55 protein-coding genes (1 of these 55 only partly in view) are annotated in these 56,257 nt (G+C 63.3%); 24 read left to right on the top strand and 31 right to left on the bottom strand.

All coding sequences use genetic code 11. The annotated features are described in order from the left end of the window. Positions 1-625 carry the 3' portion of an EamA family transporter gene (locus QF092_RS01095; protein ID WP_281466780.1) on the top strand. Its footprint begins 218 nt before the window's first position, so the window shows 625 of its 843 coding nt (coding positions 219-843); its start codon lies beyond the left edge, outside the window; its stop codon occupies positions 623-625. A 3-nt stretch (positions 626-628) separates the two neighbouring features. Here QF092_RS01095 and QF092_RS01090 read toward each other — a convergent pair whose 3' ends face one another. From QF092_RS01090 to QF092_RS01050, 9 genes are all read right to left on the bottom strand, one after another. Further along, positions 629-1,648 (bottom strand): GlxA family transcriptional regulator, encoded by a 1,020-nt coding sequence (locus tag QF092_RS01090; RefSeq protein ID WP_281466778.1) that lies wholly within the window; start codon positions 1,646-1,648, stop codon positions 629-631. 4 nt (positions 1,649-1,652) lie between these two features. After that, positions 1,653-2,696 carry a heme-dependent oxidative N-demethylase family protein gene (locus QF092_RS01085; protein ID WP_281466776.1) on the bottom strand — a complete coding sequence of 348 codons (1,044 nt, stop codon included), beginning with the start codon at positions 2,694-2,696 and terminating at the stop codon, positions 1,653-1,655. Between the two features lie 11 nt (positions 2,697-2,707). Further along, positions 2,708-3,673, bottom strand: a complete 966-nt coding sequence (locus QF092_RS01080) for a PDR/VanB family oxidoreductase (protein WP_281466774.1) — start codon at positions 3,671-3,673, stop codon at positions 2,708-2,710. Further along, entirely contained in the window at positions 3,670-4,290 is a 621-nt protein-coding gene (locus QF092_RS01075; protein ID WP_281466772.1) for a dimethylamine monooxygenase subunit DmmA family protein, read from the bottom strand. The genes QF092_RS01080 and QF092_RS01075 overlap by 4 nt, the downstream gene beginning before the upstream one ends. A gap of 72 nt (positions 4,291-4,362) precedes the next feature. Further along, positions 4,363-5,499, bottom strand: coding sequence for an aminomethyl transferase family protein (locus QF092_RS01070; protein ID WP_281466770.1), 1,137 nt, complete (start codon positions 5,497-5,499; stop codon positions 4,363-4,365). Between the two features lie 252 nt (positions 5,500-5,751). Next, positions 5,752-7,515, bottom strand: a complete 1,764-nt coding sequence (locus QF092_RS01065) for a trimethylamine N-oxide permease (RefSeq protein ID WP_281466768.1) — start codon at positions 7,513-7,515, stop codon at positions 5,752-5,754. A gap of 352 nt (positions 7,516-7,867) precedes the next feature. After that, the gene (locus QF092_RS01060) at positions 7,868-8,032 is read right to left on the bottom strand and encodes a hypothetical protein (protein ID WP_281466766.1); all 165 of its coding nucleotides are present in this window, start codon (positions 8,030-8,032) and stop codon (positions 7,868-7,870) included. Positions 8,033-8,054: 22 nt separating this feature from the next. Then, on the bottom strand, positions 8,055-9,440 hold the full coding sequence (locus QF092_RS01055; RefSeq protein ID WP_281466764.1) for an ammonium transporter: 1,386 nt from the start codon (positions 9,438-9,440) through the stop codon (positions 8,055-8,057). 268 nt (positions 9,441-9,708) lie between these two features. Beyond that, positions 9,709-11,052, bottom strand: a complete 1,344-nt coding sequence (locus QF092_RS01050; protein ID WP_281466762.1) for an NAD(P)-binding domain-containing protein — start codon at positions 11,050-11,052, stop codon at positions 9,709-9,711. A 413-nt stretch (positions 11,053-11,465) separates the two neighbouring features. On the opposite strand from QF092_RS01050, the gene QF092_RS01045 reads away from it, so the two are divergent. Then, entirely contained in the window at positions 11,466-12,572 is a 1,107-nt protein-coding gene (locus QF092_RS01045; RefSeq protein ID WP_281466760.1) for a response regulator, read from the top strand. Here QF092_RS01045 and QF092_RS01040 read toward each other — a convergent pair. Continuing rightward, positions 12,508-13,095 carry an acyl-homoserine-lactone synthase gene (locus QF092_RS01040; protein WP_281466758.1) on the bottom strand — a complete coding sequence of 196 codons (588 nt, stop codon included), beginning with the start codon at positions 13,093-13,095 and terminating at the stop codon, positions 12,508-12,510. The genes QF092_RS01045 and QF092_RS01040 overlap by 65 nt on opposite strands. A gap of 532 nt (positions 13,096-13,627) precedes the next feature. Between QF092_RS01040 and QF092_RS01035 the strand changes: the two genes are divergently transcribed. From QF092_RS01035 to QF092_RS01025, 3 genes are all read left to right on the top strand, one after another. Continuing rightward, positions 13,628-14,038, top strand: coding sequence for a hypothetical protein (locus tag QF092_RS01035; protein WP_281466756.1), 411 nt, complete (start codon positions 13,628-13,630; stop codon positions 14,036-14,038). Positions 14,039-14,157: 119 nt separating this feature from the next. Further along, positions 14,158-15,483, top strand: coding sequence for a sensor histidine kinase (locus tag QF092_RS01030; protein ID WP_281466754.1), 1,326 nt, complete (start codon positions 14,158-14,160; stop codon positions 15,481-15,483). Between the two features lie 4 nt (positions 15,484-15,487). Next, the gene (locus QF092_RS01025) at positions 15,488-15,850 is read left to right on the top strand and encodes an Hpt domain-containing protein (RefSeq protein ID WP_281466752.1); all 363 of its coding nucleotides are present in this window, start codon (positions 15,488-15,490) and stop codon (positions 15,848-15,850) included. Between the two features lie 15 nt (positions 15,851-15,865). Here the strand turns inward: QF092_RS01025 and QF092_RS01020 are convergent, their stop codons facing one another. From QF092_RS01020 to QF092_RS01010, 3 genes are all read right to left on the bottom strand, one after another. Further along, positions 15,866-16,255, bottom strand: coding sequence for a response regulator (locus tag QF092_RS01020; protein WP_281466750.1), 390 nt, complete (start codon positions 16,253-16,255; stop codon positions 15,866-15,868). 232 nt (positions 16,256-16,487) lie between these two features. After that, positions 16,488-17,972: an aldehyde dehydrogenase gene (locus QF092_RS01015; protein ID WP_281466748.1), complete on the bottom strand. Its 1,485-nt coding sequence runs from the start codon at positions 17,970-17,972 to the stop codon at positions 16,488-16,490. A gap of 88 nt (positions 17,973-18,060) precedes the next feature. Next, entirely contained in the window at positions 18,061-18,855 is a 795-nt protein-coding gene (locus QF092_RS01010) for a helix-turn-helix transcriptional regulator (RefSeq protein ID WP_281466746.1), read from the bottom strand. A gap of 75 nt (positions 18,856-18,930) precedes the next feature. Between QF092_RS01010 and QF092_RS01005 the strand changes: the two genes are divergently transcribed. The 7 genes from QF092_RS01005 to QF092_RS00975 all read left to right on the top strand — a co-directional run bounded on the left by QF092_RS01005 (position 18,931) and on the right by QF092_RS00975 (position 27,621). Continuing rightward, positions 18,931-19,986: an ABC transporter ATP-binding protein gene (locus tag QF092_RS01005; protein ID WP_281466745.1), complete on the top strand. Its 1,056-nt coding sequence runs from the start codon at positions 18,931-18,933 to the stop codon at positions 19,984-19,986. Further along, complete coding sequence (locus QF092_RS01000) at positions 19,986-20,906, top strand: ABC transporter permease (RefSeq protein WP_281466743.1); 921 nt, start codon at positions 19,986-19,988, stop codon at positions 20,904-20,906. Before QF092_RS01005 ends, QF092_RS01000 begins: the two co-directional genes overlap by 1 nt. Then, positions 20,903-21,706, top strand: a complete 804-nt coding sequence (locus QF092_RS00995; RefSeq protein WP_281466741.1) for an ABC transporter permease — start codon at positions 20,903-20,905, stop codon at positions 21,704-21,706. The genes QF092_RS01000 and QF092_RS00995 overlap by 4 nt, the downstream gene beginning before the upstream one ends. Before the next feature lie 18 nt (positions 21,707-21,724). Then, positions 21,725-22,753: an extracellular solute-binding protein gene (locus QF092_RS00990; RefSeq protein ID WP_281466739.1), complete on the top strand. Its 1,029-nt coding sequence runs from the start codon at positions 21,725-21,727 to the stop codon at positions 22,751-22,753. Positions 22,754-22,814: 61 nt separating this feature from the next. Next, on the top strand, positions 22,815-23,579 hold the full coding sequence (locus tag QF092_RS00985) for a nitrilase-related carbon-nitrogen hydrolase (protein ID WP_281466737.1): 765 nt from the start codon (positions 22,815-22,817) through the stop codon (positions 23,577-23,579). Between the two features lie 10 nt (positions 23,580-23,589). Further along, positions 23,590-25,680 carry an oxidoreductase gene (locus tag QF092_RS00980; RefSeq protein WP_281466735.1) on the top strand — a complete coding sequence of 697 codons (2,091 nt, stop codon included), beginning with the start codon at positions 23,590-23,592 and terminating at the stop codon, positions 25,678-25,680. A 330-nt stretch (positions 25,681-26,010) separates the two neighbouring features. Further along, positions 26,011-27,621 carry a phosphoethanolamine transferase gene (locus tag QF092_RS00975; protein WP_281466733.1) on the top strand — a complete coding sequence of 537 codons (1,611 nt, stop codon included), beginning with the start codon at positions 26,011-26,013 and terminating at the stop codon, positions 27,619-27,621. Here the strand turns inward: QF092_RS00975 and QF092_RS00970 are convergent. Beyond that, positions 27,618-29,582: an oxidoreductase gene (locus tag QF092_RS00970; protein ID WP_281466731.1), complete on the bottom strand. Its 1,965-nt coding sequence runs from the start codon at positions 29,580-29,582 to the stop codon at positions 27,618-27,620. The two genes, QF092_RS00975 and QF092_RS00970, sit on opposite strands and share 4 nt — an antisense overlap. 127 nt (positions 29,583-29,709) lie before the next feature. Here QF092_RS00970 and QF092_RS00965 point away from each other — a divergent pair, with 127 nt between their 5' ends. Then, complete coding sequence (locus tag QF092_RS00965; RefSeq protein WP_281466729.1) at positions 29,710-29,901, top strand: hypothetical protein; 192 nt, start codon at positions 29,710-29,712, stop codon at positions 29,899-29,901. Here QF092_RS00965 and parA read toward each other — a convergent pair. After that, on the bottom strand, positions 29,892-30,518 hold the full coding sequence (gene parA, locus QF092_RS00960) for a ParA family partition ATPase (RefSeq protein ID WP_281466727.1): 627 nt from the start codon (positions 30,516-30,518) through the stop codon (positions 29,892-29,894). The genes QF092_RS00965 and parA overlap by 10 nt on opposite strands. Before the next feature lie 255 nt (positions 30,519-30,773). Here parA and QF092_RS00955 point away from each other — a divergent pair, with 255 nt between their 5' ends. Then, the gene (locus QF092_RS00955) at positions 30,774-30,926 is read left to right on the top strand and encodes a hypothetical protein (protein ID WP_281466725.1); all 153 of its coding nucleotides are present in this window, start codon (positions 30,774-30,776) and stop codon (positions 30,924-30,926) included. A gap of 57 nt (positions 30,927-30,983) precedes the next feature. On the opposite strand, the gene QF092_RS00950 is transcribed toward QF092_RS00955, so the two are convergent. After that, positions 30,984-31,544: a hypothetical protein gene (locus QF092_RS00950; protein WP_281466723.1), complete on the bottom strand. Its 561-nt coding sequence runs from the start codon at positions 31,542-31,544 to the stop codon at positions 30,984-30,986. A 450-nt stretch (positions 31,545-31,994) separates the two neighbouring features. Further along, a complete protein-coding gene (gene lepA / locus QF092_RS00945; protein ID WP_281466721.1) occupies positions 31,995-33,794 on the bottom strand; it encodes a translation elongation factor 4 in 1,800 nt (599 codons plus the stop codon). A gap of 223 nt (positions 33,795-34,017) precedes the next feature. Between lepA and QF092_RS00940 the strand changes: the two genes are divergently transcribed. After that, positions 34,018-34,332, top strand: coding sequence for a hypothetical protein (locus QF092_RS00940; RefSeq protein WP_281466720.1), 315 nt, complete (start codon positions 34,018-34,020; stop codon positions 34,330-34,332). A gap of 7 nt (positions 34,333-34,339) precedes the next feature. Here the strand turns inward: QF092_RS00940 and QF092_RS00935 are convergent, their stop codons facing one another. The 5 genes from QF092_RS00935 to meaB all read right to left on the bottom strand — a co-directional run bounded on the left by QF092_RS00935 (position 34,340) and on the right by meaB (position 37,479). Next, entirely contained in the window at positions 34,340-34,786 is a 447-nt protein-coding gene (locus QF092_RS00935; protein WP_281466719.1) for a low molecular weight protein-tyrosine-phosphatase, read from the bottom strand. Between the two features lie 109 nt (positions 34,787-34,895). Next, positions 34,896-35,426 carry a copper chaperone PCu(A)C gene (locus QF092_RS00930; RefSeq protein ID WP_281466717.1) on the bottom strand — a complete coding sequence of 177 codons (531 nt, stop codon included), beginning with the start codon at positions 35,424-35,426 and terminating at the stop codon, positions 34,896-34,898. Positions 35,427-35,489: 63 nt separating this feature from the next. Next, positions 35,490-35,855, bottom strand: a complete 366-nt coding sequence (locus QF092_RS00925; protein WP_281466715.1) for a hypothetical protein — start codon at positions 35,853-35,855, stop codon at positions 35,490-35,492. Positions 35,856-35,945: 90 nt separating this feature from the next. Beyond that, positions 35,946-36,233, bottom strand: coding sequence for a 50S ribosomal protein L28 (gene rpmB / locus QF092_RS00920; protein WP_101921946.1), 288 nt, complete (start codon positions 36,231-36,233; stop codon positions 35,946-35,948). Between the two features lie 250 nt (positions 36,234-36,483). Continuing rightward, positions 36,484-37,479, bottom strand: coding sequence for a methylmalonyl Co-A mutase-associated GTPase MeaB (gene meaB, locus QF092_RS00915; RefSeq protein ID WP_420026486.1), 996 nt, complete (start codon positions 37,477-37,479; stop codon positions 36,484-36,486). Positions 37,480-37,663: 184 nt separating this feature from the next. On the opposite strand from meaB, the gene QF092_RS00910 reads away from it, so the two are divergent. Then, on the top strand, positions 37,664-38,404 hold the full coding sequence (locus QF092_RS00910) for a DUF3108 domain-containing protein (protein ID WP_281466711.1): 741 nt from the start codon (positions 37,664-37,666) through the stop codon (positions 38,402-38,404). 31 nt (positions 38,405-38,435) lie between these two features. Then, on the top strand, positions 38,436-40,904 hold the full coding sequence (gene hrpB / locus QF092_RS00905; protein ID WP_281466709.1) for an ATP-dependent helicase HrpB: 2,469 nt from the start codon (positions 38,436-38,438) through the stop codon (positions 40,902-40,904). 133 nt (positions 40,905-41,037) lie between these two features. On the opposite strand, the gene QF092_RS00900 is transcribed toward hrpB, so the two are convergent. Continuing rightward, positions 41,038-41,625, bottom strand: a complete 588-nt coding sequence (locus tag QF092_RS00900; RefSeq protein WP_281466707.1) for a GcrA family cell cycle regulator — start codon at positions 41,623-41,625, stop codon at positions 41,038-41,040. A gap of 263 nt (positions 41,626-41,888) precedes the next feature. Then, positions 41,889-43,604, bottom strand: coding sequence for a coiled-coil domain-containing protein (locus QF092_RS00895; RefSeq protein ID WP_281466706.1), 1,716 nt, complete (start codon positions 43,602-43,604; stop codon positions 41,889-41,891). Between the two features lie 450 nt (positions 43,605-44,054). Between QF092_RS00895 and QF092_RS00890 the strand changes: the two genes are divergently transcribed. The 4 genes from QF092_RS00890 (at position 44,055) to QF092_RS00875 (ending at position 47,320) form a co-directional block, all read left to right on the top strand. Beyond that, complete coding sequence (locus QF092_RS00890) at positions 44,055-45,239, top strand: aspartate aminotransferase family protein (RefSeq protein ID WP_281466704.1); 1,185 nt, start codon at positions 44,055-44,057, stop codon at positions 45,237-45,239. After that, on the top strand, positions 45,226-45,738 hold the full coding sequence (locus QF092_RS00885) for a GNAT family N-acetyltransferase (protein WP_281466702.1): 513 nt from the start codon (positions 45,226-45,228) through the stop codon (positions 45,736-45,738). The genes QF092_RS00890 and QF092_RS00885 overlap by 14 nt, the downstream gene beginning before the upstream one ends. A gap of 66 nt (positions 45,739-45,804) precedes the next feature. Next, positions 45,805-46,731, top strand: coding sequence for an ornithine carbamoyltransferase (argF, locus tag QF092_RS00880; RefSeq protein ID WP_281466700.1), 927 nt, complete (start codon positions 45,805-45,807; stop codon positions 46,729-46,731). Positions 46,732-46,828: 97 nt separating this feature from the next. After that, positions 46,829-47,320 (top strand): DUF1993 domain-containing protein, encoded by a 492-nt coding sequence (locus QF092_RS00875; protein WP_281466698.1) that lies wholly within the window; start codon positions 46,829-46,831, stop codon positions 47,318-47,320. 12 nt (positions 47,321-47,332) lie between these two features. Here QF092_RS00875 and QF092_RS00870 read toward each other — a convergent pair whose 3' ends face one another. The 3 genes from QF092_RS00870 to QF092_RS00860 all read right to left on the bottom strand — a co-directional run bounded on the left by QF092_RS00870 (position 47,333) and on the right by QF092_RS00860 (position 51,694). Next, the gene (locus QF092_RS00870; RefSeq protein WP_281466696.1) at positions 47,333-48,514 is read right to left on the bottom strand and encodes an MFS transporter; all 1,182 of its coding nucleotides are present in this window, start codon (positions 48,512-48,514) and stop codon (positions 47,333-47,335) included. Positions 48,515-48,621: 107 nt separating this feature from the next. Continuing rightward, positions 48,622-50,583, bottom strand: a complete 1,962-nt coding sequence (locus tag QF092_RS00865; protein ID WP_281466694.1) for an AsmA family protein — start codon at positions 50,581-50,583, stop codon at positions 48,622-48,624. Positions 50,584-50,665: 82 nt separating this feature from the next. Next, a complete protein-coding gene (locus QF092_RS00860) occupies positions 50,666-51,694 on the bottom strand; it encodes a hydroxyacid dehydrogenase (RefSeq protein ID WP_281466693.1) in 1,029 nt (342 codons plus the stop codon). 387 nt (positions 51,695-52,081) lie between these two features. Here QF092_RS00860 and rimO point away from each other — a divergent pair, with 387 nt between their 5' ends. Genes rimO through QF092_RS00845 form a run of 3 tightly spaced genes read left to right on the top strand, consistent with a single transcriptional unit; the run spans position 52,082 to position 54,187 of the window. Then, positions 52,082-53,476 carry a 30S ribosomal protein S12 methylthiotransferase RimO gene (gene rimO / locus QF092_RS00855; RefSeq protein ID WP_281466691.1) on the top strand — a complete coding sequence of 465 codons (1,395 nt, stop codon included), beginning with the start codon at positions 52,082-52,084 and terminating at the stop codon, positions 53,474-53,476. A gap of 55 nt (positions 53,477-53,531) precedes the next feature. Then, entirely contained in the window at positions 53,532-53,774 is a 243-nt protein-coding gene (locus QF092_RS00850) for a CDGSH iron-sulfur domain-containing protein (protein WP_281466689.1), read from the top strand. A 47-nt stretch (positions 53,775-53,821) separates the two neighbouring features. Beyond that, positions 53,822-54,187: a thiol-disulfide oxidoreductase DCC family protein gene (locus QF092_RS00845; RefSeq protein ID WP_281466688.1), complete on the top strand. Its 366-nt coding sequence runs from the start codon at positions 53,822-53,824 to the stop codon at positions 54,185-54,187. A 44-nt stretch (positions 54,188-54,231) separates the two neighbouring features. Here QF092_RS00845 and QF092_RS00840 read toward each other — a convergent pair whose 3' ends face one another. The 4 genes from QF092_RS00840 to QF092_RS00825 all read right to left on the bottom strand — a co-directional run bounded on the left by QF092_RS00840 (position 54,232) and on the right by QF092_RS00825 (position 56,118). Next, positions 54,232-54,594 (bottom strand): diacylglycerol kinase, encoded by a 363-nt coding sequence (locus QF092_RS00840; protein ID WP_281466685.1) that lies wholly within the window; start codon positions 54,592-54,594, stop codon positions 54,232-54,234. 29 nt (positions 54,595-54,623) lie between these two features. Further along, entirely contained in the window at positions 54,624-54,986 is a 363-nt protein-coding gene (locus QF092_RS00835; RefSeq protein ID WP_281466683.1) for a YigZ family protein, read from the bottom strand. A 69-nt stretch (positions 54,987-55,055) separates the two neighbouring features. Next, the gene (locus QF092_RS00830; protein ID WP_281466682.1) at positions 55,056-55,310 is read right to left on the bottom strand and encodes a DUF6455 family protein; all 255 of its coding nucleotides are present in this window, start codon (positions 55,308-55,310) and stop codon (positions 55,056-55,058) included. 76 nt (positions 55,311-55,386) lie between these two features. Next, positions 55,387-56,118 carry a M48 family metallopeptidase gene (locus QF092_RS00825; RefSeq protein WP_281466680.1) on the bottom strand — a complete coding sequence of 244 codons (732 nt, stop codon included), beginning with the start codon at positions 56,116-56,118 and terminating at the stop codon, positions 55,387-55,389. Positions 56,119-56,257 lie beyond the last annotated feature (139 nt).

The raw sequence follows: 56,257 nt of genomic DNA, 5'->3' as shown, positions 1-56,257 counted from the left end.
GGTCAGCGCCAATATTGCGCTTTATCGCGCCTTCACCATCGGCCCTGTGTCGCTGGTGGCCCCGATCTGCGGATCCTACCCCGTTTTGTCCGTCCTATTCGCCATCGCGCGGGGAGAAGAGGCCGGGCCGCTGGTCTGGTTGGCCGTTCTGGCCGTTGTGGCGGGCGTGGCCATCGTCGCGCGGGGCGAAGGTGGCACGTCATCGGGCAGCCGCATCGCCGCAGTGGGATGGGCGGCGCTGGCCTCTGTCTCCTTCGCTGTGACGTTCGGGCTGGCGCAATGGTCGGCCGAAACCGGCGCGCATATGCCTGTGGCCGCGATCACCCGCATTACCGCGCTGTGCATCGCGCTGGTTTGGCTGATACAGCGGCGGCCCGGGACGGGTGGTCTTGGCCGGATCTGGCCCGCGCTTTTGTTGATGGGGTTCCTTGATGTCGGTGCGATAAGCGCCGTTACACTGGCGGGAGGGATGGAGAATGCGGAATATGCCTCGGTCGCCTCATCCATATTCGGGATCGTGACAATCCTTCTGGCGTGGCGCTTCCTGCATGAACCGATGCGAGCGGCGCAATGGGGCGGTGTGGCGCTTGTCTTTGCGGGGATTGCGACGCTGGGTCTGGTCTGAGGATCATTCCGAAGGTGGCAGGGCACCTGCAAGACCGCGCAGGCCCACCAACCGCCGCCGTTCATCCGCCGGGTTTACGCCGAAGGCTTCGGCATAGTGGCGGGTCATCGGCGTGGAACTGGCATAGCCCACCGAAAGCGCGATCTCGGTGATCGTCTGGGTGGAATAAAGCACCTTCTGGCGGGCTTTCTTCAGCCGCAGCAGGCGATAGTATTTCAGCGGTGACTGCCCCGTCGCTTGTTTGAAACTGCGTTCAAGATGGCGCTCGGATATCCCCAGCGCCTCGGCCACGTCGGAAATCTGGACCGGGTCTTCGATATGATCGGCAAAGACGCGGATCGCCTGCCGGATCATGTCGGGCAGCATGTCATCTGTTCCGCCCCGTTTTTGAACTGGGACCTTCTGGGTCGCATCATCGGCGCGCACGAAGGGATGCTGGAACCAGCAAGCCACCTCGGTCATCGTGTCGCGGCCCAGCTTTTCTTCGATCATCCGCAGCATCAGGTCGAACACCGCCCCTGCCCCGCTGGCCGTATGCCGCCGCCTGTCACGGATGATGACCGATTGGCTGACGGCGATATCCGCAAATTCCGCCTTGAAGGCAGCGTCATAGCACCAATGGACGGAACAGACATGACCGCCCATCACCCCGGACCGCACCAGGGGAAAGATGCCGCCGGAAAACCCGCCCAGCACCACGCCCGACCGATCCATCCAGCGCACCTGCGCGTTTGACCGTTTCGGGTGAACGAATTGCGATTGCGGCATGGAGAGGAAGAAGAGGTAGTCGAGTTCCCCGGCCTCGGTCAGCGTGGCGTCGGGGTCGAACTTCACCTCGGCGGATGACCGCACCGGGCCTGCCTCTTCGGCCAGAAGTTTCCACGAAAATTCGCGTCGCCCCACGATTTCATTCGCAGCGCGCAAAGGTTCGATGGCCGAGGTAAGGCAGGCCATCGGGAAACCGGGAAAGAGCAGAAAGCCCAGCACCGTGGGCTTGCCTGCCTCGGAGACGGGCTTTGCCACGCGATCAGTCCTCTGGCCACCAACCGGGCGAGGTGGGCGCGCCATCGTCATATTGCGCAAGCCATGCCGTCATCAGATCGCGGTTCCTGAGGAACCCCTTATAGGCGGCCAGATCGGGATGGATGTCGCGCACCACCCGATGCAAGCGGCGGGCCCATTTCGGGATGGTCACCAACTCATCATATTTGATCAGATAGCAGCGGATCGGGAAGGCGATGGCATTGGACCGGGGCAGCCGCCACAGGGTCTGCAATTCCACCCGCAGATGCATGCGCTGGCCAAGGTTGTCCATCGTGATCTCGGTCCGGGTCGGGCCCCATTTGGGATAGGTCTCCGGGCTCGTATCCAGCAGAGGGTCCACCGTATGGGTCCAATTGAACCGCCGCACCGGTGCGCCGTGCTGAAGTTTCAGCAGGAATTTCAGCGCGCGGTCGAAAACCCCCTTTTCATGCGCAAGCGGCACGGGGGCGTGCCATTCATGAAAGCCCATCCCGATGTCGAAATCCAAGGACCAGTCGGCCTGCGTCGTCACCATCCCGGCTTCGATCCAGAGGTTTTCGTCGCGCTGATCCTGCAAGGTGAAATCACCCTGCGCTTGGCGGGTGATGTATTCCATCGGGCCATAAGGCAGCGTCGAGGGATCAAGGAAGGTGAAGGTCTGTTCGATCTGCATCGGCTTGTTGATCCAAGTCCAACGCTTGCCGGTCTTGTGCAGTTCAAACCAATGCGGGTAATCCCGCGCCTTGCTTTCCATGATCAGTTCAAGCAGGTCCCAGCCCGCCAATTCCATATGCGGCAGGGATTGGCAGCGCAGCGGGTCTTCCTTCAGGACCAGTTCCCGGTCGCGCATTTCAGCAAGGTAGTGTTCATCCACGTCGAAGGCGTGTTCGAACACCGATCCGGGACGGCCCGGCACATGCGGTTCCATATTGACCGAATACATGTAGTCGTCCCGGTCAAAGGGGAATGGGAAGCGTTTGATCGCCCGCTCCGAGTTCTTGAAGGTGAAATCGTTGCGGAATGTCTCGTTGTTGAACTCGAATCCCATCGCGTCCTCCCTTAGCGGTCAAGGACGAGGGATTTGCCCTCGAACCGCGACACGCATGGCATGATCTTGGTGCCGCTAGCTTTTTCTTCATCCGAAAGCCAGTGGTCGTGGTGGTGGATATGTCCGTCGCAGCGGATGACATTCGTCTCGCACTGTCCGCAGGCCCCGCCACGGCAAAGATAGGGGGCATCCACACCCGCGGCCTCTATCGCCTCAAGGATCGACTGCGCGGCGCCGACCTGCACCATCTTGCCCGATGCCGCCAGTTCAACCGTGAAGGGCTGGCCCACGGGCGGGGCGAGGAATTCCTCGGAATGCACGGTATTGGCGGGCCAGCCCAGGCCCGCCGCCGTGGTTTTTACCCATTCGATCATCCCCTTCGGCCCGCAGACATAAAGATGCGTGCCAAGGGGTTGGGTAGACAGCAGGGTCTTCAGGTCAATCGCCTGCCCCTTGTCATCGACATAGATATGGACGCGTTCGTGATAGGCGTCGCGTAAGCGGTCCGCATAGGCCCCCAGCGCCTCGGAGCGCACGGAATAGTGGAGTTCGAACCGCTGCCCCATTGGCGCAAGCTGGGCCATCATCGACATGAAGGGCGTGATCCCGATGCCGCCTGCAAGGAACAGGTGCTTTCGCGCCCGCGCATCCGGCGGGAACAGGTTCACCGGATGGCCGATTTGCATCCGCATCCCCGGCACGACATGACGGTGCATGTAAAGCGATCCGCCCCGCCCAACCTCATCCCTTCGGACCGAGATTTCGTATCCCTTTGTATCTGAAGGATCGGACATCAGCGAATAGGGGTTCATCCGGCGCGTGCCATGGTCGTCCATCTCGACCACCACATGCGACCCGCCAGAGAAATGCGGCATGTCTTCGCCATCCGCACGTTCGAAACGGAACCGTTTGATGAGGGCGTTCACCTCCACCACCTCGGTCACGACAACATCCAGTCTGGGGGCCCCGACGCTCATTTGAAACGCTCCACCGCCGGGGGAACCTGTCCGGGATCCTCGGCGTCGATATTCACCCCCTGAAAGGCCGCAAGGCGGCGGGAGTAGTGGTCGCGGACGAACAGGTTCAGCCCGCAATGGGAACAGACGAAGGGATCGGTCGTCACGTTTTCGGTGATGCCCTTGCAATGCACGCATTGCACGCGGCGGGCCAGCGACCCGCGATGTTCGGTCTGCACCGCGTCATGGGGAAGCCCTGCCTCCATCACATCGCGCTGCGCCAGACCGATCAGCGTCTCGGTTCCCGCCAGATAGACCTGCAGGCCCATATGGGCATCGGCCAGCACCTTGCGCAGCCGCGGTTCCGCCGCCCAGAAGGACGGCGATCGGTGGCATTGCGCGGCCCCGAGTGCCTCAAGACTCGCGAATTCATCCGTGCCATTCGCACCAGGCACATAAATGATGTGCGTCTTTTCCAGCATCGCGGCGGCAGCTTCCCCGGCCTTGGCAAAAAGATCACGGATCGCGCCCGCCCCTTCACCATCGGCCACGCAAAGATGCGCCGTGCCCGCACGCGGTTGCAGCACACCATAGACAGGGCGGCTGCGGATCGATTTTTCGAAAACGGTCTGGCTCATGGTCCTGTCAGTTCCGGTTGGGTCCGGTTGTGGAAAAGGGCACGCCATCGGATCGGCGTGCCCTGTCCTGGTTCAGTCCTTGGCGGTACGCCGCTTCTTTTCCACGTCATAGAAGGGCATCGAATGCGTCACGGCGGCAATCTCGCCATGCGTGGCGCAGTTCACCACCAGTTTCGTTTCGTTATTGGCGCAATCCACCGGAATACGCGCGATGGCGATGTTGTGCTTGTTCAGCGGCGAATACATCGCCTGCGTCACAACCCCCACCTTCTTGCCATCCCGATAGATCGGCGCGCCATTGCCCGGCACGTTGGTGCCTTCCATCTTCAGGCCCCAAATCTTGAACCGTTCCTTGCCCTTCAGGCGGTAATGCTCTTCCGCGCCACGGAAGCCCACCTTGCCAGGGGATACGGTGAAGTCGAGACCCAGCTCCCACAGCGTATCGCCCGGCCCTTCATCCTCGAACGGATACATCTCGGAATTGTCGAAGGGGAAGAACAAGAGATAGCTCTCAGTGCGCAGGAGGTCGAGCGTGGTGAACCTGCAGGGGATGATCCCCATCGATTTGCCTTCGTCCAGAATGCGATCCCAGATCATCGGCGCATCCTGACCGCGCACGAACAGCTCATACCCCCGCTCACCGGTGTAACCGGTGCGCGAGATCATGGCGGGCTTGCCGAACAGACTGGTCTGCATCTGAGAGAAATAGGGAAGCTGCCGGATGCCGGGGACGTGCTTTTCCAGATAGTCCACCGCCAGCGGGCCCTGCAGCGACAGGTCATGGGTGTTGTCGTCGAAGCGGACCGAAACATCGCGTCCCGTCGCGGCCATGGTCAGCTGCTCATGCCCCTGTCCCGACCCGTGCACCACCATGAAGCTGTTGGGGGCAAGGCGATAGATGACGCAATCCTCGATGAACTTGCCCGCATCGTTCAGCATGCAGGCATAGACCGACCGGCCCGGCATCAGCTTTTCCATGTTCCGAGTGGTGGCGCGTTCAATCACATGGCTGGCGGCAGGCCCCGTGATATGGACCTTCTTCAGGCCTGACACATCCATCAGCCCGGCCTTGGTGCGGATCGCCATGTATTCGGCATCCGGGTCCCCGTCATAGGACCAAGCGGTTCCCATCCCGCTCCAATCTTCAAGGTTCGATCCCAGCGCGCGGTGCCGATCACCCAGCGTGGAAAAGCGCCACGAATTCGTCATTTCCGTCCCTCCCGATGGACTTGTTTGTTGGCCATACTCTCCAACCATCCCCCCACGAAATCAACCTTCATGTGCAAAAAGTTTTCCTGTCAGGGAAAGTTTTCCATATGAAACCGTCCTGAGGGGCCAAAAACCGCCACGCCCCGCCTGCCGAACGGGCAAGTTGGGAACCGGCCCATGGCCCGCCTGATTCCCCGCATGAAAAAGGGCGGCCCATTGGACCGCCCTTCCCTGCTTCTACAATCGCCCCGATCAGCCCGGCAGGACGAAGAACCAGTTCGCCCAAAGGACAACCGCCGCCCCGCCGATCAGCGCAAGATAGGGCAGGAAACCGGCTTTTCTTTCGCCCAGATCGCCATTCGACAGGCCCAGATCCTCCAACGCTTCGGGCGGGAACTTGCCGCCGTCTTGCAGATAATGGCGGAACCAGAATACCGGCAGGATCAGCGCGGCAAAGACCACACCCGACCAGAGCGCATTCTCATAGCCCCAGACCTTCGCCCCAGCCCCAAGGAACAGCGCGTTGACGAAAGCCAGAACCGTGTTCAGCCCGATCAGGAAGGTCGGGGCCTTCCAAGGCCGATGCACATGGCCCGAATCGATCCGGTGGATCCAGCCTGCATTCAGGTTCAGGAAGTTGAAGGTCAGATAGCCCACGTTCGAGATGGCCAGAACGTAGAAATACCCCCCCGCATCCGAGGCCAGCGCCAGAAGGAACAGGTTGAACCCCAGATCCGTCCACATCGCATTGGTCGGCGCACCATGTTCGTTCACATGGGACAGGTATTTCGGCAGCCAGCCGTCACGCGACCCCTGATAGAGCGTGCGCGAAGACCCTGCCATCGCCGTCATGATCGCCAGAAACAGCGCCATGATCATCAGGATGATGAAGATCTGCACGATCACATTGGACGAGCTGACCATCGACGACAGCGCCGCCCCCACGCCCGTGCCATCCACGATGCCGGGATCAAGCATCCCCGCCGCCCCGAAGACGCCTTGGAACGAGAAGGGGATCATGAAGAAGAAGACGATGCAGAGAAGGCCCGAAAAGAAGATGGCCTTGAACGTGTCCGTCGCCGGGTTCTTCATTTCCGCCGTGTAGCAGACCGCCGTTTCAAACCCGTAGGTCGACCATGCCGCGATATACATCGCGCCAAGGAACAGCGTCCAACCGCCGATATCCCATGCACCGACATCGCCGCCATAGGCGACCGACGGGGGGACGATCTCGCTTACATTCATCATGTCGATCGATCCGGTCAGGATCGGCACGATGCCCACAAGGAAAAGCGGGATCAGAACGATGACCGCCAGCACCTTCTGCGCGCTGGCCGTCGAGGCGATGCCGCGATGCTGGATGGCGAAGATGATGAACATCAGGATCGCGCCGATCACGAAGGTCGAATTGAAATGCAGGGTCCCAAGGCCGGGGATGGACAGGGCATAGGCTTCCCAGACACGGATCGTGGGGGTCAGCGCGCTGACCGCATCCGCCGTGGCCACTGCCGTGATGGCATCGGCGGCCGAAGTCCCGGCATTGGCAGCCATGTAGTCGATCACCGCCTGAGTCGCCTCGGTATAGCTGGCAAGGTTCGCCGCCACCCAGTCGACCACAACTTGGCTATCGGCATGCGGGATTGGGAACAGCGCGTTCAGGATGTAGCCTGCCGCAATCGCACAGCCGAGTGACAGCACCGGCGACCACGCAAACCAGTTGCACCAGACCGAGAGCGGCGCGATCGACTTGGAATAGCGCAGCCATGCGGTCGCGCCATAGATCGACGCCCCGCCCGACTTGTTGCCGAACATCCCCGCCATTTCGGCATAGGTGAAGGATTGCAGAAAACCCATGCACATGGACAAGATCCAGACGGCAAAGGCCGCCTGCCCCGCCACGCCGGCGATCCCGCCGATGGAGAACAGAACCAGCGGGGGCACCCCCGCAGCAACCCAGAAGGCACCCTTCCAGTCCAGCGCGCGTTGCAGCTCGCCGTTACTTGCAGTTGACGACATTTAGTTAACTCCCTCGTTCCCTGTTGGCGCCGGTTGCTTGGGGTTTACCCTGCCCGCGCTCCGGCTTTTGCTTGTCCGTCCCGGCTTCCGCGTCGGGGCGGCTTTGGGCTTGCAGGGCAGCCTATGGCCCTGCCTCCTGACGGGCCCCGTCGCGCAGGTTTGCTCTGCCAAGGCGATCGAGTCCGGTGCACGCAACAAAGCACGCTCTTATGCACAAGGCGAGATATTTTTATCTGTGCGAAAAAATTTTTCCTCTAGCTGCGCCGCAGCATGACATGCGCACCTTTGGCCATGCGAAAAGGCCCGGGCGAGATGCCCGGGCCTTTGTCTTTTTTCTCAAGGGCTTTGTGGTCTATTTCACCTTCCGATAGGCCGCCTTCTCATGCCGCGCCCCAAGGACCAGGGCCCCGATGCAAAGCACGATGGAAATCGCAAGCCAGATGCCCTCTGACCCGACACCTGCGTAATAGGTGCCTTCGACGGCGGACCAGTCAGTGATGTTCGTTCCGATCAGCATGGTTCTTTGTCCTTTCCGCGTTTCATTCGGCCGGAGTGGTGGGGGCAGGCCCCGTCAGGAATTCGGGATAGGCCTGCGCAGGCACCTTGACCTTATCAAGGCCCATCACCTCGGACTCTGCCGGGACGCGCAAGAGCCCCATTTGCTTGAGCAGAAGCGAGATGACATAGCCCGGAACAAAGCCCAGAACCGCCATCACGACAGCACCGACGATCTGCCCGTAAAGCGTGATGGCCGGCGCGCCTTCCGCCGTCAGGGCCGGATAGCCCGACGCGAAGATCCCCACCGCGACCACGCCCCAAAGGCCGACCACGCCGTGCAGGGCAACGGCCCCCACGGCATCGTCAATGCGCATCTTTTCGACAACACCCGCAGCGAGCGGCATGATCACCCCGCCGATCATAGCGATGACAAAGGCCATCGGCGGCCAGTAAAGATCAAGCCCCGCCGCCACCGAGATGATGCCGCCGAGCGCCCCTGACATCATCCAGAACGGATCGCGGGTCATCGCCCATGCCGCAATCGCGCCACCGGCAAAGCCCATCAGGATGTTGAAGGTGAGTGCCGAAAGCGTAACCGGCGTGCCGTAGATATTGGCAAAGATGCCGATTCCCCACGACCACGGTTCACCCGGGAAGATGACGCAGGCCATAAGAAAGCCCCAGAACCCCGCGATGATCAGCATCAGGCCCACAAGCGTTGCCGGCATCGAATGGCCTGGGATCGAATTGGCCGTACCATCGGGATTGAACTTCCCGATTCGCGCGCCAAGGTTGATCAGGACGCCCAACGTGAAGAAGCCTGCAATGGCGTGCACCACGCCGGATGCGCCGAAATCGTGGTAACCAAGGCTCGTGACCAACCAGCCATCCGCATGCCAACCCCAGGCCGCGCCAAGAATCCAGACAAAGCTGCCCAGCGCAATGGCCAGAATGGTAAAGCCCACGATCTGGATACGCTCGATCAGGCTGCCCGACATGATGGATGCCGTGGTTGCAGCGAACATCGCAAAGGCCCCAAAGAAGACGCCCGTCGCGCTATCGGCCAGACTGGGCCCCATCACCGACCCAACCGGACTTGCCGCCGCGATGGCATATTCAAGGCCAGAGATCCCCGCAGGACCCGCCGACATCGAAAACCCGGTGGGGAAGGCCCAATAGATGAACCAGCCCGCATAGTAGAAGGTCGGGATGATGAAGGCGAAGGCGAGGATGTTCTTGATCCCCGACGCCAGCGCGTTTTTCGCGCGCGAGGCCCCCATCTCATAAGACAGGAAGCCCGCGTGGATCAGCACCATCAGCGGAATGGTTAGGTAGTAGAAGGTTTCTGCCGTCGTCCGGTTCAATCCGGCCGTGGCATCCTTAAGGGCGGCAAGTTCGGCCGCCAAAGCTGCAACTTGTTCTTCCATCGATTTCCCCTGTTGTCGGTGCCGCCCTGATCGTCGCCAAGGCGGCTTGTTCGAAAAGTAGACCATGGATGGGGCGTGACGCCGCGCCAGAAATTCACCCAAGGCGAAAAAAATTTCCCCAACCGCGAATTGCGGGCCGAATTAAGTGTCGTAAACGGCACATGCGCGTCGAAATTGCACAATTTTTCGGCAGAATGGGGGCGACTGCAAAAAGACAAACGGCCCCGGTACAGGACCGGAGCCGTTGATTCATGCGCGTGAGGGATGGTCAGTTCTTCAGATAGCTTTCCATCGAATCCTCCAGCGCGTCCTTCCATGGCGTATGGTGGATCGGGGCCATCGTGCCGGTAATCACCGATTTATAGGCATTGTCGCGGAAGGACATGATGTCTTTCTTCTTATGGTCCTTCCACTCGAAGAAGGCCTCGCAGGCCCCATCCACGTCAAAGGACGGATAATCCGTCTCGGCAATCAGCTCCTTCACATAATCGCCTTGGTAATGGATGGCGTCATGGGCATCCTGCCCCGCATCCTCGCCTGCGACCCGGTTTTCGACATCCTTTAGAAGCACCGCCTTGTCCGACGGAATGGCGATGCGCCCCATGATCGCATCCCGCACCCACCAAGCCTGCGCATCGAACATGTTGAAGGTGAACCACTGGTCCTGCATGCCCAGATAGAACAGCTTGGGGTTATGCACCCACGCCACACCCTTGTAGAGGTCCGCAGTTGCAAGCCGGTTCGCCGTTTTCAGCCGCAGATCATCGGGCAGGAAGGGGAAATGGTGCTTGTAGCCCGTGCAAAGGATGATTGCGTCGATCTTCTTGCTGCTGCCATCGCCGAAATAGGCAGTATTCTCATCCACCCGCACCAGACCCGGCTTTTCCTCCCAATTCGCGGGCCAGTTAAAGCCCATGGGGTCGCGGCGATAGGTGCTGGTGATCGACTTTGCCCCGTATTTCCAGCATTGCGACCCGACATCCTCGGCCGAATAGGACGTGCCCATGATCAGCAGGTCCTTGCCCGTGAATTCCCGCGCATCGCGGAAATCATGGGCATGCAGGACACGCCCGTTGAACTTGTCGAAACCCGGATATTCCGGAACGTTCGGCACCGAGAAATGGCCCGAGGCGACAATCACATGATCGAATTCCTCGTCATACATCCGATCCGCCTTCAGATCATGCGCGGTGACGGTGAAGGTTCCCGTTGCTTCGTGATACTTCACCATGCGGATCGTGGTGGAAAAGCGGATCCAGTCGCGCACCCCCGCCTTCTTCACCCGGCCCTCGATATAGTCGAACAGAACGGCGCGCGGCGGATAGCTGGCGATCTGCTTTCCGAAATGTTCCTCAAAGGAATAGTCGGCGAACTCAAGGCCTTCCTTAGGCCCATTGGACCACAGATAGCGATACATCGAACAATGGACCGGCTCGCCGTTTTCATCCAGCCCGGTGCGCCACGTATAGTTCCAGAGCCCGCCCCAGTTCGATTGCTTTTCAAAACAGACGACTTCGGGGATATCGGCACCCTTCGCCTTGGCGGATTGGAAAGCCCTCAGCTGCGCAAGCCCCGATGGCCCTGCGCCGATCACCGCAACACGTTTCTTCACGTCACCCTCCATGTCAGTCGTCTTTTGTGGTTTGTTGCCAGAAGGCTAATCCTCGCGCGCAATCCACGTCAAATTATTTTCCCTTGATGAAATAATTTGACGCAGCTTCACGCCATCCCGAATAGCCTGCCCGCACGGGACGGCCCACCCGTCTTGCGTCCAGAGAAAGGCCGCGCGCGCCCACGTGCCCTGAACGCTTCATCGTCAGCTTAAACGAAACAATATGCCCCCTGCCCCGAAGATTCCCCATCCTTTCGGTCAAAACGCCGGATTTCTGCCCCGCTCTGGACATGATTTGCCCGAAGAGAAGGGGTTCAGTAATGCCAGTGCTGTTGCTGTGCCGTGCGGAAGTCCGACCGCGCGGATTGAGTGTAGGTGACAACCTGCGGACGCCCTAGGCACCTGGTTGCAGCATGAAGATACTCGCCGTCGATGATGACGACACGATTCTTGACCTTCTGGCCGAGGCGCTGGCGCTTGCGGGCCATGAACGCATGTCGAGGGCCCGTTCGGCACATGAAGCGCTTGGCGTGATCGCAGCGACCACGACCCCGTTCGATTGCCTTCTGCTGGACATCCAAATGCCCGGCATGGATGGCATCGCCCTCTGCCGCGAGGTGCGCGGCCTGCATGCCTATGCCACAACGCCCATCCTGATGCTGACCGCCATGTCGCAGCGCGACTATATCGAGCGCGCCTTCATGGCCGGGGCCACCGATTACATCACCAAACCCTTCGATCTTTTGGAACTCTCGGCCCGGATCGGCATGGCCCATCGTCTTGTTGAAGAACGCACCCGTCTGGCCGATACGCAAACCATGCTTGAACGGCTCAAGCGTGAGATCAAGACATTCCCGGCCGTATCTCTGCATGATCCGGTCGATCTGGGCACCTTGCCCCGCACGATCGCCTATCTGTCTTTCGAAAACTATATCCTCTCCCTGACACGGGCGCGGCTCTTTACGTCAAATGTCATCGCGCTGAAGGTACAGGATGTGGAACGCATGCACGCCCAGCATCGCCCGTCCGAATTCCTTGCGCGATTGCGCATGGTCGGCCAGGCCTTTGCCGAGGCGACCGAAGGCGAAGGCAGCGTCCTTTCCTATCGCGGCAATGGCATCTTTCTGGCCATCAGCCACAATCGCAGCCGCCTGACGCCCGAAGATATCGAGGCGCATATCAACGGATCGATCCTTGCCGGACAGGGGATCACCGTCGCCGTGGGCGAACGCATGTCGCTTGGATCGATCACGCGGTTTGGATCGCTGCAATCGGTGAACAAGGCGGCAGCAGCGGTTGAAAAGAAGCTTCAGAATGCAGGCCCCCCCGCCCCCGTGCCGCGCAGCCTGCCGGAACGGTCACTTGCGCGGTATCGTGGTGAACAGGATCGCACCGCCTATGAAGGCATGTTGCGCCAGATGCTGACCGATGATCTGGCGCGCCTGCGCGGAGAGCTTAATGCAGGCGTGGGTCAAGGTCCATCACAGCAACCTGCACCCGCACGCCGTCAAGCTCCATGACCGGCCCGGCGGGTTTGGCCCTCAGGCCAAGCCGCCCGATCCAGCGCGGCCAGACCGCAGGGCCGAAAGCGATGATCTTCTGCGCCCCAAGGGATCGCGCAGTGCGGATCATCTCGTACATCAGATCGCCTTGAACCTTTTTGCGCAGCCGCGCGGGCACGGCATTGGATACGAAGATGCGCGACGCTTCCCAGATTTTCGGGTCCACCGGGGCCTCGAAATCCATCAGGTCCGACGGGATGGACTCGAGCATGCCGCGCTGCGCATCACGGATCATGTAGGTATACATGCCCACCCGTGCCGTCGTCGGGGTCAGACGCACGCCGGCCAGAACTTCGCCATTCTCATGCACGGCGATCCAGCGGCTGGCGGGCGTATCGTATTGGTCGAACTCCATGCCCTCGGCTTCGGGCAAGCGCCAATTGTTCTTTACGATGAAAGAGTTACGCCTTGCGCGCAGAAGATTCACGAACAGGTCACCATGTTGGTGCATGTTCTGGAATGAGAGTGTTGTCGTCAGCATCAAGTTCCCGGTTCCACCTGCCTCTCGCGCAGGTCCGATGGCGGGAAGAGACTTCCCATCGTTCACCTTGGAACCCGACGCCGCGTTGAAGCGGGCGTCGCGTCTTTGGGGTGGTAGGCTGGCCATTGCGCGCTCACTTGGTAACAATTGTTAATTTACAAGGGCATGCGCTTGGACAAAACGCTAACCCATTTTTCCCACTTTCTGCGAATCCGGCGAAACTGTGGCAAATAGGCAATCACGAAAAATCCTTACCATACAAGATTTTGTAGGTAGCTCCTCATGCAGCCCCTTTTGCTGAATTTGAGGATTCCGGACATCCGCACAAGTTCTGACCACAGACCACTGTTTCCCATTTCGCAACACTCTGCCTACAGTGGAATTGAAATATTGCAAGTCAGCTTTTACGCGATTCGGCCCAGAACAGCACGAAAGCGCCAGAATTGACCTCAGGGTGACCACAAAATGGTCCAAGTGACGCGCGACACCGGGGCGGTAATGATCCCGTCGGCACTCTGATGGCGGCGGGTAGATGCAAGACCATGCCTTGGGGGCCATGATGCCGCGCTATTTCCAATCCTTCCGCTTCTTCGGCGAAGTCGCCGACCTGCTTTTGCTGGAACGCCCCGAGCGGCGGCTGCTGGTCGACATCTCGCTTGAACCCGCGCAAGACACGCCCGGACGCAACCCCTATCCGCAGCGCACGACCTTTACCCTATCCGACCCTGCGCTGATGGAACGTTTTCTGGGCGAAATATCCTTGGGCGATGCAATCGAGGCCCATGGAACATTTTCGCAGACGAACTACGTGCCTCATCGGACAACCTGCATCGACACCACTTTCCTGATGCTGGATTATCGCCGGGTCCCGCTACCCGAACAGTTGATTCCCGCCACGATTGACGTGGCCATGGATGCGCTGCGCAGGGTACGGCTGCATTAGGGATAGAAGGCCGCACGGGAATGACATCCACACCGCTCAGCACAAGCAGCCAGGCAGACCGCAATCAGCGGCCATCTGCCATTGCGCGCCTGCGCCGCCACGTCCGCGGGATGCTGCGAATGGAAACTAGTGCCGCGCGTCTGGAAAAACAGGTGCGCGATTATGTGAACGGCGGCCTTGTGCTGTTCTGGAAACGCCAGACGATCTATGCGGCGGCGGGCCTTCTTTGCGGCTTTTACTACGATATCGAGATCGCAGTTTTCTGCTATCTCTTCATCCAGTTCTGCGAATTTTCCGACACTTGGGTGTCTTTGCGCATCGTGCGCTGGAAAGGCGGCAGCCTGCGCGAGGCGCGGCGCTACCGGAACCTTCTCTTCCTGACGGCCACGCTCAGCAGCATATCGATCGCCCTCTGGGCTGGGATCGTCGCGCATCTGGAGGGGATATCATCCCACTTCATGCCGTTGTTCTTCCTTTTTGCGGCGGGCCTCTTCGCGGCGGTGAACAACCACCAGATCCCGCAGATCCTTCTTCTGCGCTTGGTCGTCTATACGGGCGTCTTCCTTTACATTCCCGTGTCCGACCTGTTGGCCGTGATGCCGCCCCTGAAGAATTTCCTGTGGCTTCAACTCTTTACCGTCGTTTTCGTGCTGTTCTTTGTGATCGAATGTTCGATCATCTTCCTTAGGCTCTACAGGCGCGGCCTTGACCAGTTGGATGAGTTGCGGCGCGAACGTGACCGGGTGCAGGCCGCCTATGAGGTGAAGTCGCAATTCGTGTCCGTCGTCAGCCATGAATTGCGCACGCCCCTGACCTCGATCAACGGGGCGCTTGGTCTGTTGCGCACCGGGGCCTACGACAACGATCCGGCCAAGGCGCGCAACATTCTTGAAATCGCACATAAAAACAGCATCCGCCTCTCTGCGCTGATCAATGATCTGCTCGATCTGCAAAAACTCGAATCCGGGCAGATGAGCTATAGCTTCGATGAGATTGACCTCGCCGACATTGTCGAGGAATGCATCGGGGCAATGGAAACCTTTGCCCAAACCTACGGGATCAGCATCGACTTTTCCCCCGGCGCGCAGCCCGTCTTTGTGCGGGCGGATCGGGACCGCCTGCATCAGGTGCTGGACAACCTTCTGTCCAACGCTGTGAAGTTCTCAAAGCGGGGTGAAAAGGTCGAAGTGCGTATCCGCCGCAGCGCAGGCCGCGCTTGGGTCGAGGTGCAGGATCATGGCATCGGCATCCCGCCCAATTCGCGTGAAAAGGTGTTTGGAAAATTCACTCAGGTCGATTCTTCGGATCGCCGGTCGCATGGCGGCACCGGGCTGGGTCTGTGCATTGCACAGGAAATCATGTCGGCGCATGGGGGCAGCGTCGATTACACAAGCGCACTTGGCGAAGGCACGACCTTTGTCATCGATTTTCCCTTGAAGGACTGACGATATGACGTTCCAGGCTGATGTTCCCCAGCAGGCCGATCTGGCCGCCCGCCTTGCGCCGATCCGCGCGCATTTCGTGGCGACACTCGCCCCGCGCCGTGAACGTCTAACCAGCTACCTGCGCTCTGCTGATTTCCGCAATCCCGATCCGGCAACCATGCGGGTCTTGCAGGAAGACGCGCACAAGATGCGCGGTGTGGCGCCCACTCTGGGCTTCGAATCGCTTGGCCGCGTGGCGGGCGAGGTGGATGAAATGCTCAACCCGTGGAAAGAGGCCTTGGCTGTGATCGAGGTTCCACCCGAGTTGGAACTTGCGTTGGAAACGCTGCTCGACGCGATCGAAGAAACCATCGCCAAGGGGCCATAACGGCCCCTGCCCCGCCTAGGCCTGCGGCCGCTGGCCCCAGAGGCGCATGATGTCATTCGACAGGGCAACGGGATCGAAAGGCTTGGTAATCTTGCCCAAAACGCCAAGTCCGTCGAATTCGGCATGGCCGGTCTCGATCTGCTTGGCGGTCATGAAGATCGCTGGCACATCGGCAAGCGGCGCCTGCGTCCGCAGCGCCTGAAGCGTTTGCAAGCCGTTCATTTCCGGCATCATAAAGTCCAGCAGCAGAAGGTTCGGCGCAAAGGCCGCACCCTTTTCGATCGCTTCGGGACCGGACATGCATTGCAGCACCTCAAACCCGCCAAGATCGGCAAGGGCCAGACGCGCGATCATGAGGATATCCTCATCGTCTTCGACGTGAAGAATCCGTTTAAGCTCTGCCATCGGCACCCCCCGAAGCGCCCCGTCCACCGATAATCCCCAACCCGTGAACCCTTACAGCGTGACGCTGGAGTGACGTTGCGTCAATCACTGCTTTCAGTTTTCGACAAAAGTTATCAGAACGATTTGTTTCCAGAGGCAGGGCAATCAACCCCACCGCACTATTCATCATAACGGATCGGCATAGCCACCTTATAGACTCAGCTGTGAACGAGTCGCAAAGGCTTCCGCAACGTCAGCCTAACTTTACCCAGACCGTCTTCAATGCACTGTACTTGTCAAAACTATGCAAGGACAGATCACGCCCAAAGCCGGATTGCTTTACCCCGCCAAAGGGTGTCATCGCCGAAAGCGCATCCACCGTGTTGATGGAAACAGTGCCAACCCGAAGCGCCGCGCTGACCCGGAAGGCGCGGTCAATGTCGCGCGTCCAGACAGATGCGGCAAGCCCATAAGCCGTATCATTGGCGATGCGCACCGCCTCTGCCTCATCCGTGAAGGGGATCACGGCAAGGACGGGGCCAAACACCTCTTCCCGCGCCAATTCGCAGTTTGGGTCGACCCGATCAAAGATCGTGGGCGTGATCCATGCGTCCGATCCGTGGCGCGAGATCCTTTCGCCCCCTGTCACCAGCCGCCCGCTGCCCCTTGCACGGTCGATGAAACCGGCCACCCGGCCTGCATGGTGGCTATCCACCATCGGCCCCATCGTTGTAGCCATATCCAGCGGATCGCCCTGCACCACCGCACCTGCGCGGGCGACCAGCCGCTCGACCATCGCGTCATGCACGTCGCGATGGACGAGCAGGCGAGAATTGGCAGAGCAAACCTCGCCCGCATTGAAGAAGATGCCAAAGGCAGCCATGTCGGCGGCACGGTCCAGATCGGCATCGGGGAAGATCAGGTTGGGTGATTTGCCCCCGGTTTCCAGCCAGACCTGTTTCATGTTCGACCGCCCGGCATAGGTCTGGAACAGCTTGCCCACCTCGGTCGATCCGGTGAAGGCAAGGCAATCCACATCCGCGTGCAGGCCCAGGGCCTGCCCCGCCTCATGTCCATAGCCCGGCACAACGTTCAGAACGCCCTCTGGCAGTCCGGCCTCGGCTGCCAGTTCCGCAAGACGCAGGGCCGAAAGCGGCGACTGTTCCGCCGGTTTCAGAACGACCGAATTCCCGACAGCCAGCGCAGGCGCCAATTTCCACGTCGCCATGTCGAGGGGGAAGTTCCACGGCACAACCGCCCCCACCACCCCCAACGCCTCGCGCCGGATCATGGCGATATCGCCGGGGCCTGTCGGTGCGATCTCGTCATAGATTTTGTCGATGGCCTCGGCATGCCACTGAAAGAAATGCGCCGACCCGGGCGCGTCGATGGTCGAGGATTCGGCAATAGGTTTCCCCATATCCAACGTATCCAGCAGCGCCAGTTCCGGCACATTGGCCCGGATCAGCGCAGCCAGCTTTAGCAGCACCTCTTTGCGTTCGGCCGGGGATTTGCGCGACCAGCGCCCATCGTCAAAGGCGCGGCGCGCGGCCTGCACAGCGCGGTCGATATCCGCCGCATCGCCTCGCGCCACCTCGGCCAGCACCGCGCCATTGGCGGGGTTCACCGTGGCAAAGCGCGCGCCCGACGCCGCCTCCTGCCATTGCCCGTCGATCCACAGCCCCGTGCGCGGCGCGATCCCTGCCGCCAAGGCCCGCCAATCCGATCCATCCGCCATAGCCCATCCCCCCTGTTCGCAATCCCAAACTGCCAGCCGCACCCGCCACTTGTGACAACAGATTTCCGCCCCGCTGCTTCGGAAAAACCTAACCCGTGGCGAGAAGCGGCAGCAAAAGCGCAAAAAGCTCAGCCTGCGAGGTGATCCCACAGCGGGCGTAAAGCTGTTTGCGAAAGACCTTCACCGTCTGCGCGCTGACCCCCAGCCGCAAACCGATGGACACGGTGGAATGACCCCGCAGGATCAAAAGAGCAACTTCCGCCTGCCGGGGCGACAGGCGGATCCCCCGCGCACCTTCCAGCCCACGCATGAGCTGCGTCGTCACATCATCCGCCGCGCCCCGTTCGGCGCGCAGCCCCTGCCAATGCGCCTCACCCAGCGCGGTCACCACCGGGGCAAGGCGCTGGCACAACTCCACCTCGCGGGCCGAAAAGGGCTGGGCCGAGGTCGCATCGCGGCCAAGGCAGATGTTAAGGGACACATCCGCCACCGGGTAAAGGACGAAGGTGATCTCATCCACCAGTGTCGTTTGCTGGTAATATTCGCGGAAATACCGACTGCGGTGAAAAGCATCGGGGGCCACGTCGCGCAACCGATAAGCCCCCGCCGGAACCCGGCTGACATGTAGGTCGTGATAAGGGTCCAGAAGATAGGCCCCCGCCAGATAGGTGCTGTCGAGTTGCGAAAAGACCTGCGGCTGGTCCGATTGGCGAAACAGAACCTGCGGCGGCCCAGCATCGCGATAGGCAAGGATGATCAGGTTGTCGGGTGCCACACAGCGGCGGAACCAATCCTGCAACGCGCCCTCAAAACCCGCCCCGCCGATGCGGCGGATGACTTGGGCCAATTGTCCCTCGGCGCTGTTGGGCAGCGGATGCATCATACCTCTCTGGGGGTATATACCCCCCGCGCGGGCCAAACTTAACCTTCCCTCATACTGCAAGGGGTATGGGGCCGCATGTCAACTGCCATCGACATCCGTTCCGTGGTCAAGCGCTATGGCACCGCCACCGCGCTGCACGGCGTATCGCTTGCCATCGCGGATAATGAATTCTTCACCCTGCTTGGCCCTTCCGGCTGCGGAAAGACCACGCTTCTGCGCTGCATCGCGGGGTTCGAGGATGTGACCGAAGGCGAAATCCATCTGTTCGGCCAGAATATCGCCGGGCTGGAACCAAACCACCGCCCCGTCAATACCGTGTTCCAGCAATACGCCCTTTTCCCACACATGACCGTGCTGGAAAATGTGGCCTTCGGGCTGAAGATGAAGGGGGTAGGCCTGTCCGAACGCACCGCCCGCGCGGGCCGGATGCTGGAAATGGTCCACCTTTCTGCTTTTGCCGATCGCCTGCCGTCACAGCTTTCGGGGGGCCAGCAGCAGCGCGTTGCCTTGGCCCGCGCCTTGGCCCCGGAACCCAAGGTTCTGCTTCTGGATGAACCGCTTTCCGCGTTGGACCTGAAGTTGCGGCAGGCCATGCGGGTAGAGTTGAAGACCCTTCAGGAACAGACAGGCATCACCTTCATCTTCGTCACCCATGACCAAGAAGAAGCGTTGACGATGTCGGACCGGATCGCCGTCATGTCCCAAGGCAGGGTGCAGCAGATCGGAACGGCGCGCGATATCTATGAGGCGCCGTTGAACCGTTTCGTGGCCGATTTCATCGGTGAGACGAACCTTCTGGAGGTGATGGTGGACCGAGTCGAAGGCGACACCGCCCATGTCATCCTGCCCGGCGGCCATGCCATCACCTGTGCCGCTGCTGGAAACGGGCCGGGCAAGCATCATTTGTCGATCCGGCCCGAACGTCTGTCGCTAGCCATAGAGGGCGATCTGACGGCAGTGGTGGATCGCGTGGTCTATCTGGGCACGGACCTGCAACTTCTGACCCGCCTGCCCACGGGTGAGGAATTTCATGTGCGCCTGCAAAACTCGGCCCGCACCGAAATCCCCGCCCCCGGCAGCGCCGTCGCTCTGCATCTGGAGGAAGGCGCGGCCCGCCTTCTGGCCGACTGATGGCCGGGATCACGCCCCCGCCCAAAGGCAATGGTACGGGCTATCGTGGCCTTGTGGGGCCGCTTCTCCTGCCGACATGGGCGATGATCGGCATCTTCCTCGTGCTGCCCGTCCTTTTGATGGCCGTCTATTCCTTCCTGACCAAGGAATTCCGGGGCGGCGTGATCTGGGATTTCACGCTGGCCGCCTATGACCAGTTCTTTCTGAACCGGGGCCTTTTCGGGGATGAACCGCCCACCATCGAATGGACCTATATCACCATCTTCTGGCGGTCGATCTGGCAGGCAGCACTTGCCACGCTGATCTGCCTGATCGTGGGTTTTCCCACCGCTTGGTTCATCGCGACACGGCCCCCCAAAGCGCGGGCGGTCTGGCTCTTTCTGGTCACGATCCCCTATTGGGTGAACCTGCTGATCCGCACGGTCAGCCTGAAATTCCTGATCCGCGAAAACGGGCCCCTGAACGAAAGCCTGATGTCCATCGGGCTCATCTCGGACCCGCTTCCCTTGGTGAACACCAACCTCGCCGTGCAGTTGGGCCTGTTCTACAGCTACCTGCCCTTCATGGTGCTTCCGATCTATGCTGCCGTGGAACGCTATAACTTCGCCCTGTCAGAGGCGGCGGCAGACTTGTACGCCTCTCGCTGGGTCACCCTGCGCGAGATTGTGCTGCCGGTGGTGAAACCCGGCATCATCGCAGGCTGCATCCTTGTCTTTGTTCCCTCGCTCGGCGCCTTTCTTGCGCCCGACCTGCTGGGGGGCGCCAAGACCTTCATGATCGGCTCGTTGATCGACGAACAATTCCGCGGATCGCAGGGCAACTGGCCCTTTGGCGCGGCGGCGGCGATGATCCTGATGACCCTCGTCCTGATCGTGCTGATGATCTACGCCCGCGCGCAGGCGAAAGAGGAGGCGCGATGAAGGGCGTGCGCCACTATCCCGGCTTTCTGCCCATGGCGGTGGCCTGCCTTGTCATCCTTTATGCGCCGCTGATCGTGGTGATGATCTATTCCTTCAACGGATCCACCTCCATCACCACATGGGGCGGTTTCTCTTGGCGCTGGTATGCGGATGTCTTCACTGGACCGGAAGCGCCGCGCTTCAAGGCGGCGGCGTGGAATTCCATCACCATCGCCGTTCTTGCCGCCACCACCGCCACCGCCATCGCCGTGGCCGCGGCCGTGGCGATGATCCGGGGCGGGCGGTTCCGAGGGAAATCGGCGACTTTCGCCCTGATCAACCTGCCCCTGATGGTGCCTGAAATCGTCGTGGCTGTGGCCTGCCTGATCTTCTTTTCCACAATCGGGCTGACGACCGGATACCTGACGATCCTGATCGCCCATATCACCTTCTGCATCCCCTTTGCCTATCTGCCCATCGCGGCCCGGCTGCAGGGGATCGAAGACACCTATGAACAGGCGGCGCGCGACCTTTATGCCAGCCGGGCACAGGCCTTCCGCCTGATCCTGCTGCCGCTGATGATGCCCGGCATCCTGTCGGGCTTTCTTCTGGCCTTCATCATCTCGCTTGACGACTTCATCATCACCAATTTCGTCAAGGGTGCCGGGATGGAGACCCTGCCCACCGCCATCTTCGGATCGGTCAAGCAGGGGATCAAACCCAACATCATGGCAATTTCCACCATGTTGCTGGCCGTATCCGTGATCCTTGTGACGCTGTCCTACCTCGTCAACCGCATCGGGCAAAGAACCCGATCCTGAACCCAACGGGAGTCATCCATGAAAAAGCTACTCACCACCGCCACCGCCTTTGCGCTTCTTTCCGGGGCGGCGCAGGCCGAAGGCAACCTCTCGGTCTATCACTGGTTCGAATACATCCCCCAGGAACTGGTGGATAAATTCACCGCCGAAACCGGGATCACCGTGACGATCGACACCTTTGACAGCAACGAAGCCATGCTCGCCGCGCTGAAAGCCGGGAAGATGGGCCAATATGACGTGGCCGTGCCCACCGACTACATGGTCGCCATCATGAAGGGCGAAGGCCTGCTGGATACTTTCGCCCCCGAGGATCTGCCCAATTTCGGCAATATCGCCCCGCAATGGATGGACGTGCCCTTCGATCCGGGTCGCCAATCCTCCATCCCCTACCAGTGGGGTTCCACCGCTTTTTCGGTGAACCGCGATGTCTATCAGGGCGATATCAACACGCTGGCCATGATCTTCGATCCGCCCGCCGAATTGCAGGGCAAGATCAACGTCCTCGACAGCCAGGGCGAGGTGCTGGCGCTTGGCTCCCTCTATCTGGGCATCCCGCAATGTTCGCAGGATAAGGAACAGCTCAAGGCGCTGAATGACATGCTGATCAACGCCAAGCAGCATTGGGCCTCTTTCGGGTCGGATACGGCCAAGGATGTGCTGGTGTCGGGCGATGCGGCGGCGGGGATGATCTTCAACGGCTTTTCCGCCAAGGCCCGCGCTGAAGGGGCGAATGTCGAATATGCCTATCCCAAGGAAGGCTATGTCGTCTGGATGGATAACGTCGTTCTGCTGAAGGACGCGCCCAACCGCGAGAATGCGCTGAAATTCATGAACTTCCTGCTTCAGCCGGAAAATTCCGCGGCGGTGACGAACTATGCCGCCTATATCTCGGGCGTGTCGGGGGTCGAACCCTTCCTTGATGACGCGATCAAGAGCAGCCCCGAAAACAACCCGCCCGCCGATGCCCCGGCTGGCAGCTTCATTCAGGTCTGCGATCAGGAAACCCAGCAATTCTACGACGCGATCTGGACCAACCTGAAAAAGTGACGAAACGCGCGGGGGGCCGCATCTGGCCCCCCACTCCCCCCATCCCGGTGCAGGAGACCCGATGTCCTTTCCCATCGCCCTCTGGCAAGGCCCTTCGCCCGATGGATCGGACGAGGCGGCCTTCGCCGCCCTCGACGCCGCCTTGCGTGCCGCCGCGGCCATGGGGGCAATCACCCTTGTCGCGCCCGAGGTATTCTTGCCCGGCTACAACCAACCCGATATTCCCGCCCATGCGCAGCTGCGTGGCGGACCTTGGCACCAACGCCTTGCCGCGCTGGCCCAAAGCCATGGCTGCGGCATCGTTATCGGCTATGCCGAGCGGGACGGCGAGCGCATCTATAACTCTGCCATCGCCCTCGATGCGGCAGGCCGCGAGATCGGTCATTACCGCAAGGTCCAACTCTTCGGCCCGCGCGAAAAATCCATCTACGCCCCTGGCGATGCCGTATCGGTCTTTGATCTGGGCGGCATCCGGGCGGCCCTACTCATCTGCTATGACATTGAATTCGCGCCATTGGTGCGCAGCCTTGCCGAGATGGGGGCCGACCTGATCCTTGTGCCCACCGCAAACCCCGAACCCAACACCCATGTCAGCCGTCTGGTCGTGCCGGCCCATGCGATCAACCACGGCGTGACCATCGTCTATGCCAATTACTGCGGCACAGAAGGCGATATCGCCTATTGCGGCGCCTCTGTCATCGCGGCACCCGATGCGGCCGTCCTTGCTGCCGCGGGCCCCGGCCCTGCCCTGCTGGTTGCCGATATCGACCGCCAGCCGGACCCCGCGCTGATGCAGACCCAATTGATTGATTACCGCCCGATCTGAGGCCCGCCTTATGCCCAAAGACACCCGCGACAGCCGCTATGACATCCTCTTCGAACCCGTCCGCATCGGGCCGAAGGTTGCCAAGAACCGCTTTTACCAAGTGCCGCACTGCAACGGCGGCGGCTATCGCGACCCCTCTGCCGTGGTCGAGATGCGCCGGACCAAGGCCGAAGGTGGCTGGGGCGTGATCTTCACCGAACAGACCGAAATTCACCCAACATCCGAAATCACCCCCTTCATCGAACAGCATCTCTGGGATGACCGCGACATCCCCGCCTTGGCCCGGATGGCCGAAGCGATGAAAAGCCATGGCGCCTTGGCGGGCATCCAGCTGGCCTATTCCGGCATCAACGGCCCCAACCTCTATTCGCGCGAGGTGCCATTGGCCGTGACGGGCGGGCCAATCCTGACCTTCACCTCCGATCCCGTACAAGCCCGCACCATGGACCGCGAGGATATCCGCGACCTGCGCCGCTGGTTCCGCAATGCCTTTCGCCGCAGCCAGACCGCTGGCTTCGACCTGATCTGCCTTTATGGCGCACATGGCTTTGGCATCCTGCAACATTTCCTGTCGCGCAACACCAACCATCGAACCGATGAATATGGCGGCAGCCTTGAAAACCGCGCGCGCTTTCTGCGCGAGATCGTGGAAGAGGCGCGCGAAGAAACGAAGGGAGACATGGCCATCTCCCTCCGCCTGTCGCTGCACGAGGCGGGCGAGATGGGCTTTTCCAACGCCGAACTGCGCGATTTCATCGCAATGCATGGCGACCTGCCCGATATCTGGGATCTGGCCCAAGGCACGTGGGAGGCCTGCTCTGGCACCTCGCGCTTCAAACCCGAAGGCGCGCAGGAGGATCTGGTCAAGGGGATCAAGGAGCTGACCTCGAAACCCGTGGTGGGCGTGGGCCGCTTCACCAGCGCCGATGCCATGGTGCGGCAGATCAAGGCGGGTATCCTTGATTTCATCGGGGCCGCCCGCCCCTCTATCGCAGACCCTTTCCTGCCCAAGAAGATCGAGGAAGGCCGTTTCGACGACATCCGCGAATGCATCGGCTGCAACATCTGCGTTTCCGGCGACATGACCCAAGGCATCAGCCGCTGCACCCAAAACACCGCCTTCATGGAGGAATGGCGCAAAGGCTGGCATCCTGAACGGATGCATCCCAAGGGCGCGTCGGAGAGCGTGCTGATCGTTGGCGCGGGCCCTGCGGGGCTCGAGGCGGCCCATATCCTTGGCAAGCGCGGCTATCAGGTGACGCTGGCCGAGGCGGGCACCGTTCTGGGGGGCCGTGTGGCGCGGGAACGGCTGCTTCCCGGCCTGTCCGCTTGGGGCCGCGTGGCCGATTACCGTACGGGTCAGATCGCGCCGATGCCCAATGTGCAGACCTATCTCGACAGCCGCCTGACCGCCGACGACATCCTTGGTTTCGGCATCCAGCACGTCGCCATCGCCACGGGATGCCATTGGCGGCGCGACGCCGTGGCAAGGCTGCATCTGCACCCAATCCCCACCGATGCGGCGATGCCGATCTTCACGCCCGATGACCTGATGGCGGGGGAAGGTCCCATGGGGGGCACCGTCCTTCTTTACGATGACGATCATTTCTACATGGGGTCCGTGCTTGCCGAACTGCTGGTCGCGCGCGGCTGCCGCGTGCATTTCGTCACCCCCGCCGTCAAGGTTGCGGAATGGACCGACAACACGCTGGAACAGGCCACCATCCAGCGCCGCCTTGCCGATCTTGGCGTGACCATCCACCTGTCCCACGCCCCTGACACGATCCACGCCAACGCCGCCGACCTGACCTGTCTGTGGAGCGGCAAGACCACCACGCTTGACTGCGATGCCGTCCTCATGGTCACCTCCCGCCGACCGGAAGACGCGCTTTACCACGCGCTGCGGGCTCAGGATTGGCAGGGGGCGGGGATCGCGTCGATCAAGCTGATCGGCGATGCAGCAGCCCCCGGCCCGATAGCATGGGCCACCTATGCAGGCCGCCGCTATGCCGAAGAACTGGATGCTCCGCCGCTTGGTGATGCCCTCTCCTTCCGGCGCGAGATCGCAGAGTTGATGCCTGCCACCCATCTCACGCCATAAGCGAAAAACACAAGTATTTGGCCATAAAACAGGCCGTTTCCACGCATTTATGTTCGAAAATGAATAGAGTGGGTCATCACTTGCATTGGCCAGATACGCCCATGCGACCTGCAGCCCCTCCTGTTTAGGTTCCCCCCAGACTCAGCTTTTCCACCTACAACTCTGGTTGCAGGCCCATCCTGCACGACCGTTGTTTCATGGCGCGCGCGAAAGGCCTGGGCTAGTGATCCGCCAAAGACCGGCGCCCCGGTCCAGCTACAGGATATTGTTCCCTTGCAAACCAGCCGTTCTGCTGAAATCACCTCCCCCGCGCGGGGGAAGACAGAGTCCATGCGCTTTCGCCCAACTCGCCCCGTCATCGCGGCCCTTCCCTACAGCCTTGGCGTCACAGCCTTCATAATGGCCTTCCACAACGCCACCTTCTGGCAGCGTGGATGGGCGATCTTTGATGGCGATCTCCGCCTTTTGGCAGGCTGGGGGCTAGCGGTGTCGATGCTGACGATGCTGACCCTCACGCTCTTTGGGTTCCGCTGGCTTTTGCGCCCGATGGCGGCGTTCCTGCTGATCCTCTCCGCCGTCACGTCCTATTACATGGACAAGCTCGGCATCGTGATCGACCGCGAGATGATCCAGAACGCGATGCTGACGACGGTGACGGAAAGCAAGCACCTCATCACCCCACAATTCCTGATCCATGTCACGATCTGGGGCCTGCTGCCCGCCGCCGCCGCGCTGTGGGTGAAGGTCAAGCCGACACCGTTCCTTGGCAATCTCTGGCGCTGGGCGCTAACCATCGTCGTTACGCTTGCCATCTTTGCCGGGGCACTGTTCAGCGACTTCAAGGCCTATGCCGCCGTCGCCCGCGAACGCAAGGAACTGCTGGCCAGCTATCAACCCGGTGCCGCCATCGGCGGGGCCGCGCGCTATGCCAAGATGATGCTGAAGGCAAAGGATGTGGCCGTGGCCCCCTTGGGCCGGGATGCCAAGAAAGGCCCCCTCATCACCGCCGCAGGCAAGCCCGTCTTGACCGTGGTCTTCGTGGGCGAAACCGCCCGTGCACAGAATTTCGGCCTGAATGGCTATGCGCAGGACACGACACCCGAACTGGCCAAGCGTGACGTGATCAACTTCACCGACGTCTCGTCTTGCGGCACCTCTACCGCCGTCTCGGTCCCCTGCTTGTTGTCGAACCTGACGCGGGATGGCTATTCCTACGACCGCTCCATCCGGCAGGAAAACCTGATCGACGTGCTGCACCACGCCGATGTCGATGTCTTGTGGTGGGATAACAATACGGGCGATCAGGGCACCGCTGGCCGCGTTGTCGAAGCGCGGCGCATGACCGCCGCCGACGACCCCGCCGCCTGCGCCGAAGGGGAATGCACGGACGCCGTCTTCCTGAACCCTTTGAAGGACGCGCTGCCCAAGATCACCCGCGACACCGTGCTTTTCCTGCACATGATCGGGAGCCACGGCCCAAGCTACTATCTGCGCTACCCGCAGGCCGAGGAACATTTTTCCCCCGCCTGCCGGACGGCCGAATTCGCCGATTGCACGCAGCAGGAAATCATCAACGCTTATGACAATACCATCCGCATGACCGATAAGGTGATCGCCCAGACGATCGACATGCTGGCCGCGCAATCCGATGTGATCCCTGCCGTGTTCTTCCTGTCAGACCATGGCGAAAGCCTTGGCGAAGATGGCCTTTACCTGCATGCCGCGCCCTATTTCATGGCCCCGGAAACGCAGACCCGCGTGCCGATGGTCATGTGGCTGCCTGAACCCTATGCCCAAGCCTTCAAGGTGAATCGCCCCTGCCTGACACAGAAGGCCGCACAACCGCAAAGCCAAGACATCGTGTTCCACACCGTCCTCGGCCTGATGGATATCCAGACCGAGATACGCAACCCCGCCCTCGATCTGATGGCTTGCAACTAGACCGCGACGCCCGCCTTGAGCCCCTCATACACCGCCTCTTCGGCGGTGCGGGGGGCAAGGCAATCGCCCGCCATATGGCATTCGATCCCCAACCGCGCCGCAACTTCGGCCAGATCGTCGACCGGGCGATGGCCAAGGCAAAGGACAAGGGTATCGACCCCTGCCACCTCCATCGCCTCGCCGCTGGGCGTGTGCTGCAAGAACACCGTATCCCCCGCCGTGCCGTAAAGCCGCGCATAAGGCCGCACCTCAACGCGCAGCCTATGCAACTCGGCCGCGATATTGTCACGCACGTAAAGCGGCAGCACCTCGCCCGCATGCAGGCCGTTCACCGCCAGCACCACCGATGACCCGGCCTTCGCCAATGCCTCGGCCACCCCCGGCCCGATCCAGTCACAGCGCCAATCTGCCACCACCACCCGCGCGCCGACCCGGACCTCGCCGCGCAGAACCTGCCACGCGGTCACCACCTGCATGTCGCCATCTGTCGGCAGGTCCGGCACATGCGGCACCGCCCCGGTGGCAAGGATGACGGCATCGGGGGCTTCCTCGCGCAGCACCTCTTCCGTCACCCGCACGCCGCGCCGCAGGCGAACTTGCGCCCGCTCCACCTCGCGCATCAAGTTGGTGACAAGGCCGCCGAATTCCGCCCGCCGTGGAAGGAGTTGCGCCAGCAACGCCTGCCCCCCCGGCTGTGCCGCCGCCTCCCAGAGCGTAACCTCATGCCCCCGCCGCGCCGCCGTCACCGCCGCCTTCATCCCGGCAGGTCCCGCCCCCACCACCATCACCCGCTTGCGCCTTTCTGCGCGCGCCAGATGCCCAAAGGTCAGTTCCCGCCCCGTTTCAGGATGCTGGATGCAGGACACGGGCAGGCCCTTGTGGAAATGACCGATACAGGCCTGATTGCAGCCGATACAAGCGCGGATATCGTCCACCGCCCCCCGCGCTGTCTTGGCCGGCATCTCGGGGTCAGCGATCAGCGCGCGAGTCATCCCGCACATATCGGCCTGCCCCGCCGCCAGAATGGCCTCGGCCTCTTGCGGTTGGTTGATGCGGCCCGCGACAAAGACGGGCACCCTCAAGGCCCGCTTAAAGGCCGACGCGTCTGGGGCAACATAGCCGGGCGCAAAGGCCATGGGCGGCGCGATATGCATCGCGCCCCCTAAGGTGGCCGATGTGCCTGTGGTGACATTCACGTAATCCAGTTCGGATTCCAGCGCGATGGAGGCCGCCAGCGCCTCTGCCGCCGTCAGCCCATCCTCCTCACGCTCGCCCGCGCTGATCCGCAGGCCGATGACGAAATCCTCATCCGTCGCGTCACGGATGGCAAGAAGCACCTCGCGCAGGAACCGAAGTCGCCCCTCACCGCCATAGGCATCGGTCCGCAGGTTCACGCGAGGGTTCAGGAATTGCGCAGGCAGATAGCCGTGGCTTGCCACCACCTCCACCCCATCCAGCCCCGCCACCCGCATCCGCCGCGCCGCCGCAGCGTAACCTGCTACAATCTCAGCAATTAAAGGCAGGGTCAGCGCGCGCGGCATAACGTGGAACCGTTCATTCGGCACCGAGGACGGCGCATAGGCCACCGCCAGCAAGCCATCCGCGCTTTCCATAATCTCGCGCCCCGGATGGAAAAGCTGGGAAAAGATCACCGCGCCTTCCGCATGCACCGCATCGGCCAGCGCACGATAGCCGGGGATGCAGCCATCCTCTGTCGCCATCAGAAGATGCGAAGTATAACGGGCCGTCTCATGCACGCCTGCCACCTGCGTGACGATCAGCCCCACCCCGCCCTTTGCCCTTGCCCGGTGATAGGCGATCAGCGCGTCATTCACCGTACCATCGATGGGCAGAACCGTGTCATGGCCAGTGGAAAGGATGCGGTTGCGGATGCGCGCGCCCCGGATGGAAAGCGGCGTGAACAGATGCGGGAACATCGTAGATTCCGGTTTCTTTTCCATGGCTTACCCCCTGCCTGCAAGCCAGACTAGCGCAAGCCCGATGCCGCCGCCACCCCGGCGCCGTCGGAAGGCTTGGACAAATCCGCCCGCCTGCCCCATATGGGGGGAAGGCTGGCAAGAGGTTCGGATGAAAGGCTTTCTCGACGCAAACCACCCGATGTTCCGGCGGCCTTGGGTGCGCTGGGTGACGGCGGGCGTGCCGCTGGCTTGGGCGGCGTTTGAATTGTGGATGGGCAATCCGTTCTGGGCGGTTTTGTTCGCCGCAGCAGGGGGTTATGCCTTCTGGGTGCTGATCGTGAAAGGCCCGGATCAGGGCTGAAAGCGGGCGGCAATCTCGTCGGCCAGCGCCGCCATTTCGGCCCGCGCGGGGGTTTTGGGCCCTTCACCGACCCCCCGACCCTGCCCCAGCACCTCGGCGAACGCAACGCGGGAGCCGAGACGGGAACTGGCAATTTCTGCTTTGCCTTCAGCGGCTTGCGCAACCTCATCCGCCAGACGGGTGCCGGATTTCCAACGATTGAGCACGATCATCGCAGGGCGGGATTCGCGCAGGATCAGGTCGAGAACCCCATCCACCGCCCAAAGATCAAGGTGGCTGGAGGCGACGGGGATCAGCACCAGATCGGCCTCGCGCAGGGCGGGGCGGAGGTCGGCATCCACCTTTGGGGGCGTGTCGACGATGACCAAGTCATTGATCTTGCGGAGTTTCTCGCATTCGTAGCTGACCCCCCATGCGGAGGCGGTTGAGAAGTCGAGGCCGTCCACCCCCACCCCATCGCGCCGCGCCATGAACCAGCGGCCAAGGCTGCCCTGCGGATCGGTGTCCAGAAGCGCAACCCTTTGGCCACGTTGCAGAAATTCCACCGCCAGATTGACGGCAAGCGTGGTTTTCCCGGCCCCGCCCTTCTGCTGTGCGACGGTGATCACCTTGCCCATGCGACTCTCCAATCACCCCAATGCTGCATTGCAGCATTTTCGCGGCAGTGCGTCAATGTGGCGGAATGGCCCTGCATCGGCAGTGCCCTGTTCTGTGCCGCCTTTTGTGCCGCAAACTGTGGGCACAGAGCGCACGCTGGGAGGGGAACTGGTTAACCATAAGGGATACCCCCATAAACGGGGGTTATGGGTCGGTGACAGGGGGGCATCGGATGCCCTAGTCTGGGCAGGACGAGACAAGGAAAGGACCACCCGATGCGCAAGACCCTGATGGGCAAAACCGGGATCGCCACACTGATCGCGCTTCTCTCCCTGCCCGCCTGCGCCCCCGTGGTTCTGGTCGGCGCCGGGGCGGTCGTGGCGGATGCGGTGGTGGAGAAGACGCAAGGCGGGGATGGGTTGTTTTAAGGGTGCCCGACGTCGGGCGGAGGGCAGGTGCCCCCCGCCCTCCGTTTTGGGGTCGCGTTACTGGGCCGTGTAGGGCAGCGACGAGTGATGCAGGACGATGCGCAAGGCCCCGGCATCATCCTTGACGAATTGCCAGGTCTTATCGACCGTCGTCACCGACCCGTCCTTCGCGGTGATCGACACATTGCCCATCGTGGTCGCGCTGTCGCCGGTGATGAAGACGGCGTTGTTGGCGATGCTGCAATCGGTCCAGCCCTTCAGGGCGAAACCTGTATCATTCGGGAAGGCCGGATCGCCACCGACGAAATAGGCCAGCGCCCCCTCGCGCGTGGGGCGGAAGGTCTGCGGGACGACGGTCAGCGTCGGTTTGAAGAGAACCACGCCCATCTGATAGCCGTAGGCAGCGTCGATCACGTCCCCGGCAAGCGCCTTGGCCGCCTCTTGACCATCGCGGTCATGGGTCGCTGAAATGTCAACAAGGGCGGCACACCATGCCTGTTGTGCGGCGGTGACCTCCGCCTCGGTGATGGCTTTCGAGACGACAACCGCCTCAGAGGCCGAAGCGGCAAAAGAGAGGCTGCCAAAGACGAGGGCAGCCGACAGGGTTCTTTTCATCATTACGCATTCCACTTGTTACAGGTTCATTGGGTCCGTCACAGAGGGCCTGCCCCGGCAACCGGCGGCAAGCCATCGGGCCAGAGGCCCTTGCGTTAGGTAGGAAGTCCGCGGCCTTATGACAGGGCCTCGGGCAGACGCCGATCTCTCGGCCGATCACAGTTCGTTTACCAAACCGGGGGTATCGTCCTGGCGACCGGAGCAAGCCCTTGCCGGGCGGCGCGGGGTTGTTTTGACGGGGCGGTGGGGGGAGGCCCCTACGGGCCGTGCTTGCCGACTACGCAGCCTAGGGCCAGCCAGAGAGAGCGGAGAAACCCGCGTCCCGGGCTTGATCCGGGACCTCCTGCGGTATCCGCTGTACGGCCTGATACCGAGGCCCCGGATCAGGCCCGGGGCGGGGAGTATCCGCGGTTAGAAGGCAGGTGAAGCGTCAAGCCTGCGCTTTACGGATGATCACCCATCCATCTTCAACGCCGAGATAAACGCCTCCTGTGGGATCTCTACCTTGCCGAATTGGCGCATCCGCTTTTTCCCGGCCTTCTGCTTTTCCAAAAGCTTGCGCTTCCGCGTCGCGTCGCCGCCATAGCATTTGGCCGTCACGTCCTTGCGCATCGCGCTCAGCGTCTCGCGCGCGATGACGCGGCCGCCGATTGCCGCCTGAATCGGGATCTTGAACATGTGGCGGGGGATCAGTTCCTTGAGCTTTTCCACCATCGCGCGGCCCCGCATCTCGGCCCGGTCGCGGTGGACCATCATCGAGAGGGCGTCGACCGGTTCCTCATTCACGAGGATGGACATCTTGACCAGGAAATCCTCACGATATTCAGAAATCTGGTAGTCGAAGGAGGCATAGCCTTTGGTCACCGATTTCAGGCGGTCGTAGAAATCAAAGACCACCTCGGCCAAGGGCAGGTCATATTCCACCATGGCGCGGTTGCCCGCATAGGTGAGGTTCAGCTGGATGCCGCGACGGTCTTGGCAGAGCTTCAGGATATCGCCCAGATATTCGTCGGGCACCATGATCGTGGCCTTGATGCGCGGCTCTTCGATATGGTCGATATAGGTGAGGTCGGGCATATCGGCGGGGTTGTGCAGATCGCGCACCTCGCCATCCTTCATATGCAGCTTGAAGACCACCGAAGGCGCGGTGGTGATGAGGTCGAGGTCATATTCGCGTTCCAGCCGGTCGCGGATCACCTCCAGATGCAGAAGGCCAAGGAAGCCGCAGCGGAAGCCAAAGCCGAGGGCGGCGGAGGTTTCCATCTCATAGCTGAAGCTCGCGTCGTTGAGGGCGAGCTTTTCGATGGCGTCGCGGAGGGCTTCGAAATCGTTCGCGTCCACGGGGAAGAGGCCGCAGAACACCACGGGCTGCGCGGGTTTGAAGCCGGGAAGGGGCGTGTCGCAGCCCTTGCGTTCATGGGTGATCGTGTCGCCCACGCGGGTGTCGCGGACCTGTTTGATCGAGGCGGTGAGGACGCCGATCTCACCCGGCCCAAGTTCGGGGATATCCACCATCTGGGGTTTCAGGACGGCCAGCTTGTCGATCCCGTAGATCGCGCCGGTCTGCATCATCTTGACCCGGTCGCCCTTGCGGATGACGCCATCCATGACGCGGATCATGACGACGACGCCGAGATAGGCGTCATACCAGCTATCAACCAGCATCGCCTTCAGCGGGGCGTCACGGTCGCCCTTGGGCGCGGGGAGGCGGTGGACGATGGCCTCTAGCACATCCGGGATGCCGAGGCCCGTCTTGGCGGAAATCGGGATGGCGTCAGAGGCATCAAGGCCGATGACATCCTCGATATTCTCCTTCACCCGGTCGGGATCGGCGGCGGGGAGGTCGATCTTGTTGAGGACCGGCACGATTTCATGACCGGCATCAATGGCCTGATAGACATTGGCGAGCGTCTGCGCCTCGACTCCTTGGGACGCATCGACGACCAGCAAAGACCCTTCCACCGCGCGCATGGAGCGGCTGACCTCATAGGCGAAGTCGACATGGCCGGGCGTGTCGATGAGGTTCAGGATATAGGTCCGGCCATCCTTGGCGGGATATTCGATCCGCACCGTGTTGGCCTTGATGGTGATGCCCCGCTCCCTCTCGATATCCATACTGTCGAGGAGTTGCGCCTTCATATCGCGTTCGGCCACCGTCCCCGTCATCTGGATGAGACGGTCGGCGAGGGTGGATTTGCCGTGGTCGATATGGGCCACGATGGAGAAATTGCGGATGAGGTCAAGCTGGGTCATGGCGCGCATATAGCTTGTCGCAGAAGGGTCGGAAAGCCCCTGTGGGGGCAAGTTATGCGCCTGTTTGGCGGGCTGGATCGGCAGCGTGGGGCGGGGCCTTGCTGGCTGGGCGAAATGTGATGCGGGCCGCCCTTTGGACGGATTGAAAAAACCCGCACAATCGGCATACTCCGGCGCAGAAAAATGACTGCGGGGCATGGCCCAGCGGCAAGAGGCAGAGACGATGAGACCCTTCCTTTCCGGCGCGGCTCTGGCCGTGCTTCTTCTTCCTTTGAACATGCAGATGGTTCAGGCCGGGCCGATTGAACGCGCCTGCCTGCGGTCGGACAGGGATGCCGCGAACCGGCGGATCTGTTCCTGTATCCAGCAGGTTGCCGACATGACCTTGGGCGGCGGCGATCAGCGCCGCGCGGCGCGGTTCTTTTCTGACCCTGACCTCGCGCATGAGACATGGCTGTCGCAGCGCGCCGCCGATGACGCCTTCTGGGAACGCTACAAGAATTTCGGTGCCACGGCCGAGGCCTATTGCGCGGGCTGAGGACGCCCTAGCGCAAGGCGGCGATCAGGCCGCCCGCGGCGTCTTCGATCATGTCCAGCACGCGGTCATATTCGCCCGTATACCAAGGGTCCGGCACCTCGGTGCCGTGCTGGGGCGCGTAGGTCAGAAACAGTTCCGGCTCTGTCCCCCCTGCGGGGCAAAGGGCGCGGGTGTCGCGCAGATTGGCGCGATCCATCACGAGGATACGGTCAAAGCGGGTGAAATCCTCGGCCGTGATCTGGCGGGCGCGCAAGGCTGACAGGTCATAGCCCCGTGCCTGTGCCGCGATGACGGCGGGGGGATTGGGGGCCTCGCCCGTATGCCAGCCGCCAGTGCCGCAGCTGTCGACCGTCACGGAAAGCCCCTCTGCCTTGGCCAAGGCGCGGAAGACGCCCTCGGCGGTGGGAGAGCGGCAGATATTGCCCAGACAGACGAAAAGGATGCGATGCGTCATGCGCCTTGCCTAGCAAGCCTGCCAAGGGCGCGGCAAGGGTGAAGCGGTGGGGGGGATGGAGATTGGGGGGGTGCGGGGGGGCCGCATGGCCCCCCCGCCCCGGCAGCGATCAGCCGCCCGAACCGTGGTTCATATGGTTGGAATGATCCATGTCGCCATGGCCCGAATGATCCATCATGCCTTGGCCGGGCTTGCGGGCATTGTCCACCACGGCCTCGACCGTGATCTGACCGGCCTGTTCGAAGGTCAGCGTCAGGGGGAAGGTGTCGCCATCCTTCAACTCCCGCGTCAGTCCCATCAGCATGACATGATCTCCGCCGCGTTCCAGCGCATGCATATCGCCTGCGGCAAGGGGAAAGCCTTCCTTCACCTCAAGCATCTGCATCACGCCATTGGCGTCTTCCTTATGGGTGTGCAGTTCCACCCGTTCGGCCACATCGGCGGTGGCGGCGATCAGGCGGTCATCCGTCGCAGTATTGTTGTGCATCATGAAGAAGATGGCCCCTGAAGCGCCCATCTGCCCCATGGAACGGGCATAGACGTCATGGACATGCAGCCCATCGGGATGCTCTTGCGCCGTGGCGGGCAAGCAAAGGGAGAGAGCAGCCGCAAGGGCGGCAATGGTCATACGAAAGGTCATCGGATCGGTCCTGATGTGATTGGTCTGTTTCTGTTTGCGATTGGCCGGGAAGGCCCCTGTGGATCAGATCAGGACCGGGGGCCCACGCGCCGTGGGTATAAGCGCCTGTGCCAACGGGGCCCATGCCACAGGTGCGGGCGGAACGGTCCGCCTCTGCGTCGCCGGGCGCGACAGCGCGGGCGCATCGGGCAGGACAAGGGCCGTGACGGAAAGGCAGTCGGGGCAGTGATGCGGCGTCTCGACCGGGTCGCCAAAGGCATTGAGCGTGATGGTTTCTTCGATCCCCGGCGTGCCGCACAGCACGATCTGATGCGCGCCCGCCGATTGCACATGCGCCATCGCCGCCGTGACCGAGGTCAGGGCAAGGCAAAGCGACAGCAAAAGGGCGGCAAGGCGCTGCATCATGGGGCGCAGCCTAAATCGTGCCATCGGGGAAAGAAAGACGGCCAAAAGTCGCGCGGTGCATGGAAAAAGGCCCCGCAGGTGATGCGGGGCCTTTCCAATTTCCGGCCGAAAGGATCAGGCCGCAGCCTGTGCCTTGGCGATGTCTTTCTTGATCTTGAGCGCGGCGGCCGACAGTTCGTCATCCTTCGCCTTGGCGAGGAAGGCATCCAGCCCGCCGCGATGATCCACGGTCCGCAGCGCGGCGGCCGAGATGCGCAGTTTGAAGGACTGGCCCAGAACGTCCGAGATCAGGGTCACTTCGTTCAGGTTCGGCAGAAAGCGGCGACGCGACTTGTTGTTCGCGTGGCTCACGGTGTTGCCGGTCATCGGGCCCTTGCCCGTCAGTTCGCAGACGCGCGACATCGTCTTCATCCTTCGTGTGTAAACAGGACATAGGCCCGAGTCACCCCGGGCGTCCGAATTCGATTGGGGGCGTGTAAGTGGAAAGCCCGCCCGCGTCAAGCGACCCTTGCCGCAATCGGCGCGGTTGGGCGGGGATTTTTTGATCCTAACCGTGGGAGGCGGGGGAAGAAAGAGGGGGCCAGCCCCCATCGCCCGCGCGTGCCGGACGGGCGATTCCCCCGGGATATTTTCAGACAGAAGATGGAAAGGGTCAGGGCAGGAGAGAGAGGAGCTGCGCGGCGGCGGCTTCGGGGGTCAGCTGGCCTTGCGCGACGGCTTGGCCCAATTCCTCTATCCGCGTGCGGACAGGGTCGCGGGTCAGGGCGGCCAGAAGGCCTTGGCGCACCTCTTCCTCGAACCAGTGGCGGGCCTGCGCGGCGCGGCGGGCGGTCCAATGGCCGTTTTCCTGCCGCCAGCGGGCGAGCGCCTGCATCTCGTCCCAAGCGGGGGCAAGGCCAAGGGTTTCAAGGGCCGAGACGCAGATCGCCTTGGGGAACCCCTCCGGGTCCTGCGGGCGGCGGCGCAAAAGGCGCAGGGCGCCCGCGTAATCGGCCATGGTGCGCAGCGCGGCGGGTTTCAGATCGCCATCAGCCTTGTTGATCAGGATGAGGTCGGCCATCTCCATGATCCCGCGCTTGACGCCCTGCAACTCATCCCCACCCGCCGGGGCAAGAAGGAGGAGGAAGAGGTCGCAAAGTTCGGCCACCACGGTTTCGGATTGCCCCACCCCCACGGTTTCGATCAGGACAAGGTCGAACCCCGCCGCCTCGCAGAGCGCGACCGCCTCGCGCGTGCGGCGGGCGACGCCGCCCATCTGGGCCTGACTGGGGGACGGGCGGATGAAGGCGTGGGGGTCACGCGACAGCCGCTCCATCCGCGTCTTGTCGCCAAGGATCGACCCGCCGGATCGCGCCGAGGAGGGATCGACCGCAAGCACCGCGACCCGCTTGCCCTGCCCCGTCAGCATCAGGCCAAAGCTTTCGATGAAGGTGGATTTCCCCACCCCCGGCGTGCCGGACAGGCCAAGGCGCAGCGCTTGCCGTCCCCCCTCTGATCCGGCGCCCAGCCGCCCGAGAAGATCAAGCGCCTGCGCCCGGTGATCGGCCCGCCCGCTTTCCACCAGCGTGATGGCCCGCGCCAGCGCCCGACGGTCCCCCGCCGCCACGCCTGTGGCCAGTGCCGCCACGTCGATCTCGCCTCTGGCCATGCGCCTCTCTGGCCCCCATTCCACCCATTGCCCCGCTTTCGGCGGAGGCCTGCCGATCACGTCCCCGCTCGCGCGGAAATGACCGCAGGCCGGGGGCGCGGGGCTTTTGTGCCTGACCCGCGCGGGTTATGCCAGTGGGGAAAGGCGCGGCCTTCTGGCCATAACATCGCGAAAGGGGCAAAACATGCGGATGACCGCCCGGCTTTGCAGGCTTGCCGTGATGGTGACGCTCGCTCTGCCCGCGTCATTGCCCGCCGCCGCCCAGACCGTGCAGGATCAGGCGCGGTTCGATCTGGTGCTGCGCGGCTTCACAGCGGGCAGCCTGACCTTTTCGGCCAATCAGCAGGGCGAAGGCTATGCCGTGGTGGGGCGGCTCGCCTCATCTGGGATCATGGCGATGATCCGGCGCGTGGCTTATGACGCGCGGTCCGAAGGGGTGATCCGGGGCGGACGCTTTATCCCCACGCGCTATGCCGAGACGGCGGATACGGGCAAGCGCCGCTCGGAATCCGTGATGGATTACAAGGGCGGCGTGCCGCAGCTGCGCGTCTACAACCCGCCCCGAAGCCCCGCCGATTGGGATGTGGAGCCCGCCAGCCAAGGCGGAACGGTGGACCCGTTGACGGCGCTTTATGCCACGCTGCGCGATGTGGCACCGGGGGCGGAATGCGACCGGGCGCTGAAGATGTTCGACGGGCGACGCGCAAGTCAGTTGACGCTGGGCCCGCCGCAGGCGCTGGAAGGCGGCGCGGTGACCTGTTCGGGCGAATATCGCCGCGTGGCAGGGTTTCCGCCCGAGGATCTGGCGGAAAAGACCAGCTTTCCCTTCTCTCTCACCTATCTGCCCACCGAGACGGGTCAGATGCGGGTGGTGGAAGTGACGATGGACAGTCTTTACGGCAAGGCGCGGCTGATCCGGCGTTGAACTCTGGCCCTTGGCGCCGCGATAAGGGGGCATGATCGACTCAAGCCCCGCCCTGCCCCAGCCCGCCCTGCCCATTGACGAGGCCCTGCCCGCCCTGCGCGCCGCGCTGGCCGACAGGGGCATGGCCGTCTTGCAGGCCCCGCCGGGGGCGGGGAAGACGACGCGCGTGCCGCTGGACATCCTTGCTGCGGGGCTGGTGCCCGCGGGGCGCATCGTGATGCTGGAACCCCGCCGCCTTGCCGCCCGCGCGGCGGCCGAGCGGATGGCCGAGAGTTTGGGCGAAGCGGTGGGGCAGACCGTGGGTTACCGAATCCGGGGCGAGGCGAAGCTGTCGCCTGCCACCCGGATCGAAGTGGTCACCGAAGGCATCCTGACCCGGATGATCCAGTCCGATCCGGGGCTGGACGGGATCGGGGCGGTGATTTTCGACGAGTTTCACGAACGTTCCCTCAATGCCGATCTGGGGCTGGCGCTTTGCCTTGAAATCCGGGGCGCGCTGCGCGAGGACCTGATGCTTCTGGTCATGTCGGCGACGCTGGATGCCGCCCCTGTGGCGCGGCTGATGGGGGATGCGCCGATGGTCACCTCGGAAGGTCGCGCCTTTCCGGTCGAGACACGCTGGCTGCCGCGCCCCCCTGATGCGTCGCTGCGATACGAAGCGGGGGTGGCGAACCTTGTCCAGCAGGCGCTGGAGGAAACCGAAGACGGCGGCGTGCTGGTCTTTCTGCCCGGCGAAGGGGAAATCCGCAGGGTAGAGGCGACGCTGACCGGGCGGCTGCCTGCGGGCGTGGTGGTACGGCCCCTGTTTGGTGCGATGGAATTCGCGGCCCAGCGGGCGGCGCTGGCCCCGGTTGCGGGGCCTTTGGGGGCGCGCAAGGTGGTGCTGGCGACATCGATCGCCGAAACCTCGCTGACCATCCCGGATGTGCGGGTGGTCGTCGATGGGGGCCGCGCCAGGCGGGCGCGGTTTGATGCGCCCTCGGGCATGTCGCGATTGGTGACCGAGCGGGTGACACGGGCCGAGGCCGAACAGCGGCGCGGCCGCGCGGGGCGGGTGGCCGAAGGGGTCTGCTATCGCTATTGGACAAAGGGAGAGGAAGGTGGCCTTGCCCCCTTCCCGCCCGCCGAGATCGAGGCGGCGGATCTTGCGCCCTTGGCCCTTGAACTCGCGCTATGGGGCAGCGCGGCACTGCCTTTCCTGACCCCGCCGCATCCCGGCGTCCTGGCCGAGGCGCGGGCGCTTCTCTCCGATCTGGGGGCACTGGATGCGGGGGGCCGGATCACCGATCATGGCAAACGGCTGGCCGCCCTGCCCCTGCATCCGCGCCTTGGGCATATGTTGGCCGTGGCAGGGCCGGAAGCGGCGACGCTGGCCGCGCTTTTGGCCGAGCGCGACCCGCTGCGGGGCGAACCGCCCGACCTTCTGGCCCGGTTGAAGGCGGTGGATCGCCCGCCACCGCAGGCCCATCGCGGCACGATCGAGCGCATTCGGGATGAGGCGCGGCGTCTGTCCCGCGCGCTGCAGGTGGGCACTGAGCCGGGGCTGTCACCCGCGCAGATGGCGGCATTGGCCTATCCCGACCGGATCGGCCTGCGGCGCAAGGGCGAGGCCCCGCGCTGGGTGCTGTCCGGCGGCAAGGGGGCGGCGATGGCGGCGGGCCTGCCCCTGTCGGGCGCGCGGCTGATCGTGGCGACCGATCTGGATGGCGACCCGCGCGAGGCGGTGGTGCGGCAGGCCGTGGCGATCAGCGAGGCAGAGGTCCGCGCCCTTTATGCCCACCGCATCCGCTGGCAGGAGGTCTGTGAATGGTCGCGGCGCGAGGGCAAGGTGCTGGCGCGGCGGCAGGAACGGCTGGGTGCGCTGGTGCTGGAGGATCGGACATGGCCCGACGCCCCGGTTGAGGCGGTGGCGCGGGCGGCACTCGATGGCATCCGCCAAATCGGCCTGCCCTTCACGCCTGCCGCGCGGCGTTTTCGCGCAAGGGTGGAACTGGCACGGGGCGGCGGGGCGGGCTTTCCCGATATGACAGATCAGGCGCTGCTGGCGGGGCTGGAGGATTGGCTGCTGCCGCATCTGGGTCGCGCCCGGACCGAGGCCAATCTGCGCGGGCTGGACCTGACCGAGGCGCTGCGCGCCATGCTGGATTGGGACCAGATGCAGGCTCTTGACCGGATTGCGCCGGGGCATTTCGAAACCCCGCTCGGTCGTCGCGTGCCCATCGACTATGAAGGCGACGCGCCGGGCATCGAGATCCGGTTGCAGGAAATGTTTGGCGTGACGACCCATCCCGTGGTGGGCGCGGCGCGGACGCCGCTGCGCATCACCCTGCTGTCGCCCGCCCAGCGCCCGGTGCAGGTGACGATGGACCTGCCAGGCTTTTGGGCGGCCTCCTATGCCGATGTGCGCAAGGATATGCGGGGACAATACCCGCGGCATCCCTGGCCCGAAGACCCGACCGTGGCCGAACCCACCTTGCGGGCCAAGCCGCGCGGCACGTAACGGCGCGCTGTCGAAAATTTTTCTCGAAAAATTTTCCTTCCCCAGAAAAATTTTCATCCGAAAATTTTTCGCCCGGCCAGAGGCCGGGCAAGGGGAAAATTTCCAGTGGAAATTTTCGCGCTGTCCCTGCGGGTCAGCGGCGACGGTCGCGGCGGGCGCTCATCGGTTGGAAGGCCACGCCGACATGCGCTTCGCAATAGGGTTTGCCGGGCAGTGAGGGCAGGCCGCAGAACCAGAAGTCATCCGTCGCCGGATCGCCGATGGGCCATTTGCAGGTCCGTTCGGTCAGTTCCATCAGGGTCAGGCGGCGCGCGCGTTTTTCCACCTCGCGGACCGAGGCCAGCGCTTCGGGGCTGATCTCATTGGCGGAAGGTTGCGGCGGCAGGGGTTGGCCTGCCGGCACGATGGGTTTGCGCACCGGGAGCGGCGTCACATTGGACGGGGCTGCCACGGGCCGTTCGGGCGCGGGGCGCGGCGGCGCGGGTTCGGCGCGCGCCGTGGTTCCTGCCGGTTCGGGCTTGGGTTCGGGCTTTGCAGCAACGGGTGCCTCATCCTCATCCTCGCGCCCGCCGGGGGCGCGGTTGGACAGGCCAAGACGATGCACCTTGCCGATCACCGCATTGCGCGTGACGCCGCCCAGTTCCTTGGCGATCTGGCTGGCCGACTGGCCTTCGGCCCACATGCGCTTGAGCGTTTCGACCCGCTCGTCCGTCCAGGACATGGCATCCCCTTTGATCACTGGTTTTCCGCCATTTTAGACGGGACGGTGCGGGATACAAGCCGCACGTGGCAAGATCAAGCGCCGTCACGCGCCCAGCGCGCTTCAATGGCGGCGTCGCGCCCCCCGTGGCCACAGGAAAAAGGGCCGCGCGGTGATCCCGCGCGGCCCCTCCTGCCGCGGGACGGGTCGCCCCGCCCTCTGGCCCCTTGCATCCCGGCCTCCGATGCCCCCCACCGTTTCCGGGATGCGCGGATGTTTCGGCCTTAGACGTCGCCCGATCCACTTTGCGCGGCGGCCGGGTCGCTGGTTTCGGTCACGGCGGCTTTCAGGTCTTCGGTTGCCGCGTCATGCGCCTCCAGCGCCGCATCGGCCGCATCCATCGATGCCTCGGCCTCGGTCGCGGCGGCGTCGCCGTCCTTTGAGGCCTCGGCCAGATCCGCGCCCGCATCTGTGACATCGGCCGGCGCGTCGGTCACTTCCGACAGATCCTCGGCCAAATCGGCGGCGGCGTCCTGCGCCACACCAAGGGCAGCCAGCGCAACGGTCAACGCGTCTTGCGCATCCAGAACCGCCTGACGGGCCGCCGCTTCCTCTTCACTGCCGTCCAAAAGATCTGCCGCATGGGCCATCGCGGCCTTCAAAGCATCCTGCGCCGCTGCGACATCTTCCTCTTCCTTGGCCGTGGCGTCCTTTGCGGCCTGAGAGGCCGATTTGGCCTCTTCCAGCGCCTTTGCCGCCGTCTCCAAGAGATCGGCCAATTCCTTGGCCTTACCCTCGGCGGCCTCGGCGGCGTCTTTCGCCGCAGCCTCGGCCTTTTGCACCGCATCAAGATCGCCCGAAAGCGACACGACCGATGCCGAAAGCTCTGCAAGCTTCAGGGACTTGGCAACCTTTTCCAGATCGGCCTTGGCCTCTTCGACATCCTCGGCCCGGTCTTTCAGCTTGTCCTTGGCATCATCAAGCTTTTCTTCTGCCTTCTTGGCCGCCCGGCACGCCGAGGACTCGCAATCATCCTTTGCAAAATCTTTCCGATCCGACTTGGAAAGCTTGCTATACGCCGCGTCAAATTCACCCTGCGCCTTGGTTACGGCGTTCTCTGCCTTGGCGTAATCCTCTTCTTCATCAGCCAGGTCCGACACCGCTTCTTTATAGGTCTTGCTGTTCAGCGCATCTTTCAGCGCCTTTTCGACGGATTTCAGCTTGTCCTCGACGGCATCGGCCTTGCTGGCAAGGGCATCGGCCTCTTCCTTGGCGGCGGCGATGGCCTTGCGGATTTCCTCGGTCATTTCTTCGGCCGAGAGATCGCCCAGAACGTCGGACAGATTGCCCTGCGTCTTATCGGCCAGACCCGACAGGTCCATCGCCTTTTCGACCAGCGGGCGGGCATCCTCGGTCGCCTTGGTCAGACGGTCATTGGCCTTTGCCAGCGCCGCTTGCGCCTCCAGCACATTTTCCAGCGCGCGGCGCTTGGCATTGGTGAAATCGGGCAGCACGGACTCCAGACGTTCGACCGACAGATGGTCGTCATCCATGGCCATCACCGCGACCAGCATGAAATCGTCATCCTTCAGCCCAATCCGCTTGGCGCGGCGGATGCTGCGGTCCAGCGCGGACTGCCGACGCTGCACTTCTTCGGTGGCCCCTTGCAGCTTGGCCGTGGCCTGTTCCAGACGCGCCACCAGATCAGAATAATCCGGTGCCACGGCCTGCGACCGTGTCTTGCCACCGTCCGTGCCTTCGCCGATGGCCGGGATCGATCCCGTGACCGAGGTCAGCGCAAGGACCACATCATCGCAAGTTCCTGCCATCTCAAGCAGGCGCTCGTTGAATTCCGGATGGCTGACAAAAGCCAGCGGATCCTTGACGGCAAGGGTGCAAAGCGCACCACCATCGTTTGCAGCCATTGCTGAAACGGGCAGCACGACCGACAGGAGAAGGGCAGGAAGAAGCACAGTCTTGCGGGGGGAGAGGAGGGGCATCGCTTACCTATATGACTGGATGGGAAATCCATCCGTTTGCCCCTCTGCCCTAGGCCTAGCGCCATATTATCGTCAACTTTTGGCCAGATTTACATACTTTAGTCAGCGCCCTCATGGATGATCCACCAAGGCGTTAACGATTGTTTCCTAGTTAAGATTTCTGAACTGCATGGCATGCAACCTTAAGGCGACTCCTTGTCGAATCACGGTGGCAGAATCATGGCAGCCACGGCATCGCAATTGCGGCGCGATCTGCCCCCTTCCCTTCCCGCCTGATCCATCCTATGCATGCGGCATGAGCCATCGGACCGCCCCTTTCGCGCTGCCCCGACGCCGACGCTGATCGTCGGCCGCTCTGCCATGGCCCATGCCGATGGGCCGCCCTTCCCAAGTTGACACCCCCCGCCTGCGGCCATTACGGCTAGGGCTTCGCTTTCAAGGACATTCCCCATGATCCCGCACGTCCTGCCGACCTATAACCGCGCCCCCCTTGCCTTTACCCATGGCGAAGGCTCTTGGCTGGTGACCGAGGATGGCAGCCGATACCTTGACCTTGGGGCGGGGATCGCGGTGAACGGCCTTGGCCATGCCCATCCCGCGCTGGTGGCCACGATCACCGAACAGGCGGCCAAGCTTTGGCATGTGTCGAACCTTTACCGCATTCCGGAACAGGAACGGCTGGCCGACCTGCTGGTGGCCCATACCTTCGCTGACACCGTCTTCTTCACCAATTCGGGGACCGAGGCGGCAGAGCTTGCCATCAAGATGGTGCGCAAGCATTGGTATGAGAAAGGCCAGCCCGACCGGGTGGAGATCATCACCTTTGAAGGGTCTTTCCATGGCCGCTCGACCGGGGCCATTGCGGCAGCGGGGTCGGAAAAGATGGTCAAGGGCTTTGGCCCCCTGATGCCCGGCTTCACCCATCTGAAATTCGGCGATCACGATGCCCTGCGCGCGGCGGTGACGGGCAAGACCGCCGCCGTGATGATCGAACCCGTGCAGGGCGAAGGCGGCATCCGCACCCTGCCCGATGCCTGCCTGAAGGGGCTGCGCGATCTGTGCGACGCGACCGGGGCCCTTCTGGTGTTTGACGAGGTGCAATGTGGCATGGGCCGGACGGGCAAGCTTTTTGCCCATGAATGGGCCGGGGTCACGCCCGATATCATGATGGTGGCAAAGGGCATTGGCGGGGGCTTCCCCTTGGGTGCCGTGCTGGCGACCGAGGCCGCGGCGGCGGGCATGACGGCGGGCACCCATGGCTCCACCTATGGCGGCAACCCCTTGGGCTGCGCGGTGGGGGCAAAGGTGATGGAGATCGTCGCCGACGATGCCTTCCTTGCCGATGTGGGCCAGAAGGGCGCGCGGTTTCGGCAGGGGTTGGAGGGGCTGGTCGCCAGCCACCCGGAGGTGTTCGAATCGGTGCGCGGCCAAGGCCTGATGCTGGGGCTGAAATGCAAGGCGCTGAATACCGATGTGGTGAAGGCGGCCTATGGCGAACATCTCCTCACGGTGCCGGCGGCGGATAATGTGGTCCGCCTGCTGCCCGCGCTCAACATCCCCGACGCCGATATCGCCGAGGCGCTGGCCCGGCTTGACCGGGCTGCCACACGGGTCAAGACCGATGCCGCAGCCTGACGCCTACAGCTTTCCGCGCCTGAAACGGGCGGATTACCCGCTGCTGCGGGCTTGGCTTGCCCAACCCCATGTGCGCGGCTGGTGGGGCGATCCGGAAGAAGAGATCGCCCTGATCGACGAAGATATCGATCAAGGCCCCACCGACATGCGCCTTGTCGCGCTGGCAGGCCATCCCTTCGCCTATGTGCAGGATTACCCGGCACATCACTGGCCCATGCCGCATTACGCGGCCTTCCCGACCGGCGCGCGGGGCATGGATACCTTTCTTGGCGATCCGGCCTATCTGGGGCGCGGCCATGCCCCCCGCTACCTGCGCCAGCGCTGTGCCGAGATCATGGCCAAAGGCGCGACGACGGTCGTCATCGACCCCAGCCCCGCCAATGACCGCGCCATCCGCGCCTACCGACGTGCGGGCTTTGTCCCGCGCGGCATCGCGCCTTGCGAAGATGGCGACCCCGTCCTCGTGATGGAATTCGAACCCGCCTCTTCCTCTTGGTGAAAATACGCTCAGGGGGTCCGGGGCAGACTGCACCCGGGGGCCTCTACCCCAGAAAAACGGTATGAAATGAAACACTTCCTCGATATCCACAAGACCGACGCCGCCGAATTGCGGACGATGATCGACAGCGCCCATGCGATGAAGACGGCGCGGAATGGCCGCCCCAAGGGATCGCCCGATGATGACATGCCGCTCAAGGGCCGCATGGTCGCGCTGATCTTTGAAAAACCCTCGACCCGCACCCGTGTCTCTTTCGACGTGGGCGTCCGCCAGATGGGGGGCGAGACGATGGTGCTTTCGGGCAAGGAAATGCAGCTTGGCCATGGCGAGACGATCGCCGACACGGCCCGCGTCCTGTCGCGCTATGTCGACCTGATCATGATCCGCACCTTTGAAGAGGCCACGCTGCTGGAGATGGCGGAACATGCCACCGTCCCCGTCATCAACGGGCTGACGAACCGCACCCATCCCTGCCAGATCATGGCCGATGTCATGACATATGAAGAACATCGCGGCCCCATCGCGGGGCGCAAGGTGGTGTGGTGCGGCGACGGCAACAATGTCTGCGCGTCCTTCCTGCATGCGGCGGGTCAGTTCGGCTTTGACTTCACCTTCACGGGGCCAGAGACGCTCGACCCCGAAGACAAGTTCGTCACCTTCGCCCGCGAAAAGGGATCGAAGGTCACCATCCAGCGCGACCCCTTCACCGCCGTCGAAGGCGCGGACCTTGTGGTGACCGACACTTGGGTATCGATGCATGACCCGGAATCTGCCAAGGAGCGCCGCCACAACCAGCTGCGCCCCTATCAGGTCAACGAACAGCTGATGAGCCGGGCGAAACCCGACAGCCTGTTCATGCATTGCCTGCCCGCGCACCGCAACGACGAGGCGACGAGCGCGGTGATGGACGGCCCGCATTCGGTGATCTTCGACGAGGCCGAAAACCGCCTGCATGCCCAAAAGGCCATCATGCGCTGGTGCCTTGGGCTGTAAGGGTTCAAAAATCTTTGAAGATTTTTGGACCCATCGCCCCCGTTGACAGTCACCCGTGACAGGCAGAGGCTCCCCCTCATCCAGAGGGGGGCCTTCCATGCATCACCGTTCCGTTGCGGTCTATGACCGCTTTCTCGCCAATCTCTCCACCATCCTGACCAAGGCCGAGGCGCATTGCACGGCGAAGGGCATCAAGCCCGAGGCGATGCTGACCTTCCGCCTCTTCCCCGACATGTTCCCTTTCGTGAAACAGGTGCAGCTGTCCTGCGATTTCGCTGCCCGCGCCTGCGCGCGTCTGGCGGGCGAGGAACCCAAAAGCTTCCCCGACACCGAAACCACCTTTGCCGAATTGCAAGACCGCATCAGTGCCGCGCGCGGCTATATGGCGGGGTTCGACCCATCCGCCTATGACGGGGCAGAGGCGCGCGAGATCCGCATCAAGATCCGTGGCCAAGAGGTGAAGATGCCGGGCGAGGCTTTCCTCAACCTCTATTCCCTGCCGCAGTTCTATTTCCACATCGCCACCGCCTACAACATCCTGCGCCATAACGGGGTGGAGCTGGGCAAGGGCGATTACATGGGGGGATAAGGTCGGCGGGCGTCAGGCCGCGAGCGGCCTGATCCCATCCGCCACCGCCGCGCGGGGGGCCAGCGCCGCCACCGCCACAAGGCAAAGGGCCAGCGCCGCATAGGTCACGCGGAAGCCCACATGTTCGGCCACGAAACCGATGGTCGAGGGGGCGACGAGGATGCCCGAATAGCCCATCATCGTCACCGCCGCGATGCCTGCGCCGGGGGCCAGCCCCGGATGGTTGCCCGCAGCGGAAAACAGGATCGGCACCATATTCGCCACGCCCAAGCCCGCAAAGGCAAAGCAGCCGATGGCCAGCGCATCGGTTGGGGCCATCGCCGCCCCCATCAGGCCCGCCGCCGCAACCATCCCCGACCAGCGCAGCGTCGCCACCGCGCCAAAGCGGTTTCTGACCCCATCCCCCGCAAAGCGCATCACCGCCATCGCCCCAGAGAAAAGCGCGAAGGCCAGCCCCGATGTCGCCACATCGGACCCCAGTTCCTGTTGCAGATAAAGGGCCGCCCAATCCAGCACCGACCCTTCCGGCACCATGGAAAACAGCGCCATCACCCCCAGCATCCACAGCGCCGCATCGCGCGGCAAAAGCGCCGTGCGGGCGGGCGCCTCACCCGGCACGGGCGCAGGCCGCGCCCCGTCCGCCATCAGGAAGGGCATGGCCAGCAAGACGATCACCCCCGCCACGGCCGAGGCCCAAAGCGACTGCCCCGCCGCGCCCCAATGCGCGATGATCCAGCCCCCCAGACTGCCGCCGAAAAATCCCCCAAGGCTCCAGAATCCATGGGACGACGACATGATGGCCCGGCCCAGATGCCGCTCCACCTCCACCGCATTGGCGTTCATCGCCACGTCCATACAGCCGATCAGCGCCCCCAGAACGGCCATGGTCAGGGCAAGCGTGGCCAGATCGGGGGCCAGAACCACCGCCGGAAGCGCGGGGATCATCGACAGCGAAAAGACCCGCAACACGTTGCGCACCCCGAACCGCGCGATCAACCGCCCGGCAAACAGCATCGCCCCCACCGCCCCAAGGCCAAGGACAAGGATCAACAGGCCCAGCGTCCCCTCGCTGATCCCGTGGCGCGGCAGCAAAAGGGGGATCTGCGGCGCCCAGGCCCCCATGATGAAGCCATTCGCCAGAAACATCGCCGCCACGGCCCAACGGCCCCGGCGCGCAGCAGAAAGATCGGACATGAAAAGGGCTCCACGGCTGTTAGCGCTGCCATAAACCGGAAGCAGGCGGCGCGGAAGGGGGCAGCGGCTGACGTTTCGTTTCGCCGCGTTTCAGGGCGGCGCAAGCCTCAGTTGCCGCCCCCCAGCAAATCCAAAAGCAGATTGCCCGCCCCCTGACGCAACTCCTCTTCCAAACGCCGCTTGGCCGCATCTTCCAGACTTTCGCCTTCGATCTGACCCAGCTCTTCGGCCGCCTTGGCCTTCAACTGATCCTCGACCGCCTTCGCCTCGTCCTTCAGCCGTTCCTGTGCAAGAGATTCCAGGTCCAGCGCAAAACTGGGTGCCGCCCATGACCCGGTGATCCAGAGCGGGACCGAAATCCCCCCCGACCCATCCGCCCCGCGCAAGGCAGTGGGCCGCAGCCGATATTCCAGATCGCGCGCACCAAGCCCGATACGGCCCGCGCCTTCCGCGCTGATGATCGGCCCCGCCATTAGAAGATCGCTGTTGAAAAGATCGCCCCCGTCGATATCGAAACTGGCCGAAAGGCTGTCGAAGATCGTCTTCTGCCCCTCCCCCACATAGCCCGCATCCAGCCGCCGGATCATCCCCGCAATATCCAGACCCAGTATCTCGCCCGCCCCAAGGTTCAACACGCCCGACCCCGACAGGCTGCGCATGATCGCCTCGACCGAATTCCCCGATCCAAGGAATTTCAGCGACAAATCCCCCGTGCCCACCAGCCGTTCAAACCCCGTCAGGTCCGACAGCATCGGTTGCAGGCGAATGTCGCGAAAGGCCAGATTGCCCCCCACCGACAGGCCCTTGCGACCATTGACCACGAACTCGCCCCGCACAGTGCCGCCATAGGCCCCCACATCCGTCAGCCCCACCACCGCGCGCGACCGATCCAGCGTCACCGTGGCCGCCACGGGGCCAAGCTTCACCGCCCCAAGATCAAGCGAATTGGCCCGCAGCCCCAGTTCGGCATCCATGATCGACAGGCCCGACACATCGATGGGCGCATCCGACCAGCCCGCCGTGGCAACCGCGCCGCCGCCATCGCCCGCCCCCGTGCCGCCCGCGACATTCTCGGCAATCGCCAGATCGCCGGTGGCCAGACGCGCCACCAGTTTGGGCCGATCCGCACCGGGGCTCAGGTCCAGATCGCCGGTAATCGCCGTGCCATCCAGCACGATACGCCCGCCCCGCAGATGCACCGATCCCGCCTCGGTCAGCGTGATATCCCCCGCGACCTGCACGCTTTTCTGCCCAAAGCCCTGCGGCAGGCTGGGCCGTTCCATCCCCAACAGGGCCGACAGCGCCGACAGATCGGCCAAATCGGCATCCAGCCGCCCTTCGGCGCTGGGGGGCATCAGGCCCGCCCGCCCGTCAAAGGACATCTTCGCCGCCCCCGCCGTGGCCGACAGCGTCACAGGCGAAACGCCCCCCTCATAGGCCGTGCGAAAGGCCGCCAAGGTCAGATCAACCGCCACCGCCTGCCCCATCGCCTCGGCCGTCAGGTCAAGCTCCAGCGGCCCCTCGTAATTGGCCAGCCGCGCCTCCAGATCGACCCCGGTCAATTGCACCGCCCGCCCCGTGCCATGGTCGATATAGCCAAGGCTGCCATCGCGGATCACCCCAAGGTCCAGCGTGAAAGGCGTATCCGCCCCCGCCATATCCGCCGTGGCCGTGCCGCCCTGCGCCCCGCCAAAGACCCAGTTGCCCACACCCTCTTCGCTCACCTCGATCAGGATCTCGGGCCGGGTCAGTTCCAGCGCGGTGATCCGCACCTCGCCGCCAAACAGCGCATTGGCATCGATCCCGATCGCCATGCCCTCGGCCACCAGCATCGGCCCATCCTCGGACCAATCGGCATTGGCAATGGCGATCCGCCCGGTTTCCACCCCCAAAACGGGCCAAAGCGTGGGCGTCACGCCGCCTTCGATGGTCAGGGCCCGCCCCGTCACCCGCTGAAACTGTTCCACGGCCAGCGCGGCCACGCGGTCCGACGGGATCAGAAGCAAGGCCCCCGCCCCCAAGACGACCAGCATCGCCAAAACCCCCAGCACCCGGAACAGCCAACGCATCCGCATCCCCCTTTGCACAGCCCATCCCAAGGCTATCCTCGCCCGGCCCCTTGGGGCAAGCGGCAGGCCCACCCTCGGCGGATCAGTTCACCGAAACAGGCCGCGACCGGAACCGCGCCACCGTCTCGCGCTCGGCCCGCTTGCACACCATGGGCGGCAGGCCACGGTCGAGAAGGGCAAGGTCCTCCAGCACCATCTCGCCCATCCGCTTGAAGGCAATGTCCAAGGCCCCGGCCCGATGCGCCGACAAAAGGAAACCGGGGATCGACCGGACCGGATGATCCAAGGGCAGCGGTTCTTCGGGAAAGACATCCGAAGCGGCAAGGATATGCCCCTCCCGCACCGCCGCCATCAGCGCAGGAAAATCCACCACATCGGCACGGCTGAGCAAAAGGAAGATCGCCCCCCGCCGCATCGCCGCGAAAGCCTCTGCTCCCAGAAAACCGCGATTCTCGCTGGTTACGGCAGCGGTGCAAAAGACGATGTCAGACCCCGCCAGCACCGCATCAAGCCCCGCAGGTTCCGCCCCCGCCGCCCGGATCCGCGAGGGCGGCAGCCAAGGGTCATAGACCTTCAGCCGCGTCTGGAACCCGGTCAGAACCTGCGCACAGGCCCGCCCCAGATCGCCAAAGCCAAGGATGCCCACCTCGGCCCCGGTCAAAAGCCGCGCCGACCCATTGCCCTCTCCCCCCCACAACTCTTGCCCGGCACGGAAATCCGCATCCGCCCCATGGATGTTGCGCAAGAGCGAGAGCGCAAAGCCAAGCCCGATCTCGGCCACGGGCTGGGCAAAGACCGCCCCCGTCGTCACGACATGGATGCCGCGCCGGAACACCTCGTCATAAGGCATGTTGTTCAGAAGATTGGATTCCACGTTGAAAATGCAGCGAAGGGCGGACAACCGCGCCAAAGTCCCCGCGTCCAGCGGCGGCTGCCCGATGATATAGCGCGCCTCGCCCAAAACCGCATCCGGCAGACCGGGCAGGTCGTCATCGGTTGTCTCGACAATCCGGTAGCGCGCCCGCAACTCGGCAAGAAGGTCCGGCGCAAAAATCAGGGGCAGGCTGCGCGGCAAGGGGCAGGACAGGATCAGGGGGCGTGCATCGGTCATGGGTGTCTCCTCTTGCCACGGACGCTAGGCCAGCCTTGAGGCGCGGGCAACCACAAGGCGCGGCATGCGCCGCATTCCTTTTGTGGTCAGGGGCCGGTCCGCCCCCTCTTGTCCCGCCTGCGGCCTGCCCATGCCTCCCTTGAGGATACTTGAAGACAGAAAATGCAGAAAAAGCAGCGCGTTAACCTTAACGGCCCGCCCTTCCCCCTTCATCTTGGCGAAAAATACTCTCGGGGGTGAATTGGCCGAATGGCCAAGAGGGGGCAGAAGGCCCCCTAACCCCGGAGGAGGAGCGGCACGCGACGACGACGCCAAAAGGCTTGCGCGTCAGCGCGCCGCCGGATCACCGCCCTTCACGAAGCGCGCGGATTGCGGTATGGCGCGCGGATGACGCAGAACCCGCCCAACCTCCGCCCTGATCTTGCCCGTGCCACCGTCCCTGATGACCGGCGCAGCGAGGCACGTCCTGACCAGCCCACCATCGGCATGGTCTCCTTGGGCTGCCCCAAGGCGCTGGTCGATAGCGAGCGCATCCTGACGCGCCTGCGCGCCGAAGGCTATGCGATCAGCCCCGATTACGCGGGTGCCGATGCCGTCATCGTCAACACCTGCGGCTTTCTCGACAGTGCGCGGGCCGAAAGCCTTGATGCCATTGGCGAGGCGTTGAAGGAAAACGGTCGCGTCATCGTCACGGGCTGCCTTGGCGCGGAACCTGACTATATCACCGGCGCGCATCCCAAGGTTCTGGCCGTCACCGGCCCGCATCAATATGAACAGGTGCTGGATGCCGTGCATTTGGCCGTGCCGCCGCGCCCGGACCCGTTCATCGATCTTCTGCCCGCAACCGGCGTCAGCCTGACCCCGCGCCATTACAGCTATCTGAAAATCTCGGAAGGCTGTAACCACAAGTGCAAGTTCTGCATCATCCCTGACATGCGGGGCAAATTGGTCAGCCGCCCCGCCAACGCCATCCTGCGCGAGGCGGAAAAGCTGGTCGAGGCCGGGGTGAAAGAGCTTTTGGTCATCAGCCAGGACACCTCGGCCTATGGCGTCGATCGCAAGCATGACGAAAGCGCTTGGAAAGACCGCGCGGTCCGCGCCCATATCACCGATCTGGCCCGCGAAATGGGCCAGCTTGGCGCATGGGTCCGGCTGCATTACGTCTATCCCTACCCGCATGTGCGCGACCTCGTGCCGCTGATGGCGGAAGGGTTGATCCTGCCCTATCTCGACATCCCCTTCCAGCACGCCCATCCGGATGTCCTGAAGCGTATGGCCCGCCCCGCCGCCGCCGCCCGCACGCTGGACGAGATTGCCGCTTGGCGCGCCACCTGCCCCGACATCACGCTGCGCTCCACCTTCATCGTGGGCTATCCCGGCGAGACAGAGGCCGAATTCCAGACCCTGCTTGATTGGCTGGACGAGGCGCAGCTTGATCGCGTGGGATGCTTCAAATACGAAAACGTCCCCGGCGCGCGGTCCAATGCCCTGCCCGATCATGTGCCCGAAGAGGTGAAGCAGGATCGCTGGGATCGTTTCATGGAAAAGGCGCAGGCCATTTCCGCGGCCAAGCTTGCTGCCAAGGTGGGCCAGAGGATGCAGGTCATCGTCGATGAGGTGGATGACGAAGGGGCCACCTGCCGGACCAAGGCCGATGCGCCGGAAATCGACGGCAATCTTTTCATTGATGCGGGGTTCGAAACCCTCTCCCCCGGCGATCTGGTGACGGTCGAGGTGGAAGAGGCGGGCGACTATGACCTTTGGGGTCGCCTCACGGCTTGACCCCGTCCCGGCGCGACGCAGATTGCGACGGGAAGCGCCAGCAAGGAGCCAGCAGATGACCGACGTCCCCAAGATCGCCCAGAAGGCCCCCTACCCGGTCGAGGTAGAGGCCGGAAAGTCCTATTTCTGGTGCGCCTGTGGCCAGTCGAAGAACCAGCCCTTCTGTGATGGCAGCCATAAGGGCACGTCTTTCACCCCGGTGAAGGTGACGGCGGAAGAAGGCAAGAAGATGTTTTTCTGCGGCTGCAAGGCCAGCGCCAAGGCCCCTTTCTGCGACGGGTCGCATTCCCGGCTGTGATGTCGCAGCCCGCTTGGCGCAGGGCGCGCGGCACCTAAATCTCGGCCATGACCGATGATGACACCCGCGTCCTTTACAACGACACCTGCCCCTTGTGCCGGTTCGAGATCGACCATTACCGCGCCGCCGCCGCCCGCGACGCGGCCCCCTTGCGGTTTGATCCCTTGGACAAGGCGTCACACTGGGGCCTGACCGAAGATGAGGCCGCGCGCCGCCTGCATGTGATGCAGGATGGCAAGGTGCTTTCGGGGCTAGCGGCGTTTCGCGCCATCTGGGCGGGGCTGCCGCGCTGGCGCTGGCTGGCCCGCCTCACCGGCCTGCCGGTGATCCGGCCAGCGATGGCCTTCCTCTACGACCGGATCGCCGCGCCGATGCTGTATCGCGCGCATCTGCGGCGACAGCGACGCCATTAGGGGCCAGCGCGCAGGCACCGCCCGCAAGGCGCAGACCTGCGCCCTTACCCGATCAGGATCACCAGCCAGGCCACGCCGCCTGCGATGGCCGTCACCGCCACCACGGCGGACCCGGCATCCTTGGCCCGCTTCGCCCGTGGGTCGATCTCTTCCGAGATATAATCCACCACTTCCTCGATCGCCGTATTGGCCAGTTCCGCCGCCAGAAGCAGCAGCCCCAGCGCAAGGATCAGCGCCCGTTCCCCCGGGCTGAGTTCCAGCGAAAAGGCCAGTGCCGCCGACAGCACATTGACCAGCGCCCATTGCCGCAGTGATTTCTCGCGCACCCAAGCGGACCGCCAACCGTCCCACGACCATTTCGTCGTGTTCCCAATGCGCCGCAGCTCGGCCAGCAACCAGTTCATCATCCGCTTTTCTCCGCGACCCAGCCCCTGCCTTACCCCGCGCCGTTCTGCGCGTCGAGATAGGCGCGCACGCAGGTGACCACATGGGCAAAGCGGTCGCCCCCCAGATGCACGCCCCCATACCAGCGGGTCACCACCACGACATGGTCAACCAGCCCCGCCCGTTCCAGCATCTTCAGGATCACCGCTCCGGCGCCCGCCTCGCCATCGTCGCCCTTTTGCGGCCCGCCCTCCGACAGAAGACAGGCCCAGCTGTTATGCGTGGCCTTGGCATAGCGCTTTTCGCGCTTCAACTCGGCAAGGAAAGCCTCCACCCCGGCGCGGCCCTGCACAGGCCCGCCCGAAACGGCATAGCGCGACCCCCGGTCCCGCAGCACTTCGCCCAGTTTCAGCATCCCGCCACCCCTTTCGCGGCAGGACCCTGTCATGTCGGCAGGCAAGGCTCAAGCCCACCGCCCCGCGCCTCAGCGCGCGGCCAAGCCCTCCAACGGGGCCTTGTTCGGGCAGAAGGCAGGCAGCGCCTCAGCCGTCACCTGCCGCGCCAGCCATCCGGTGCAGGTCTCGGCCCGCCCGCAGGTCTGACAGCGCTCGACCAAATCAGCCAGTTCCGCCCGGCTCAACCAGCCTTCGATCACCGCATCGGCCAGATTGACCCCAATCACCCGCGCCATCCCGCGCGTCAGGCCCCAAGCCAAAGGTGCCTCGACATATCCGATCATCGCCGTCCTCCGTGTTCGCGCGACGGCAAGCCTGCCACCGACAGGACCGCGACGCATTGACGCAAATCAAGCCCGGTCAGAACCCGCGAAGCCCTGCCACCACCGCCTGCACCTGCGCCTTGCGTTCCGCATTGGGCGGATGCGACCCAAGGAACTGATCCCCCGGATCGGGCAGACGGTCAAAGAACCCCGCCCCCAGCACCGGGTCATATCCGGCGAAATAGGCGATCTCGGCCCCCAAGGCATCGGCCTCCAATTCAAAGGCGCGGGAATAGCGCCGCGCCCCGACCGTGGCCCCGATGCGCTGCGCCGATTGCACCGCCGCCGCATCCGCCCCGGTGGCCTGTGCAAGGATGCCCGCCATCATCGCCCCCGCCAAGGCCGTCTGCTGCGTCTGCGGGATATGGCCAAGGATGTGATGCGACGCCTCATGGCCCAGAACGAAGGCGATCTCATCCTCGTTCCGCGCATCGGCAATCAGCGCCAAGGTGAAGCCCAGGATCGGTCGCCCATTTTCATCCAGCGTCTGAAAGGCATTCGGCCCCTGCCCCGGCCGGTCATCGATCACGATGCGGAAATCGCAATTCACCCCGCGCGTGCGGGCGCGGCAGATATCTTCCGTCATCGGCTCTACCCGGCTGACCACACGGATGAAATTCGACGCAGCCTGCCTTGGGGCCAACGGCGCGGGCGCGGCGGCGGCCACAGGCTCTGGATAAAGCCCCCCCGAAGGATCGCCTGCCGGATAGGTCGGCACACAGCCCGCCAGACCCGCCACCGCCAAAATCAGCGCAAGATATGCCCGCATCGCCCCCGAGTCACCTTTGCCCATCTGCCCCAAACCATCACCGCGCCGGGGCCTGCCCCTGCCATGCCCCCCAAAATAGCAAGCCCCGCGCCGGGAACCAGCCCCGCATGGCCCCCTCACGCAAGCGTCAGCAAGGGAC

The sequence above is a fragment of the Fuscovulum ytuae genome (genome assembly GCF_029953595.1).
GTDB classification, from domain to species: domain Bacteria; phylum Pseudomonadota; class Alphaproteobacteria; order Rhodobacterales; family Rhodobacteraceae; genus Paragemmobacter; species Paragemmobacter ytuae.
The sequence above is the reverse complement of the archived record's forward strand: the minus strand, read 5'-3'. Positions and strand labels throughout refer to the sequence as shown.

Bases quoted from the DNA above. Each gene is read 5' to 3' on its own strand.
- QF092_RS00890 (WP_281466704.1), top strand. From the start codon at position 44,055: ATGATCCCGCACGTCCTGCCGACCTATAACCGCGCCCCCCTTGCCTTT.
- QF092_RS00845 (WP_281466688.1), top strand. From the start codon at position 53,822: ATGACCGATGATGACACCCGCGTCCTTTACAACGACACCTGCCCCTTG.
- rpmB (WP_101921946.1), bottom strand. From the start codon at position 36,233: ATGTCGCGCGTCTGCGAACTGACGGGCAAGGGCCCGATGACCGGCAAC.
- QF092_RS00990 (WP_281466739.1), top strand. From the start codon at position 21,725: ATGAAAAAGCTACTCACCACCGCCACCGCCTTTGCGCTTCTTTCCGGG.
- QF092_RS00980 (WP_281466735.1), top strand. From the start codon at position 23,590: ATGCCCAAAGACACCCGCGACAGCCGCTATGACATCCTCTTCGAACCC.
- QF092_RS00970 (WP_281466731.1), bottom strand. From the start codon at position 29,582: ATGGAAAAGAAACCGGAATCTACGATGTTCCCGCATCTGTTCACGCCG.
- rimO (WP_281466691.1), top strand. From the start codon at position 52,082: ATGACGCAGAACCCGCCCAACCTCCGCCCTGATCTTGCCCGTGCCACC.
- meaB (WP_420026486.1), bottom strand. From the start codon at position 37,479: ATGGCCAGAGGCGAGATCGACGTGGCGGCACTGGCCACAGGCGTGGCG.
- QF092_RS00965 (WP_281466729.1), top strand. From the start codon at position 29,710: ATGAAAGGCTTTCTCGACGCAAACCACCCGATGTTCCGGCGGCCTTGG.
- QF092_RS01080 (WP_281466774.1), bottom strand. From the start codon at position 3,673: ATGAGCGTCGGGGCCCCCAGACTGGATGTTGTCGTGACCGAGGTGGTG.
- QF092_RS00955 (WP_281466725.1), top strand. From the start codon at position 30,774: ATGCGCAAGACCCTGATGGGCAAAACCGGGATCGCCACACTGATCGCG.
- QF092_RS01015 (WP_281466748.1), bottom strand. From the start codon at position 17,972: ATGGCGGATGGATCGGATTGGCGGGCCTTGGCGGCAGGGATCGCGCCG.
- QF092_RS00835 (WP_281466683.1), bottom strand. From the start codon at position 54,986: ATGCTGAAACTGGGCGAAGTGCTGCGGGACCGGGGGTCGCGCTATGCC.
- QF092_RS01075 (WP_281466772.1), bottom strand. From the start codon at position 4,290: ATGAGCCAGACCGTTTTCGAAAAATCGATCCGCAGCCGCCCTGTCTAT.
- QF092_RS01065 (WP_281466768.1), bottom strand. From the start codon at position 7,515: ATGTCGTCAACTGCAAGTAACGGCGAGCTGCAACGCGCGCTGGACTGG.
- QF092_RS00875 (WP_281466698.1), top strand. From the start codon at position 46,829: ATGCATCACCGTTCCGTTGCGGTCTATGACCGCTTTCTCGCCAATCTC.
- QF092_RS01030 (WP_281466754.1), top strand. From the start codon at position 14,158: ATGGAAACTAGTGCCGCGCGTCTGGAAAAACAGGTGCGCGATTATGTG.
- QF092_RS01045 (WP_281466760.1), top strand. From the start codon at position 11,466: ATGAAGATACTCGCCGTCGATGATGACGACACGATTCTTGACCTTCTG.
- QF092_RS00865 (WP_281466694.1), bottom strand. From the start codon at position 50,583: ATGCGTTGGCTGTTCCGGGTGCTGGGGGTTTTGGCGATGCTGGTCGTC.
- QF092_RS00930 (WP_281466717.1), bottom strand. From the start codon at position 35,426: ATGACCTTTCGTATGACCATTGCCGCCCTTGCGGCTGCTCTCTCCCTT.
- argF (WP_281466700.1), top strand. From the start codon at position 45,805: ATGAAACACTTCCTCGATATCCACAAGACCGACGCCGCCGAATTGCGG.
- QF092_RS01085 (WP_281466776.1), bottom strand. From the start codon at position 2,696: ATGGGATTCGAGTTCAACAACGAGACATTCCGCAACGATTTCACCTTC.
- QF092_RS00850 (WP_281466689.1), top strand. From the start codon at position 53,532: ATGACCGACGTCCCCAAGATCGCCCAGAAGGCCCCCTACCCGGTCGAG.
- QF092_RS00975 (WP_281466733.1), top strand. From the start codon at position 26,011: ATGCGCTTTCGCCCAACTCGCCCCGTCATCGCGGCCCTTCCCTACAGC.
- QF092_RS00895 (WP_281466706.1), bottom strand. From the start codon at position 43,604: ATGCCCCTCCTCTCCCCCCGCAAGACTGTGCTTCTTCCTGCCCTTCTC.
- QF092_RS00995 (WP_281466741.1), top strand. From the start codon at position 20,903: ATGAAGGGCGTGCGCCACTATCCCGGCTTTCTGCCCATGGCGGTGGCC.
- QF092_RS01005 (WP_281466745.1), top strand. From the start codon at position 18,931: ATGTCAACTGCCATCGACATCCGTTCCGTGGTCAAGCGCTATGGCACC.
- QF092_RS00860 (WP_281466693.1), bottom strand. From the start codon at position 51,694: ATGACCGATGCACGCCCCCTGATCCTGTCCTGCCCCTTGCCGCGCAGC.
- QF092_RS01060 (WP_281466766.1), bottom strand. From the start codon at position 8,032: ATGCTGATCGGAACGAACATCACTGACTGGTCCGCCGTCGAAGGCACC.
- QF092_RS01070 (WP_281466770.1), bottom strand. From the start codon at position 5,499: ATGACGAATTCGTGGCGCTTTTCCACGCTGGGTGATCGGCACCGCGCG.
- QF092_RS00885 (WP_281466702.1), top strand. From the start codon at position 45,226: ATGCCGCAGCCTGACGCCTACAGCTTTCCGCGCCTGAAACGGGCGGAT.
- QF092_RS00870 (WP_281466696.1), bottom strand. From the start codon at position 48,514: ATGTCCGATCTTTCTGCTGCGCGCCGGGGCCGTTGGGCCGTGGCGGCG.
- QF092_RS01040 (WP_281466758.1), bottom strand. From the start codon at position 13,095: ATGCTGACGACAACACTCTCATTCCAGAACATGCACCAACATGGTGAC.
- QF092_RS00950 (WP_281466723.1), bottom strand. From the start codon at position 31,544: ATGATGAAAAGAACCCTGTCGGCTGCCCTCGTCTTTGGCAGCCTCTCT.
- QF092_RS00830 (WP_281466682.1), bottom strand. From the start codon at position 55,310: ATGATCGGATATGTCGAGGCACCTTTGGCTTGGGGCCTGACGCGCGGG.
- QF092_RS00985 (WP_281466737.1), top strand. From the start codon at position 22,815: ATGTCCTTTCCCATCGCCCTCTGGCAAGGCCCTTCGCCCGATGGATCG.
- QF092_RS00940 (WP_281466720.1), top strand. From the start codon at position 34,018: ATGAGACCCTTCCTTTCCGGCGCGGCTCTGGCCGTGCTTCTTCTTCCT.
- QF092_RS00900 (WP_281466707.1), bottom strand. From the start codon at position 41,625: ATGTCCTGGACGGACGAGCGGGTCGAAACGCTCAAGCGCATGTGGGCC.
- hrpB (WP_281466709.1), top strand. From the start codon at position 38,436: ATGATCGACTCAAGCCCCGCCCTGCCCCAGCCCGCCCTGCCCATTGAC.
- lepA (WP_281466721.1), bottom strand. From the start codon at position 33,794: ATGACCCAGCTTGACCTCATCCGCAATTTCTCCATCGTGGCCCATATC.
- QF092_RS00840 (WP_281466685.1), bottom strand. From the start codon at position 54,594: ATGATGAACTGGTTGCTGGCCGAGCTGCGGCGCATTGGGAACACGACG.
- QF092_RS01025 (WP_281466752.1), top strand. From the start codon at position 15,488: ATGACGTTCCAGGCTGATGTTCCCCAGCAGGCCGATCTGGCCGCCCGC.
- parA (WP_281466727.1), bottom strand. From the start codon at position 30,518: ATGGGCAAGGTGATCACCGTCGCACAGCAGAAGGGCGGGGCCGGGAAA.
- QF092_RS00935 (WP_281466719.1), bottom strand. From the start codon at position 34,786: ATGACGCATCGCATCCTTTTCGTCTGTCTGGGCAATATCTGCCGCTCT.
- QF092_RS01055 (WP_281466764.1), bottom strand. From the start codon at position 9,440: ATGGAAGAACAAGTTGCAGCTTTGGCGGCCGAACTTGCCGCCCTTAAG.
- QF092_RS00825 (WP_281466680.1), bottom strand. From the start codon at position 56,118: ATGCGGGCATATCTTGCGCTGATTTTGGCGGTGGCGGGTCTGGCGGGC.
- QF092_RS00925 (WP_281466715.1), bottom strand. From the start codon at position 35,855: ATGGCACGATTTAGGCTGCGCCCCATGATGCAGCGCCTTGCCGCCCTT.
- QF092_RS01035 (WP_281466756.1), top strand. From the start codon at position 13,628: ATGCAAGACCATGCCTTGGGGGCCATGATGCCGCGCTATTTCCAATCC.
- QF092_RS01000 (WP_281466743.1), top strand. From the start codon at position 19,986: ATGGCCGGGATCACGCCCCCGCCCAAAGGCAATGGTACGGGCTATCGT.
- QF092_RS00910 (WP_281466711.1), top strand. From the start codon at position 37,664: ATGCGGATGACCGCCCGGCTTTGCAGGCTTGCCGTGATGGTGACGCTC.
- QF092_RS01020 (WP_281466750.1), bottom strand. From the start codon at position 16,255: ATGGCAGAGCTTAAACGGATTCTTCACGTCGAAGACGATGAGGATATC.
- QF092_RS01010 (WP_281466746.1), bottom strand. From the start codon at position 18,855: ATGATGCATCCGCTGCCCAACAGCGCCGAGGGACAATTGGCCCAAGTC.